54 protein-coding genes (1 of these 54 cut by a window edge) are annotated in these 55,552 nt (G+C 56.6%); 27 read left to right on the forward strand and 27 right to left on the reverse strand.

Features of this window, described 5'->3' with window-relative positions; genetic code table 11:
* Nucleotides 1-99 precede the first annotated feature (99 nt).
* On the reverse strand, nucleotides 100-360 hold the full coding sequence (rpmA, locus tag ACLPGZ_RS16980; RefSeq protein WP_009460566.1) for a 50S ribosomal protein L27: 261 nt from the start codon (nucleotides 358-360) through the stop codon (nucleotides 100-102).
* A 50-nt stretch (nucleotides 361-410) separates the two neighbouring features.
* The gene (gene rplU, locus ACLPGZ_RS16985) at nucleotides 411-722 is read right to left on the reverse strand and encodes a 50S ribosomal protein L21 (protein WP_003801901.1); all 312 of its coding nucleotides are present in this window, start codon (nucleotides 720-722) and stop codon (nucleotides 411-413) included.
* Nucleotides 723-1,117: 395 nt separating this feature from the next.
* Here rplU and ACLPGZ_RS16990 point away from each other — a divergent pair, with 395 nt between their 5' ends.
* Complete coding sequence (locus ACLPGZ_RS16990) at nucleotides 1,118-1,321, forward strand: CsbD family protein (protein ID WP_009460568.1); 204 nt, start codon at nucleotides 1,118-1,120, stop codon at nucleotides 1,319-1,321.
* 105 nt (nucleotides 1,322-1,426) lie between these two features.
* Entirely contained in the window at nucleotides 1,427-1,588 is a 162-nt protein-coding gene (locus tag ACLPGZ_RS16995; RefSeq protein ID WP_009460570.1) for a DUF1328 domain-containing protein, read from the forward strand.
* Nucleotides 1,589-1,662: 74 nt separating this feature from the next.
* On the opposite strand, the gene argJ is transcribed toward ACLPGZ_RS16995, so the two are convergent.
* Together argJ and ACLPGZ_RS17005 are read right to left on the reverse strand one after the other, a co-directional pair.
* The gene (gene argJ / locus ACLPGZ_RS17000) at nucleotides 1,663-2,889 is read right to left on the reverse strand and encodes a bifunctional glutamate N-acetyltransferase/amino-acid acetyltransferase ArgJ (RefSeq protein WP_137430655.1); all 1,227 of its coding nucleotides are present in this window, start codon (nucleotides 2,887-2,889) and stop codon (nucleotides 1,663-1,665) included.
* A 94-nt stretch (nucleotides 2,890-2,983) separates the two neighbouring features.
* A complete protein-coding gene (locus ACLPGZ_RS17005; RefSeq protein ID WP_009460574.1) occupies nucleotides 2,984-3,514 on the reverse strand; it encodes a MarR family winged helix-turn-helix transcriptional regulator in 531 nt (176 codons plus the stop codon).
* Nucleotides 3,515-4,247: 733 nt separating this feature from the next.
* Here ACLPGZ_RS17005 and ACLPGZ_RS17010 point away from each other — a divergent pair.
* Nucleotides 4,248-5,897, forward strand: a complete 1,650-nt coding sequence (locus ACLPGZ_RS17010; RefSeq protein WP_009460576.1) for an AMP-binding protein — start codon at nucleotides 4,248-4,250, stop codon at nucleotides 5,895-5,897.
* 57 nt (nucleotides 5,898-5,954) lie between these two features.
* Here ACLPGZ_RS17010 and hemL read toward each other — a convergent pair whose 3' ends face one another.
* The 3 genes from hemL to ACLPGZ_RS17025 are packed head-to-tail and all read right to left on the reverse strand — an operon-like array spanning nucleotide 5,955 to nucleotide 8,789.
* Nucleotides 5,955-7,238, reverse strand: coding sequence for a glutamate-1-semialdehyde 2,1-aminomutase (hemL, locus tag ACLPGZ_RS17015; RefSeq protein ID WP_429641705.1), 1,284 nt, complete (start codon nucleotides 7,236-7,238; stop codon nucleotides 5,955-5,957).
* Between the two features lie 44 nt (nucleotides 7,239-7,282).
* Nucleotides 7,283-7,969: a thiamine phosphate synthase gene (gene thiE / locus ACLPGZ_RS17020; RefSeq protein WP_022983601.1), complete on the reverse strand. Its 687-nt coding sequence runs from the start codon at nucleotides 7,967-7,969 to the stop codon at nucleotides 7,283-7,285.
* Nucleotides 7,962-8,789, reverse strand: coding sequence for a bifunctional hydroxymethylpyrimidine kinase/phosphomethylpyrimidine kinase (locus tag ACLPGZ_RS17025; protein ID WP_009460580.1), 828 nt, complete (start codon nucleotides 8,787-8,789; stop codon nucleotides 7,962-7,964). Before ACLPGZ_RS17025 ends, thiE begins: the two co-directional genes overlap by 8 nt.
* A gap of 122 nt (nucleotides 8,790-8,911) precedes the next feature.
* Between ACLPGZ_RS17025 and ACLPGZ_RS17030 the strand changes: the two genes are divergently transcribed.
* From ACLPGZ_RS17030 to ACLPGZ_RS17045, 4 genes are all read left to right on the forward strand, one after another.
* Nucleotides 8,912-9,076 carry a rubredoxin gene (locus ACLPGZ_RS17030; protein WP_009460582.1) on the forward strand — a complete coding sequence of 55 codons (165 nt, stop codon included), beginning with the start codon at nucleotides 8,912-8,914 and terminating at the stop codon, nucleotides 9,074-9,076.
* A gap of 112 nt (nucleotides 9,077-9,188) precedes the next feature.
* Nucleotides 9,189-9,710: a YqgE/AlgH family protein gene (locus tag ACLPGZ_RS17035; protein WP_009460584.1), complete on the forward strand. Its 522-nt coding sequence runs from the start codon at nucleotides 9,189-9,191 to the stop codon at nucleotides 9,708-9,710.
* A 16-nt stretch (nucleotides 9,711-9,726) separates the two neighbouring features.
* Nucleotides 9,727-10,134: a Holliday junction resolvase RuvX gene (gene ruvX, locus ACLPGZ_RS17040; protein WP_009460586.1), complete on the forward strand. Its 408-nt coding sequence runs from the start codon at nucleotides 9,727-9,729 to the stop codon at nucleotides 10,132-10,134.
* 23 nt (nucleotides 10,135-10,157) lie between these two features.
* Complete coding sequence (locus tag ACLPGZ_RS17045) at nucleotides 10,158-10,922, forward strand: lysophospholipid acyltransferase family protein (protein ID WP_009460588.1); 765 nt, start codon at nucleotides 10,158-10,160, stop codon at nucleotides 10,920-10,922.
* A 5-nt stretch (nucleotides 10,923-10,927) separates the two neighbouring features.
* On the opposite strand, the gene ACLPGZ_RS17050 is transcribed toward ACLPGZ_RS17045, so the two are convergent.
* The 8 genes from ACLPGZ_RS17050 to mpl all read right to left on the reverse strand — a co-directional run bounded on the left by ACLPGZ_RS17050 (nucleotide 10,928) and on the right by mpl (nucleotide 19,447).
* Nucleotides 10,928-11,764: a symmetrical bis(5'-nucleosyl)-tetraphosphatase gene (locus ACLPGZ_RS17050; RefSeq protein WP_429641707.1), complete on the reverse strand. Its 837-nt coding sequence runs from the start codon at nucleotides 11,762-11,764 to the stop codon at nucleotides 10,928-10,930.
* A gap of 3 nt (nucleotides 11,765-11,767) precedes the next feature.
* Nucleotides 11,768-12,928 carry an LPS export ABC transporter permease LptG gene (gene lptG / locus ACLPGZ_RS17055; protein WP_429641709.1) on the reverse strand — a complete coding sequence of 387 codons (1,161 nt, stop codon included), beginning with the start codon at nucleotides 12,926-12,928 and terminating at the stop codon, nucleotides 11,768-11,770.
* Between the two features lie 53 nt (nucleotides 12,929-12,981).
* Nucleotides 12,982-13,701: a monofunctional biosynthetic peptidoglycan transglycosylase gene (mtgA, locus tag ACLPGZ_RS17060; RefSeq protein WP_429641711.1), complete on the reverse strand. Its 720-nt coding sequence runs from the start codon at nucleotides 13,699-13,701 to the stop codon at nucleotides 12,982-12,984.
* A gap of 1 nt (nucleotide 13,702) precedes the next feature.
* Complete coding sequence (gene aroE, locus ACLPGZ_RS17065; protein WP_009460598.1) at nucleotides 13,703-14,554, reverse strand: shikimate dehydrogenase; 852 nt, start codon at nucleotides 14,552-14,554, stop codon at nucleotides 13,703-13,705.
* A gap of 106 nt (nucleotides 14,555-14,660) precedes the next feature.
* Entirely contained in the window at nucleotides 14,661-15,530 is an 870-nt protein-coding gene (locus tag ACLPGZ_RS17070) for an energy transducer TonB (RefSeq protein ID WP_321387655.1), read from the reverse strand.
* Nucleotides 15,531-15,535: 5 nt separating this feature from the next.
* A complete protein-coding gene (locus ACLPGZ_RS17075) occupies nucleotides 15,536-17,425 on the reverse strand; it encodes a ribonuclease catalytic domain-containing protein (protein ID WP_429641713.1) in 1,890 nt (629 codons plus the stop codon).
* A gap of 41 nt (nucleotides 17,426-17,466) precedes the next feature.
* Nucleotides 17,467-18,054: a YqiA/YcfP family alpha/beta fold hydrolase gene (locus ACLPGZ_RS17080; RefSeq protein ID WP_026484405.1), complete on the reverse strand. Its 588-nt coding sequence runs from the start codon at nucleotides 18,052-18,054 to the stop codon at nucleotides 17,467-17,469.
* 28 nt (nucleotides 18,055-18,082) lie between these two features.
* A complete protein-coding gene (gene mpl, locus ACLPGZ_RS17085) occupies nucleotides 18,083-19,447 on the reverse strand; it encodes a UDP-N-acetylmuramate:L-alanyl-gamma-D-glutamyl-meso-diaminopimelate ligase (protein WP_429641715.1) in 1,365 nt (454 codons plus the stop codon).
* A gap of 108 nt (nucleotides 19,448-19,555) precedes the next feature.
* Between mpl and ACLPGZ_RS17090 the strand changes: the two genes are divergently transcribed.
* From ACLPGZ_RS17090 to ACLPGZ_RS17125, 8 genes are all read left to right on the forward strand, one after another.
* Entirely contained in the window at nucleotides 19,556-20,053 is a 498-nt protein-coding gene (locus ACLPGZ_RS17090; RefSeq protein ID WP_026484403.1) for a TlpA family protein disulfide reductase, read from the forward strand.
* Between the two features lie 161 nt (nucleotides 20,054-20,214).
* Nucleotides 20,215-20,649, forward strand: a complete 435-nt coding sequence (gene aroQ, locus ACLPGZ_RS17095) for a type II 3-dehydroquinate dehydratase (RefSeq protein WP_009460608.1) — start codon at nucleotides 20,215-20,217, stop codon at nucleotides 20,647-20,649.
* 86 nt (nucleotides 20,650-20,735) lie between these two features.
* Nucleotides 20,736-21,188: an acetyl-CoA carboxylase biotin carboxyl carrier protein gene (gene accB / locus ACLPGZ_RS17100; protein WP_009460610.1), complete on the forward strand. Its 453-nt coding sequence runs from the start codon at nucleotides 20,736-20,738 to the stop codon at nucleotides 21,186-21,188.
* Between the two features lie 4 nt (nucleotides 21,189-21,192).
* Nucleotides 21,193-22,542 carry an acetyl-CoA carboxylase biotin carboxylase subunit gene (gene accC, locus ACLPGZ_RS17105; protein WP_009460612.1) on the forward strand — a complete coding sequence of 450 codons (1,350 nt, stop codon included), beginning with the start codon at nucleotides 21,193-21,195 and terminating at the stop codon, nucleotides 22,540-22,542.
* 96 nt (nucleotides 22,543-22,638) lie between these two features.
* Entirely contained in the window at nucleotides 22,639-23,559 is a 921-nt protein-coding gene (gene prmA / locus ACLPGZ_RS17110; RefSeq protein ID WP_429641717.1) for a 50S ribosomal protein L11 methyltransferase, read from the forward strand.
* Nucleotides 23,560-23,583: 24 nt separating this feature from the next.
* A complete protein-coding gene (locus tag ACLPGZ_RS17115) occupies nucleotides 23,584-24,831 on the forward strand; it encodes a zinc-ribbon and DUF3426 domain-containing protein (protein WP_429641719.1) in 1,248 nt (415 codons plus the stop codon).
* Nucleotides 24,832-24,839: 8 nt separating this feature from the next.
* On the forward strand, nucleotides 24,840-25,781 hold the full coding sequence (locus ACLPGZ_RS17120; RefSeq protein ID WP_060186665.1) for a carbohydrate kinase family protein: 942 nt from the start codon (nucleotides 24,840-24,842) through the stop codon (nucleotides 25,779-25,781).
* A 57-nt stretch (nucleotides 25,782-25,838) separates the two neighbouring features.
* Nucleotides 25,839-26,330, forward strand: a complete 492-nt coding sequence (locus ACLPGZ_RS17125; RefSeq protein ID WP_026484397.1) for an outer membrane lipoprotein — start codon at nucleotides 25,839-25,841, stop codon at nucleotides 26,328-26,330.
* A 61-nt stretch (nucleotides 26,331-26,391) separates the two neighbouring features.
* On the opposite strand, the gene ACLPGZ_RS17130 is transcribed toward ACLPGZ_RS17125, so the two are convergent.
* From ACLPGZ_RS17130 to ACLPGZ_RS17145, 4 genes are all read right to left on the reverse strand, one after another.
* Nucleotides 26,392-27,627: a methylated-DNA--[protein]-cysteine S-methyltransferase gene (locus ACLPGZ_RS17130; protein ID WP_429641721.1), complete on the reverse strand. Its 1,236-nt coding sequence runs from the start codon at nucleotides 27,625-27,627 to the stop codon at nucleotides 26,392-26,394.
* A gap of 136 nt (nucleotides 27,628-27,763) precedes the next feature.
* On the reverse strand, nucleotides 27,764-28,327 hold the full coding sequence (locus ACLPGZ_RS17135; protein ID WP_429641723.1) for a YggT family protein: 564 nt from the start codon (nucleotides 28,325-28,327) through the stop codon (nucleotides 27,764-27,766).
* Nucleotides 28,328-28,441: 114 nt separating this feature from the next.
* Entirely contained in the window at nucleotides 28,442-29,347 is a 906-nt protein-coding gene (locus tag ACLPGZ_RS17140) for a histone H1-like repetitive region-containing protein (RefSeq protein ID WP_314881279.1), read from the reverse strand.
* Between the two features lie 455 nt (nucleotides 29,348-29,802).
* The gene (locus tag ACLPGZ_RS17145) at nucleotides 29,803-33,261 is read right to left on the reverse strand and encodes an indolepyruvate ferredoxin oxidoreductase family protein (protein ID WP_429641725.1); all 3,459 of its coding nucleotides are present in this window, start codon (nucleotides 33,259-33,261) and stop codon (nucleotides 29,803-29,805) included.
* Between the two features lie 112 nt (nucleotides 33,262-33,373).
* On the opposite strand from ACLPGZ_RS17145, the gene ACLPGZ_RS17150 reads away from it, so the two are divergent.
* The 3 genes from ACLPGZ_RS17150 (at nucleotide 33,374) to ACLPGZ_RS17160 (ending at nucleotide 35,066) form a co-directional block, all read left to right on the forward strand.
* On the forward strand, nucleotides 33,374-33,832 hold the full coding sequence (locus tag ACLPGZ_RS17150) for an Lrp/AsnC family transcriptional regulator (RefSeq protein WP_009460635.1): 459 nt from the start codon (nucleotides 33,374-33,376) through the stop codon (nucleotides 33,830-33,832).
* 99 nt (nucleotides 33,833-33,931) lie between these two features.
* A complete protein-coding gene (locus ACLPGZ_RS17155; RefSeq protein ID WP_429641727.1) occupies nucleotides 33,932-34,441 on the forward strand; it encodes a hypothetical protein in 510 nt (169 codons plus the stop codon).
* A 76-nt stretch (nucleotides 34,442-34,517) separates the two neighbouring features.
* Complete coding sequence (locus ACLPGZ_RS17160) at nucleotides 34,518-35,066, forward strand: YaeQ family protein (protein ID WP_374697463.1); 549 nt, start codon at nucleotides 34,518-34,520, stop codon at nucleotides 35,064-35,066.
* Nucleotides 35,067-35,263: 197 nt separating this feature from the next.
* Here ACLPGZ_RS17160 and gltX read toward each other — a convergent pair whose 3' ends face one another.
* The 5 genes from gltX to ACLPGZ_RS17185 all read right to left on the reverse strand — a co-directional run bounded on the left by gltX (nucleotide 35,264) and on the right by ACLPGZ_RS17185 (nucleotide 41,680).
* A complete protein-coding gene (gltX, locus tag ACLPGZ_RS17165) occupies nucleotides 35,264-36,673 on the reverse strand; it encodes a glutamate--tRNA ligase (protein WP_429641729.1) in 1,410 nt (469 codons plus the stop codon).
* Between the two features lie 103 nt (nucleotides 36,674-36,776).
* Nucleotides 36,777-37,418: a response regulator transcription factor gene (locus tag ACLPGZ_RS17170; protein ID WP_009460643.1), complete on the reverse strand. Its 642-nt coding sequence runs from the start codon at nucleotides 37,416-37,418 to the stop codon at nucleotides 36,777-36,779.
* A complete protein-coding gene (locus tag ACLPGZ_RS17175) occupies nucleotides 37,415-38,494 on the reverse strand; it encodes a sensor histidine kinase (protein ID WP_429641731.1) in 1,080 nt (359 codons plus the stop codon). Before ACLPGZ_RS17175 ends, ACLPGZ_RS17170 begins: the two co-directional genes overlap by 4 nt.
* A 130-nt stretch (nucleotides 38,495-38,624) precedes the next feature.
* Nucleotides 38,625-41,327: a magnesium-translocating P-type ATPase gene (gene mgtA, locus ACLPGZ_RS17180; protein ID WP_429641733.1), complete on the reverse strand. Its 2,703-nt coding sequence runs from the start codon at nucleotides 41,325-41,327 to the stop codon at nucleotides 38,625-38,627.
* 134 nt (nucleotides 41,328-41,461) lie between these two features.
* A complete protein-coding gene (locus ACLPGZ_RS17185; RefSeq protein WP_115634413.1) occupies nucleotides 41,462-41,680 on the reverse strand; it encodes a hypothetical protein in 219 nt (72 codons plus the stop codon).
* Between the two features lie 392 nt (nucleotides 41,681-42,072).
* Here ACLPGZ_RS17185 and ACLPGZ_RS17190 point away from each other — a divergent pair, with 392 nt between their 5' ends.
* Both ACLPGZ_RS17190 and ACLPGZ_RS17195 read left to right on the forward strand, forming a co-directional pair.
* Nucleotides 42,073-44,544 carry a bifunctional acetate--CoA ligase family protein/GNAT family N-acetyltransferase gene (locus ACLPGZ_RS17190; protein WP_022983592.1) on the forward strand — a complete coding sequence of 824 codons (2,472 nt, stop codon included), beginning with the start codon at nucleotides 42,073-42,075 and terminating at the stop codon, nucleotides 44,542-44,544.
* A gap of 187 nt (nucleotides 44,545-44,731) precedes the next feature.
* Nucleotides 44,732-46,810 carry a CocE/NonD family hydrolase gene (locus tag ACLPGZ_RS17195; protein ID WP_429641735.1) on the forward strand — a complete coding sequence of 693 codons (2,079 nt, stop codon included), beginning with the start codon at nucleotides 44,732-44,734 and terminating at the stop codon, nucleotides 46,808-46,810.
* 59 nt (nucleotides 46,811-46,869) lie between these two features.
* Here ACLPGZ_RS17195 and ACLPGZ_RS17200 read toward each other — a convergent pair whose 3' ends face one another.
* Together ACLPGZ_RS17200 and yjgA are read right to left on the reverse strand one after the other, a co-directional pair.
* Complete coding sequence (locus ACLPGZ_RS17200; protein ID WP_429641736.1) at nucleotides 46,870-47,538, reverse strand: alpha/beta hydrolase; 669 nt, start codon at nucleotides 47,536-47,538, stop codon at nucleotides 46,870-46,872.
* On the reverse strand, nucleotides 47,535-48,089 hold the full coding sequence (yjgA, locus tag ACLPGZ_RS17205) for a ribosome biogenesis factor YjgA (protein WP_083054627.1): 555 nt from the start codon (nucleotides 48,087-48,089) through the stop codon (nucleotides 47,535-47,537). The genes ACLPGZ_RS17200 and yjgA overlap by 4 nt, the downstream gene beginning before the upstream one ends.
* A 67-nt stretch (nucleotides 48,090-48,156) precedes the next feature.
* On the opposite strand from yjgA, the gene pmbA reads away from it, so the two are divergent.
* The 7 genes from pmbA (at nucleotide 48,157) to erpA (ending at nucleotide 54,506) form a co-directional block, all read left to right on the forward strand.
* Entirely contained in the window at nucleotides 48,157-49,524 is a 1,368-nt protein-coding gene (gene pmbA / locus ACLPGZ_RS17210) for a metalloprotease PmbA (protein ID WP_429641738.1), read from the forward strand.
* Nucleotides 49,525-49,805: 281 nt separating this feature from the next.
* Nucleotides 49,806-50,909: a TRAP transporter substrate-binding protein gene (locus ACLPGZ_RS17215; RefSeq protein ID WP_429641740.1), complete on the forward strand. Its 1,104-nt coding sequence runs from the start codon at nucleotides 49,806-49,808 to the stop codon at nucleotides 50,907-50,909.
* A 330-nt stretch (nucleotides 50,910-51,239) separates the two neighbouring features.
* Nucleotides 51,240-51,668: a 50S ribosomal protein L13 gene (gene rplM, locus ACLPGZ_RS17220; protein ID WP_003801836.1), complete on the forward strand. Its 429-nt coding sequence runs from the start codon at nucleotides 51,240-51,242 to the stop codon at nucleotides 51,666-51,668.
* A 9-nt stretch (nucleotides 51,669-51,677) separates the two neighbouring features.
* Complete coding sequence (gene rpsI, locus ACLPGZ_RS17225; protein ID WP_026484385.1) at nucleotides 51,678-52,070, forward strand: 30S ribosomal protein S9; 393 nt, start codon at nucleotides 51,678-51,680, stop codon at nucleotides 52,068-52,070.
* Nucleotides 52,071-52,219: 149 nt separating this feature from the next.
* On the forward strand, nucleotides 52,220-53,284 hold the full coding sequence (argC, locus tag ACLPGZ_RS17230) for an N-acetyl-gamma-glutamyl-phosphate reductase (protein ID WP_026484384.1): 1,065 nt from the start codon (nucleotides 52,220-52,222) through the stop codon (nucleotides 53,282-53,284).
* A 35-nt stretch (nucleotides 53,285-53,319) separates the two neighbouring features.
* Nucleotides 53,320-54,057, forward strand: a complete 738-nt coding sequence (locus tag ACLPGZ_RS17235; protein WP_203145449.1) for a DUF6776 family protein — start codon at nucleotides 53,320-53,322, stop codon at nucleotides 54,055-54,057.
* 80 nt (nucleotides 54,058-54,137) lie between these two features.
* Complete coding sequence (gene erpA, locus ACLPGZ_RS17240; protein ID WP_003801826.1) at nucleotides 54,138-54,506, forward strand: iron-sulfur cluster insertion protein ErpA; 369 nt, start codon at nucleotides 54,138-54,140, stop codon at nucleotides 54,504-54,506.
* 388 nt (nucleotides 54,507-54,894) lie between these two features.
* On the opposite strand, the gene ACLPGZ_RS17245 is transcribed toward erpA, so the two are convergent.
* Nucleotides 54,895-55,552, reverse strand: partial view of an anhydro-N-acetylmuramic acid kinase gene (locus ACLPGZ_RS17245; protein WP_429641742.1) — the 3' portion only. 440 nt of this gene lie beyond the right edge of the window; 658 of the gene's 1,098 nt are visible here — the last part of the coding sequence; its start codon lies beyond the right edge, outside the window — the gene reads right to left on this strand; it ends in the stop codon at nucleotides 54,895-54,897.

Raw genomic sequence — 55,552 nt, forward strand, 5'->3', positions numbered from 1 at the left:
GTGGGCGGGTTTGGGCGATGGCGGGTTGGCCATGCATAAAAAAAGCCCTGCCTAGGGCGGCAGGGCTTTTTCGCAGCGAGTACGCTTTGATCGGGTGGCTTATTCGCCAGCAACGACCGAAACGGTACGCTTGTTCAGAGCACCAGTGATGGAAAATTTAACTTTGCCATCGACCAGGGAGAACAGGGTGTGGTCTTTGCCAATGCCCACGTTCACGCCGGGGTGAAACTGAGTGCCGCGCTGACGAACAATGATGCCGCCAGCCGAAATTACCTGACCGCCGTAGACTTTAACGCCCAGACGTTTGGCCTGTGAGTCACGGCCGTTCCGCGTAGAGCCGCCGCCTTTCTTCTGTGCCATTTCTTTAGCTCCTAGATGAAGAAAATACCAAATTCGCTTTTAGCAACAACTTAGGCGTTGATCGCTTCGATGCGGATTTCGGTGTAGTTTTGACGATGGCCTTGCGTTTTGCGGTAGTGCTTGCGACGGCGCATTTTGAAAATCTTGATTTTGTCGTGACGGCCTTGCGCAAGAACAGTAGCCTTGACCACAGCGCCAGCAACGAAAGGAGCACCGATTTGCAGTGCTTCACCTTCGCCGACGGACAGAACCTGGTCAAGCGAAATTTCTTGCCCAATGTCTGCCGGTATCTGTTCTATTTTGAGTTTTTGGCCAGCAGTAATGCGATATTGCTTACCGCCGGTTTTTATAACCGCGTACATAGGGAATCCCTTAAAGAGTCAAACAGGCATCGCGTAAAAGGCCAATAACAGCCCGCTGTAATGCCATCTAACATAAAAAAATCTTGACACGCAAAATGCCAAGCAAAAAATAATAGGGCAAAAAGGCTTTGCTGTCAATGGCTTGGGCCTTCTCCTGTCTGTATTTTGCATCCAATCCTTTCGTTTTTCACTGGGTAGGCAGGGGAGACCCCTTGCCTTCGGGTCGTAAAGGACGTGTGAGGGGACCTGCCTCACCCAGAACAGGGCATCTCGCTAATTTGTTACATTTCTCCTCAATCTGTGGCCTTTGAGTGGCTCGCCTTCCGCTACGGTAGAGCTGTTGCGTTCACAGAAGCGTAAGTCATTTATTTTTCGGACCTACTAAGGGGAAACGTATGAATAAGGACACGATCGAAGGCAAATGGAAACAACTGGCCGGTAAAGCCCGCAGCGTCTGGGGCGAAATTACGGATGATGAGTGGGCCAAGGTGAAAGGGGATGCCACGCAATTGGCCGGTCTGGTGCAAGAGCGCTATGGCCGTACCCGCGAAGAGGCGGAGCGCGAGGTTAAAGACTTCTACGACAAGTACGACCGTTAGCGGGTGGGAGCCTTTTTTTGTCTGTAGGTATTTCATGAGCTGTCGTTGAGATGGCCCGTCAGACAAGGTGCTGTCCCTGTACGTACTGATGATGAGGAGAATCGTATGCTTTACTACGCCGTAATCTTTTTTATTGTAGCTATCGTGGCTGCTGTGCTGGGTTTTGGTGGCATTGCCGCTGGTGCTGCTTCGATTGCCAAGATCCTGTTTGTCGTGTTCCTGATTCTGGCGGTGCTCTCGCTGGTCAAGGGCATGGGCAAGAAATAGAACAAGCCCGCCAGTGGCGGGCTTGTCCGTAAGGAAAAACCGTCTCCACCGATTGGGTGGAGACGGTTTTTTTATCAGGAGCGGTAGTCCGCGTTGATAGTGACGTACTCGTGCGAGAAGTCGCAGGTATAAACCGTTTCGCTGTGTTGGCCACGGCCCAGAGAAACACGTACCAGAATTTCGGCTTCCTGCATGACGCGCTGGCCATCTTCTTCCTGGTAGTCGGGGTTGCGGCCACCGTTCACGGCCACCAGCACATCGCCTAGCCACAGACGCAATTTGCTCACGTCCAAATCGCTAATGCCGGCGTAGCCAATTGCGCACAGAATACGGCCCAGGTTCGGGTCGGAGGCAAAGAAGGCTGTTTTCACCAGAGGTGAGTGAGCGATGGCGTAAGCCACTTTCAGAGCTTCTTCGCTGGAACCGGCGTCATCAACCTGAATGGTCATGAACTTGGTGGCGCCTTCGGCGTCACGCACGATTTTCTGGGCCAGTTCGCGCGAGGCGTCGACCAGGGCATCCAGCAAGGTGTTGTAGTTCGGGTCTGCAATCGACTCTACCGTGACACCGCTTTGGCCGGTTGCCATGATGATGAAGGAGTCGTTGGTGGAGGTGTCGCCATCAACCGTAATGCGGTTGAAAGAGCGGTCCGCTGCCAGACGGCACATATCGCGCAGCAGTTCGGGAGCAATACCGGCGTCCGTAGCCAGGTAACCCAGCATGGTGGCCATATTGGGGCGAATCATGCCCGCGCCCTTGCTGATGCCGGTCAGTGTGATGGTTTTACCCGACAACTGGATTTGACGAGACACGATTTTGGGTTGCGTGTCGGTGGTCATGATGCTGTGAGCAGCATTGAACCAGTTGTTGTCGGCCAGATCGTTCACCGCCGCAGGCAGAGCGCCCAGCAGGCGATCCATGGGCAGAGGCTCCAGAATCACGCCGGTGGAAAAGGGCAACACTTGCTGGGGCAGGATGTTCAGCAGGCGTGCGGTTTCCGTGCAGGTTTGCTGTGCTTTTTCCAAACCAGCCTGACCTGTGCCAGCGTTGGCATTGCCGGTGTTGATGACCAGGGCGCGGATGCCATCGTGCGTAGCCAAGTGCGCTTCGCACACTTGTACTGGAGCAGCACGGAAACGGTTGGTGGTGAACACACCGGCCACGCTGGTGCCGGGGGCCAATTCAAACACGGTCAGGTCGCGTCGGTTGGCCTTGCGAATACCGGCTTCGGCAATACCGATTTTGACACCGGCAACGGGGTGAATATCAGATTCAGAGGGAATGAACAGATTGACGGCCATGACGCGATCCGAAAAACAATGTTAAAGGCGGCTCAAAGCAGTAATGATACTTGCTTTGAGCCGCCTGAGCATATCTTTGGTCGCGCCGGAGCGCTTAGCTTTCGCGAGCAGCCATGGCCACGTTGTTGCGAGTGATCAGCTTGAGTTCGCCCAGGGCTTCAAACAGGTTGACGCGCGCTTTTTCCGACAGGTTGGCAAACATCTCCTGTAGCCACTGCTCGTGGGAGGCCGCCATTTTCTTGAACTGGCGCTTGCCCTTGGGTGTCAGGCGGATCAGGGAGCTGCGACGGTCGGTGAGCACCTTGATGCGTTCGACCAAACCTTCTTTTTCCAGCTGATCGGTAATGCCCGTGATATTGCCGTTGGTGACCATCAGGTGACGGGACAGCTCGCTCATTTTCATGCCAGCGGGCTGACGCTGCAATTGAGCCATCAGGTCAAAACGGGGCAGTGTGGTCGTGTGCTCGGTACGCAGGCGACTGCGAATTTCGCCTTCAACCAGATTGGTGCAGGCCATCAAGCGCAGCCACAGGCGGGTGTCGAAGTGGTCGTCGCTATGGGCACGGCTTTCCAAGTCGGGAGCGGCATCGGCGACGGCGGAAGCGGGGATATCGTTCATGATCATAGATAGCTTGCCTTAATGGTGCATGTCCAAAATGTTTAGCTTTGAAGGACGCAGACCGCAGCCATGAGCAAGCTGGGTTAGCTTGGTGGGTATCTTAGGGGCTGGTTCGAAGTTTGACATTGCGACAGATCAAAGTAAATTCGTTTTTAAGCTTAAATTAATCAACTTGATAGAAAGCACCGGCAAAGCAGGCAAAGCATTGGGTAAGGAAATGCAAACTCTTGTCTGCTATTTACTTTTAGGGCCACGGCTTTGAATAATCTTCGGACGGCGCTCTAACTTTGATCCGACACGATAAGCTGGCTAAATTCAAGTGATTATTTAGTTGAAGTATAAGGCATTTGCCTCTGTATCGCCTGTTCGCTTAATCACTTTTCTGCTTTTTTTGATACTTTTTTTTGTTTCAAAAATAACGCCTGCCGTAATTTTTCTTAATTGAAAAAAATGCATGCAGAAGATCGATTTATTTCTTATATCCTGAAATTCATTATTGAATTTTGCGTTGCGCGGGCGAGGGCCTCAGAGGAGCCGGGATCAGTCTAGGATACCCCTTGAAACAGCGGAGGATGATGCGCTACTGCGGATAACCCGTAGTCGGGATTGCTGATACTGGAGCGTTTTTTTTGCTAATATCCTTTAGAACTAAACAATATAGACCTTGCCAATTTGGCTGGCGCCTTTGATGGACCAAGGTCTACGCCTGAGTGGGGCGTAATCTACGCAGGAGATAAGGATGGAACGTTCAGCGCACCTTGATACCTTTGCACGCGACAATCTGCCACCCATGGAGTGGTGGCCAGAGATGTTGCTGGAAGGCAATCCGGATGTGGACTATCCCGCTCGTCTCAATTGTGCCGTGGCGCTGTTGGGAGAGCAGGTAGCAGCGGGGCATGGTGATCGCGTGGCTTTGCAGTGGGCACAGGGCGATGAGAATCGCAGCCTGACCTACAAGCAGCTGGACGTGCTGACCAACCGTATTGCTCATGTTCTGGTTGAGGACATGAAGCTGGTGCCCGGCAACCGGGTTTTGCTGCGTGGTCCCAATAACCCCATGATGGCCGCCTGCTGGTTGGCCAGCATCAAGGCCGGTCTGGTCACGGTTCCCACCATGCCTTTGTTGCGGGCGGTGGAACTGAAGACGATTCTGGACAAGGCCGAGATTCATGCTGCCTTGTGTGACGAGCGCCTGCGTGAAGAGCTGGAACACTGCATGGACTCCACGCATGATTCCTACACGCCTGCTCTGAAGCAACTGTTGTGCTTTAACGATGAAAGCGCCAAGGGTCTGGAAGCCTTGTTGGCTGACAAGCCCGAAGAGTTCACCGCTTGCGATACGGCGGCTGACGATGTTTGTCTGATCGCTTTCACCAGCGGTACGACCGGCCAGCCTAAAGGTTGCATGCACTTCCATCGTGATGTGCTGGCAATGTGCGATACCTTCTCGCGTCACGTACTGCGTTTGACCCCGGATGATGTGGTCTGCGGTACGCCTCCTTTGGCCTTTACCTTCGGCCTGGGCGGTCTGCTGTGCTTCCCGCTGCGTGTGGGTGCATCCACTGTCCTGCTGGAGCGTCTGACGCCTTCCGATCTGCTGGGCATGATTGATCGCTTCAAAGTGACCATGAGCTTTACCGCACCCACCTTCTATCGTCAGATGGCTGGTTTGGTGGATCGTTACTCCTTGGCCAGCTTGCGTGCCACCGTGTCGGCAGGCGAAGCCTTGCCAGATGCGACGCGTCAGCTTTGGAAGCAGGCCAGCGGCATCGAGATGACAGATGGCATTGGTGGCACGGAAATGATTCACGTGTACGTGTCCAGCCCACCTGAAAAAGTGCGTGCTGGTGCCATTGGCCAAGTGGTGCCCGGTTATGTCGCCACGATTCTGGACGATGATCTGAATCCGGTGCCAGTCGGTACGGTAGGCCGTTTGGCCGTAAAGGGGCCGACAGGCTGCAAGTACCTGAACGACGAGCGTCAGAAGCAGTTTGTTCAGGGCGGTTGGAACTTCCCTGGCGACACCTTCAAGATGGACGAGGACGGCTACCTGTATTACCAGGCTCGTAACGACGACATGATTGTTTCCTCGGGCTACAACATTGCCGGTCCTGAAGTGGAAGGGACCTTGCTCAAGCACGAGGCTGTGGCCGAGTGTGGCGTTGTAGGTGCCGCCGATGAAGAACGGGGCCAGATTGTGCAGGCCTTCATTGTGCTCAAGCCTGGCTTTACTGGAAACGATGAGCTGAAAAAGAAGCTGCAGGATTTTGTGAAAGAGAACGCAGCGCCGTACAAGTATCCACGCGCCATTGAGTTCGTGACTTCCTTGCCTCGTACCGAGACAGGGAAGTTGCAGCGCTTTGTCTTGCGGCAGATGGCGCAAGACTGATTGTTCAGCGTATAAAAAAAAGCGGGCATATAGCCCGCTTTTTTGTGTCTGGTTCTTTTAGTTTTTGAAGGTGGCAAAAACTTCGCGTGCCGCTTGCGCAGTGGCGTCGGTAATGTCCGGGGTGTGCTGCACCGAAACAAAACCTGCTTCAAAGGCCGAGGGGGCAAAGTACACGCCCTTGTCCAGCATGGCGTGGAAGAACTGCTTGAAGCGTTCGATGTCGCCAGCCGAGACTTCGGCCAGGGACGTAGGTACGTTTTCGCTGAAGTAGATCCCGAACAAGCCGCCCTGGTGGTCTGCCGTAAAAGGTACGCCTGCTTCTTTTGCCGCGGTCTTCAAGCCCTGAATCAGCTTGGCGGTGTTGGCTGTCAGGGTGTCGTAGAAACCGGGTTGAGCCAGTTTCTTCAAGGTTGCCAGACCCGCGGCCACAGCAACAGGGTTACCGGACAGGGTGCCTGCCTGGTAAACACCGCCGACGGGAGCGACGCATTGCATGATGTCGCGACGGCCACCGAAAGCACCAACGGGCATGCCGCCACCAATCACCTTGGCCAGGGTGGTCAGGTCAGGACGAATGCCGGTCAGGCCTTGCACGCCTTGAGGGCCAACACGGAAGCCGGTCATGACTTCGTCAAAAATCAGCACAGCGCCGTATTCGGTACATAGTTCGCGCAAGCCTTCCAGAAAGCCGGGGGCAGGGCGCACCAAGTTCATATTGCCGGCAAAAGGCTCAACGATAATGCAGGCGATTTCGCTACCTTTCTGTTTGAAGGCATCGCGCACGGCGTCCAGATCGTTGTAGTCCAGAACCAGGGTGTGGCCGACAAACTCGGCTGGCACGCCCGCAGAGGTGGGGTTGCCAAAGGTCAGCAAGCCGGAACCGGCTTTGACCAGCAGGCTGTCAGCGTGGCCGTGGTAGCAGCCTTCAAACTTGATGATGGTGTTGCGGCCGGTAAAGCCACGGGCCAGACGAATGGCGCTCATGGTGGCTTCGGTCCCGGAGCTGACCAGACGCACTTGCTCGATGGACGGCAGCATTTTGGTCAGAGTTTCAGCCAGCACGACTTCGCCTTCGGTAGGCGCGCCGTAGGACAGGCCGTGTACGGCGGCTTCCTGTACGGCCTTGATAACGTCCGGATCGGAGTGGCCCAGAATGGCCGGTCCCCAGGAACCCACGTAGTCCGTGTATTGCTGGCCGTCTGCATCCCAGATGTAAGGGCCCTGAGCGCGTTCGATAAAGCACGGGGTGCCGCCCACGGAACCGAAGGCACGGACGGGCGAGTTGACGCCGCCGGGGATGACTTTGCAGGCACGTTCAAAAAGTTCGGAGTTACGGGACATGAGGCAAGAATCCAGATGTGAAAAGGTCAAGGCCAGGCAAGGGGTCAGCGCATAAAGCGCGATGAGTCCTGGGCGTGAAAGTAGTCGGTAAAGCGTTGCGCCGTGGCGCGTATATCGCTGGTTTCAAACAGGCTGCTGATAACGGCAACGCTATCGACCCCTGCTTCCAGCAGTTCGGGCATTTTCTCGGGTGTGATGCCGCCAATCGCAACAATGGCAGCACGTCGTCCCTCGTGTTCTTGTTCTTGGCAAAGCAGTCGAGCTTGTCGCAAGGTGTTCAGTTCAGCCGGGGGGGCTTCGGGTTTGACGCTGGAAGGGTACATGGCCCCAAAGGCAATGTAGTCTGCATCGTCTGCCAGGGCCTGGCGAGCCAGATCCAGACTGTTATAGCAGGAGCGTCCCAGCAGGGCTTGCGGCCCCAGTGCCTGACGGGCCTGGGTCAACTCGCCATCGCTTTTACCCAGGTGCGCGCCTTGCACGTCAAACTCTTGCGCCCAGCTCCAGTGATCGTTCACCAATAGCGGCAGATCCAAAGACAGGCACAGCTTGATCAACTCTTTGAGTTGTTGCTGGCGGATTGGTTCCGGGCCGTTCTTGCGACGGAACTGCAAGACCTGCAACCCCCCTTCGTGAGCGGCACGCACGGCGTTCAACAAGCGGGCGGTGTCGTCCCATTCGGGAGTAATGCCGTATAGACCGGCAGGAAAGCGCAGGGTGGTGGCGTCAGTCATTTTGGGGAGCAACAGGGTTGAACAGGCGGTGGCCCATACCGGGCTGGAAGGTGTCACTGGCACGTGCCTGCAGGTGCAACAAGGCTGATTCTACCGCGTTATCCAGCTCGTGGCCTTGAGCCAGAAAGCTCAGGCAGGCGGTAGCCAGCAAACTGTCTATGTCCTGCTGACGCAGGCCGCCATCCAGCGGCATGCTGTAGTCCAGACGACCGTGATGTCCCTGAAAGCGCGTATGCCATTGTCCGGCAGCACCGGGGACGCCGGTGACCAGTACGGCATTGGCTCCGTTATTCAACAAGGTTTCCACGGCATCGGGGGTGTCGCCCAGCAGCTCGTCGGCCTGCCAGCGCTCCAGGCTGGGGTGGTCGATCAATAATAAGGAGCTCAGGGGCAGGAGCAGGCGTAAACTGGCATCAAGAGCATCGTCCGCATCCAGCTCGTCCAGGCCGGTGGGCATGGCGCTCAGGTGCAGGACCAAGGGCAGTTCAGGGTAGTCGGAGCAAAGCTCGGCCACCATGCTGGCGATTTCAGGACTGTAGACAGGACCGCACTTGATGGCCTGAATGTTCATGTCCTCCAGCAAGCAGCGCGCCTGGTCGTCGGCAATGTCCTCTGCCAGGGTCTGAATGTTTTCTTGCTGCGCGCTATCGCGCACCAGCAAGGCGGTGGGCACGCTGACGATATGGCAGCCCAGATGAGCGCCAGTGATGGCATCGGCGGGCAGGTGGGCACCGCCGCTGGGATCATAAGGAGCCAGCACGAGCGCCAGAGCAGGACTTGAATTTTTGATTTCAGCAGCCATCTTGTCTTGGTTACCCATGCAGGGCCGGCAAGGCTCTGGATGTCACGGGTTGAGTAATTTAGTAATATGAACCCCATTTTAATGGATTGCCCCGATTTGCACGCGGATCGGACTATGTTTACAAATACAGTAGGAATACTATGCGTACGTGGATGTGCCTGATTTGCGGCTGGATTTATGATGAAGAAGCAGGTTTGCCTGAGGAAGGCATTGCGCCGGGCACACTCTGGGAAGACGTCCCTCCGAACTGGGTCTGTCCCGAATGCGGCGCTCGTAAGGAAGACTTCGAAATGATCCAAGTGTGATCATCTCAAGTTCCAAGGTGGTTTGTTTTGACGGGAGGTGTGTATGAGTGCCACTAGCCAGTCCCCGCTAATCCAAGAAAGCGCTGATCTAACGCACCACCTGTTACTTGCCATGCCCGGTGTGGTTTCGGGCAGCTTGGCCGACACGGTGATTTATGTTTGTGAACATAATGAACAAGGTGCCTTGGGCCTTGTTATCAATCGACCAACGGATCTGAGCCTGGTTGAGCTGCTGTCTCGTATCGAGGTGGATGTGGAAAACCGGGCTGATCTGGCCGCGACTTCTGTCTACTTCGGTGGACCGGTGCAAACGGATCGCGGCTTTGTTCTCCATGACTCCGATAAAACCTATACCTCCAGCTTAGGGGTGGGTGATCTGACCCTAACAACTTCCCGCGATGTGCTGCAGGACGTGGCCCAAGGCCAGGGGCCAGTGCATATGCTGGTCACGCTGGGTTATGCCGGTTGGGCTGCGGGCCAGCTGGAAAGCGAGATGGCCGACAATGCCTGGCTGAGCATCAAGGCTACCCATGAAATCCTGTTTTCTACCCCGGTTGGGGAGCGCTATGATCGCGCCCTGGCCTTGCTGGGAATCAGTCCTTTTACCCTGACAGGTGCTGCGGGCCATGCCTGAACACGAAACACCGTCAATGGTCAGCTCGGCGCAAACCTTGCTGGCCTTTGACTATGGCCTGAAAAAAATTGGCGTGGCGCTGGGCAACACCTTGACGCGCCAGGCCCGCCCTTATACGATTTTGCGGCCCGTTACGCGGGAACAGCGCTTTGCGGCTATCGAGGCTTTGCTCAAGGAATGGCAGCCCGATCGCGTCGTGGTAGGTTTGCCTTTGACCCTGGATGGCGGCGAGCAGTATGCTTCGCTGCGGTGTCGGCGTTTTGCCAACCAACTGCACGGTCGCTATGGCGTTGCAGTAGACCTGGTCGATGAGCGGGGCTCCAGCATGGAGGCTCAAGAATTGCTGGGCAATAATGACGATGATGATGCCATGGCAGCTTGCGTGATCCTGCAGCGATATCTGGACAGCCTGCCACCGGCCTGAGCCCTCTACAAGGTTGCAGCCTTTTGATTAGTTTATTTCGTTTTAGTTGGCGCGCTGTCGCTCTGATTGTGTGGATCGTGGTCGGCTTGTTAAGCGTCGGTCTGCTTTTTCCGGTATTGCGTCCAGGCGGGCGCCGCGTCATGGTGTTGCGCATGTCGCGCCTCTTGATGCTGATCTGCGGCGTACGTGTACTGCAGCACGGCCAGGCCGTTCAGGATCGCTCCGTGCTCTATGTGTCCAACCATATCTCCTGGTTGGACATTTTTGTACTCAACAGCGTGCGTAGTACCTCTTTCATTGCAAAAAGCGATATTCGCCGTTGGCCAGTGATTGGCTGGCTGGTGGCGGGTGCAGGAACGGTTTTCATTGAGCGTGGGCAGCGTCGTGCCATTCAGATTGTCAGCCAGCAGATGGCGGTGTGCTTTGAGCGTGGTGATGCCGTGGGCCTGTTCCCTGAAGGCACCACCTCAACCGGTCTGGATGTGCAGCCCTTTCACGCCAGCTTGTTTGAGACGGCTATTAGCCTGAATGTGGATATTCAGCCGGTGGCCTTGGTGTTTGAGCAGAAAGGCCAGCGCAGTGAGCGCTTTGCCTTTGTGGGCGAGCAGTCTCTGGTTGGCAATATCTGGGTTCTGCTCAGTGCGCGTAATGTCTCTGTGCACTGCCATTTTCTGGATCTGATGCCAGCTCAGTCCTGTACGGAGTGGGGACGCTCGCAAACGGCACAAACAGCTCGTGAACAGATTCGTGCGGTCGTGTGCCCCGAGGCCGTTACTGTCGAGGCCTGATGGCCTTAGCCCGGTTTCTTGCTTTCCGGGCAGTGAATCTGAACCAGATGCCGGTCTTGCAGGCGTACAGCACTAAGCTGGCGACCCCAGACGCAGCCGGTATCCAGACTGATCACGGTAGGCGTGTTCAGCAAGCCCAGCGTAGACCAATGTCCAAAAATAATAGGGACCTGGGCACAGACGCGATTCGGCATTTCATACCACGCTAGCAAGCCGGACTCGGCATCCGGTGCGCCCTTGTGCTTAAAGTCCATGCGGCCATTCACATCGCACATGCGCATGCGGGTCAAGGTGCTGACAATGGCGCGCAGGCGGTCGTAGCCTTGTAGCTCAGCATCCCAGCGATCCGGGTTGTTGCCGAACAACTCAATAATCTTGTCTTGCCAGTCATCCGCACGTAACAGTGCTTCCAGCTCGTGGGCGTATTCCAGCGTTTGCTCCGGGCTCCAGTCAGGGTGCACTCCGGCATGCACCATCAGATGGTCATGCTCGTAATGAGCCAGCGGCTGGTGTCGCAGCCAGTCCAGCAGCTCTTGTGCGTCCGGCGCGGCCAGCAGTTCCTGCAAGGTATCCTGTTTGCCGGGCTTGCGGACCCCGGCAGCGACTGCCAGACAGTGAATGTCATGGTTGCCCAGTACACAGACAGCGCGATCGCCCAGAGAACGAATCAGGCGCAACGCTCCCAGAGAGTCCGGGCCACGGTTGACCAGATCGCCTGCAAACCAGAATTTGGCCTGGCTGTCGGCAGCCACATCAGGATGGCTGAGCAAGCTGTCCAGGGGGCGGCAGCAGCCTTGAATATCACCAATCGCCCAGATGGCAGGGGAAGTAGCTAAGGACATGATTTAGTTGGTTGTGCTGGAGTTGCGACGACGCCGGTTGTGCCGGTTTTCCATCATGATAAGAGCACTCAAGGCCATGGCCATGGCGATCAGGTTCGGAACCAGAGCGGTGACCCACGGCGCCAGATTGCTGAGCATGGCCACGTTCAAGGCCAGCTGATTGATCATGAAAAAGCCCACGCCCAGCAAGATACCGGTAAAGACCTTGGTGCCCACACCGCCATGGCGGGTCTGCATGAAGCCGATAGGCGCAGCAATGGTAATCATGACCAGCAAGGTAAAGGGGTAAGCGACTTTGCGCCACAGGGCCACAACCTGACGTTTGGTTTGCAGCTTGTTCGCGTCCAGATAGCCAATGTAGTCCTTCAAATCCAGAATGGACATACGCTCGGGTGTGACGACGCGGGCAATCAGACGATCGGGCGTTAGCGTGGTGGTCAGCGTCAAGGTGGGGCGTTTTTCAATTTTGACCAGCGCTTGATCAGGTGCCTTATCCTGTGACAGAGCCGTGTGGGCCTGCTCATTGACGTGGGTCTCGGTAACGTCCTGCAAGTCCAGCTGGTTCTTGTGGAACTGCCCGCTGGGCGCTTGAGTCATTGCACTCAGGCGCTGCCCATCCGAGAAGTCGAATACGCTGACATCACTTACCTTGCCATCGCCCTGCAGGTTGGCAATATTGATGATGCGCCCCCCGCCACTGTCATTGTTTTCCTTGAACCAGTAGCCACTGTCCAGACGACCGCCACCGGAGCGTCCCAGCAAGGCCATACCTTGCTCACTGGACTTGATCTCGGCCATGGGGGTGACGTACTCGGACAGTACAAAGGCTCCACCCACCAGGGGCAGGGTAATGGTCCAGAGCATAAGCATCATGTGCAGGCCACTAACGCCTGATGCGCGCAAAATCACCAGCTCATTGCGTTGAGCCAGACTGGCCAGGGCCAGGGTGGCACCAATCAACAGGCCAATGGGCAGCAGGTCGTACAGACGAGTGGGCAGTTCCAGGGCCTGGATGTAAAACAGATTCATCAGGGTGAATTTGGAACCGACCTTGTCCAGCTCTTCAATCAGGGCGAAAAAGGTAAACAGGCCAAGCAGGGCAATCAGCACCACGGCGCTGGAGCGATAGATTTCGGAAGCGAGATAGCGGCGTGCGGTGCGCATGAAAATAGGGCCCAGGAAAGACGTGGCTAGCTTAACAAAAATGCGGATTGCAGTCAGGGAATAGCGACTTGTCGCATACGTTGACTGATAGTGCGCGTGCGCGATTGCAAATAGGGGCTGTTACGGTTTTTGTCATAGTAGGCCGGGTTGGGCAACATGCCTGCCAGACGGGCGGCCTGCATGGCACTGAGCTTGGCCGCATCAACCTTGAAGTAGTGGCGTGCCGCCGCCTGGGCACCAAAAACGCCTTCTCCCCATTGGGCTACGTTCAGGTACAGCTCCAGAATGCGCTCCTTGCTCATGACGGTTTCAATCATATAGGTCAGAATCAATTCCTGACCTTTACGCAGATAACTGCGTGATTCCGATAGAAACAGATTCTTGGCCAGTTGCTGGGAAATGGTAGAACCACCACGACGGCGGGTAGAGCCCTTTTCCGACTGGCGGCGGTTGTATTCCCAGGCTTTGCGAATGGCATCCCATTCGACACCTGAATGGTTCAGGAAGTTCGAATCTTCGGAGGCAATCACCGCGCGTTTCAAATTGACGCTGATCTTGTCGTACGGCACCCATTGATAGCGCAGCTCGGCATCTGCATTGGCGCTGCGCAACTGGCCCTGTTCGGCCGCCATGAAGGTGGTCATGCGGGGCGGTACTACGCTATACCAGAGCACCATCAAGAACAGGGCGATCTGATAAAGCAGAACACCAGCGGCCACGGCCAGAACGGCCAGGCCAGCCAGTTTCCAGGGATGGGCCAGAAGGCGACGCACGTCAGATTTGTCCGATGTCCTGGCGCAACTGGGCCAGTACGGGTTCGACATCGGCCTCTACGCCGTGCCAGATCTGAAAGCTGGCGGCCGCTTGGCCTACCAGCATGCCAAGGCCATCTTTGCTATGTGTGGCACCGGCTTGCTCGGCGGCACGCATGAAGGCAGTGGGTTCGCTGGCATAAAACATATCGTAGGCCAGAGAGTTGCTGCGATAACGGGCATCTGGCAGTTCGGGCAGATTCTGGTTCAGGCTGGCCGAGGTGGCATTGATCACAATGTCCCAGTCGCCACAATGGTCGTCCAGACCGCCCGCGCTCAGGCGGCGGGAGGCATCCGGGTCCAGAGCAACGACCTGCTCACGAATGTCGTAGGCTTTGGCGCTGGTGCGGTTGATGATGTGCAGCATTTCGCAACCGGCTTCCAATAAGGGGAACACCACTCCACGCGAGGCACCACCTGCACCGATCAGCAAGATACGCTTGCCTTCCGGGTTGTGGCCGACACGCAGCAGGTCCGAGCACAGGCCCACGCCATCGGTATTGCAGCCGTGCAACTGTCCATCTTCCAGCCATAGCGTATTGACGGCTCCGGCCATGCGAGCGCGACGGCTCAAGCGTGGGCCCACCAGATCATAAGCCTGCTCTTTGAAGGGCAAGGTGACATTCAGGCCGCTGCCGTCCCTGAAAAACTCCTCCACGGTGGCGTTAAAGCCATCCAGTGGTGCCAGAATGCGCTCGTAGCTCAGGGCCAGATTGAACTGGCTGGCAAACTGCGTATGGATTTGTGGAGAGCGGCTGTGCTCGATAGGGTGACCAATAACGCCGTAGCGCTTGGCGGGAGTCGTGTCGGGCATGGTTGAGCGATGCTTGTCTTGTTGTGAGGTGTCAGCCCCAAGGCTGAAAGCGCATATTTTACCCTAGGGTCTGCTTTTGCCAGAGCTTGCTGTGGACAATACGATCTTATTGCACATCCGTGCCGTGCATACTGAGCCTGTCATGCGTAAAACTCCAGCTGCGGGTAATGACGAGTACATCCGCGCCAGGAGCCACTTGTTCGGGCAGGGGGGCGAAGGGGGCGGCCAGTTCCACAATGCGGCGGGCCGCCAGATTCAAGGCGGCCTGATCTGAAGGCTCAGTAATCTGGGCACGCAGCAGGCTGCCATCGCGCCGGATATAGACTGTCATTTGCAGCTGACCGTACAGTTGCTCGCCATTTTGCTTCGGATAGTGGCGGGTGCCGGTCTGCTCAATTTTTTGACGCCACTGATCCAGGTACTGGGCTTGTTCGCTGGCTTTGGCGCTGGGGCCTACATAGTGGTAGCGGGGTTGGCGTTGTTGTTCACGAATCTGCTCACGTAAAATCGCCAGTTGGCTATTTTGCACTTGTGGGTCCAGATCATGGTCGTCCGGGCCGGGCTCAATGGACGCGCCAATATATTCAAAGCTGGGTGTCGACAAAGGTACCTTGTCCTGACTTTCCAGCTCGCCCAGCAGGCGCTGCTGTTCAGCTTCCAGGCTTTGCTGGCGTGCACGCAAGGCTTCCAGCACTAACTGATTCGGCAGATTGGGATCGGTCAGCGGCAAAGGATTGCTGGCTTGCCCTTGCTGATGCTCTCCGCCGCCATCCAGATTCAACTGCGCTAACAGTTGGGGACTTAACGGTGCCGAGTCGGTACTGAAATTGACCAGTGCTACATCCAGACTGTTGGCTGGTGTGGGCGAGGGCGCGCGAGCCGGCCAGAAGATCAGCAAAAGATGAATCAGTGCCGAAAGGGCGACCGCCAGCCACAAATAGTCTTTGGGCGCGTGGCGGCGGTCGAGCTTGGTCATGATCGTCAGTCAGCCGTGGCGACCGAGCGTAAACGGGCTTCCACCGTCAAAGCCAGTTCGTCGAAGGACAACAGATCCAGCGTGACTTCCTGACCACGTTCAAGTGCTGGCAGCCCGGGGACATGAAGAACCAGCGGCGCATTGCTCAGGCGCACCAGATCTTCCTTGATGAAGTTGGCCTGGACTTGCTTGATGTCGTTTTGTTGCAGCCAGCGCAGGCACCAGAAGCGCTCCAGAGACGACTGGTAGTCCGACCACTGGGTGTATTGCGATTCAAAGGCGCCAATAATGGCGTACAGATCCGCATCCTTGGGCTGGAAGGGGGCGGCCAGGCGTGCGGAGATGCCGTGCTCGGCCGCCGCCAGAATCTGGCCCTGATTGATCAGGTCCACATAACGGCGCAGAGGCGAGGTCGACCAGATGTATTGCGGCACACCAATGGATTCGTGCGGGCCGGGGGTGGTGGACATACGCGTACGCATGAACTGCTGGGAGCGGTAAATACCGGGCACATTGTGCTCGGCCAGCAAACCGCCCCACAGCTGATTGGCCAGAATCATGTATTCAGCCACCAGCAGGCTTAGCGGCGCATTGCGCACGCGTGGCACCAGACGAATGATGGAGTTTGGATCGTCGTGCGGGCCATCCAGCTCGAAGCTGTATTCCACACGGTTATTGTTTTCCGGTTTGCCACGCACGGCTTCACGCTGGGCTGACAGTTGGCGCGAGAAGTTCCATAGCGGACGCAGCCATTGTGCATAGGGCAGTTCGGCGTTTTCGTCGGCCAGAGCTTCTTCGCTGATGAGCGGGTCCAGCTCGTGTTGGCGCAGGTTGCCCGCCACGGTAATGCGTTCCAGACGAGTCTGATGCGACAGGATTTCACCAGTGCTGATGTCGGCGTCTACATACAGCGACAGGGTAGGACGAGTCTGCCCTTGATCCAGGGAGAAATGCGCGATCAGCTCGGGCGGCAGCATAGGGATCTTGTAGCCCGGTGTGTATACCGTTGCCATGCGATTGCGGGCAATCTGGTCGATCTCGTTGCCACGAACCAAGGCCAGCGAAGGCACGGCAATGTGAACCCCGATACGCAGGCGGCTCGGTTCCGGGTGCTGGACGGACAGGGCGTCGTCAATTTCAATCGTATTGGCGTCGTCCACCGAGTAGGCGGTGACATCGGCCTCGGGCAGGTCCTGCCCCCAATTTTGCAGGGCAATCTCCGGAAAGCCTGTCCCTTTGGGGAAGTGCGCGGCCAAAAAGCGATGTTGATGCAAAGTCAGTGGATTGGACCAGGCACCCAGCGACAGCAGCAGCTTTTCCGTGCTGACACCCAGTTCTTTCTGGGCCTGATCAAACGCTTTCCACTCCAGCGTGTTCTTGTCTGGCTGAGTCAGGAAGGTGCTGGCTTTCTCGGCAACTTCGGGCGGCAGTTCGCCCTTGATCATCTGTTCGGCCCAGGTCTGGATTTGCTCTTGCTGCAGGCGTTTCTTTTCAATGGCGGCCAGAGCGGCTTGCAAAATTTCTGGCGGAGCAGGGCGGTACAGCCCTTTGCCACGACGGTGAAAGTAGGCGGGTGCGCTGTGCAGGGCAAAGATGGTGCCGGTTTTTTCGACAGCGCTGGGCGCGTGACCGAAATAATCCTGTGCCAGCGTGGACGCTTCAAACTCCTCCTGGGGGGCGCATTCCCATAAAAAATTGATATCCAGGGATTCGGCCAGCGCTTGGGCTTTTTCCAGCAGTTCTGCCGGGGCGGGCTGCTCGAAGGTAAATAGAACGCTGTTTTTCTTTATTTTGCTGCGTTTGCCAGACGCGGATTCCACCTGCATGGTGGTATCGCTGTCAGAAAATATTTTTTCTGCTTTGAAATTACCGCTGTCTTCAAAAAGGACGTACATGATTTTCCATCTGGATGGTGCTGGCCATCCGGTAAAGATAGTTAAGGTTGTTGCAGGGCAAAGCGCAAAATTTCGTCGATCCAGGGATCAAAGTCGGTCAGGCCGTGATCTCCGCCTTCCAGAATGTGACCTTGGCTGCCTTTGTACCAGTCCGCCATCTCGCGCCAGTTCAGGACTTCATCACCTTTGGCGGCCAGCAGGTAAAAGCGCTGGGGATCGCTGGGGCGTGGTACGTGAATGTCGTTAAGCTCATCCACATAGTCGGGCAGGAAGTGAAACGGGTCGGGCGAGTGATAACAGACATGCTCGCCCACCTGCGTAGCCAGATCGCGCCCTGCGTAGACCACCGGGTTAAGCAGCACGGCGCGGCTGTGATAGTGCTGCGCCAGGTGGCTGGCATAGTAACCGCCCAGCGAGGAGCCGATCACACACAATTGATCGGCGCTCATGCCTGCCTGCATTTCCGTGTCCACAATGCGCTTGCACATGGCAATGGCCTGGGCCGGGCTGGCGGGCAATTGCGGGCAGCGCCACAGGTGCAGCAAGCCCCTGTCCTGCATGGTTTGTTTCAGGCGCTGCGCTTTGTAGGACGAAGGCGAGGAACGAAAGCCGTGTAGATAGAGGATCATGGAGGCACCTGCTATATAGATAAGAGGGTCAGCGTGACAGTTGATCCAGCAGGCGCTGATGAATGCCGCCAAAGCTGCCGTTACTCATCACGACAATGGCATCGCCGGGCTGGCTGGCCTGAACAATGGCCTGAACCATTTTATCCAAATCATTCCACGCTGTGGCGCGATCCCCTAAAGGAGCCAGGACCTTGGCCGCATCCCAACCCAGCGCGTGCTTGCCCTGGGTCTCGCCGTAGCAAAAAACCAGGTCGGCATCTTCCAGCGAACCGGGCAGGCGGGCAGCCATGGCACCCAGCTTCATGGTGTTGGAGCGTGGCTCCAGCACGGCCAGAATTCGGGTGGCTTTACCTGTCTGGCTGCGCAAACCGGCTAGCGTAGTAGCAATGGCGGTAGGGTGATGGGCAAAATCGTCGTAGACGGTAATGTCATTGACCACGCCACGCACTTCCATGCGGCGCTTGATGCCGGCGAATTGGCTCAGTGCCGCGCAAGCCTGTTCAGGTTTGACGCCCACATGGTGGGCAGCGGCGATGGCGGCCAGAGCGTTCAGGCGATTGTGTTCGCCGGTCAGTGTCCATTGGACGCTGCCTTGGGACTGGCCTTTGAACATCACGTCGAAAGAGGTGGCGCTGATTGCCTTGCTGTCCCAATCTCCGTCGGGGCCAAACTGTTCAACCGGCGTCCAGCATCCACGGGCCAGGGTTTCGTCCAGGCTGGGGGTGTGGGTAGGACGCAGAATCAGCCCGGTGGAGGGGATGGTACGCACCAGATGGTGAAATTGGGTCTGGATGGCGTGCAGATCAGGGAAGATATCAGCGTGATCGTATTCCAGATTGTTCAGGATGGCCGCGCGGGGGCGGTAGTGAACAAATTTGGAGCGCTTGTCGAAAAAGGCGGTGTCGTATTCGTCGGCCTCGATCACAAACAGGGATTGTTCTGGATTGAAGCGGGCCGACACACCCAGGCCGGGGGCCACGCCACCGATCAGGAAGTTGGGGGACAGCTGGGCCTGTTCCAGGATCCAGCCCAGCATGGAGCTGGTGGAGGTCTTGCCGTGCGTGCCGGCCACGGCCAGAACGTGCTGCTTGTGCAGAATGTTCTCGCCCAGCCATTGCGGGCCGGATGTATAAGGCAGACCCTGATCCAGAATGGCTTCCATCAGAGGATTACCGCGCGTCACCACGTTGCCCACTATATAGAGATCAGGGGACAGCCTGGTTTGCTCTGCGCCAAAGCCTTCAATAAGCTCAATGCCTTGTTCTTCCAGCTGCGTGCTCATGGGCGGGTAGACCCCGGCATCGCAACCGGTAACCGTATGGCCAGCCGAGCGGGCAATCAGGGCCAGACCACCCGTGAATGTGCCGCAAATTCCTAGTATATGTATGTGCATGACAATCCTCCGGCCTGTATTCTAGACGACTGTTTGATCTGATGCGTGAGCTTTGGTGAGGGCCGGTGCTATCATCCCCAGATGATATTTTTTCAGGTGTGAGCCGGTATGCGTAGGCGTCTTTTTCTGCAGAAATCGCTAGTGTGTGCAAGTCTTTTGGCCCTGCATCCCGCCCCTTGGGCCAGTTTGCTGCCTTCAGACCCCTTCCTGGCGCAAAGCTTCAAGGATCTTCAGGGCGAAGATCGCGCGCTCTCTACTTATATAGGCAAGCCCCTGGTGGTCAACTTCTGGGCGACCTGGTGTGCACCTTGCGTCAAGGAAATGCCGGATCTGCAGGAACTGCACAAACGCTACCCCGAGGTGAACTTTGTGGGTATTGCAGTGGACTCGCTGGATAACGTGAAAGAGTTTCTGGAACGCGTGCCGGTCAGTTACGACATTTTGCTGGCTGGTTCGGGTGGCTTGAAACAAATGCGCAGCGTGGGCAATAAAAAGGGCGGATTGCCCTTTACTGTCGTGTTTGGCAGCAATGGCCGGGTCAGCGAACGCATTTTGGGCCAGATAGATCCCGAAAAGTTGGACGAAGTTATTAAAGCTCAACGCTAACTGGCCGACTTTTTCGCTTAATTTCGTCAAATTGTCGGTCTGGTCCACCCCTGTTTCAAACGGGATGGGACCAATGCTAACTGTTTGTAAGCCAAGCAGGTTTATGGACAAATGACGTTATTTAGCGTAAAAAGGCGGTCTGTCTTGACGAAAAATCCGCTATGGCGAAACATGTCCTGGTCCTTAACGGGCCCAACCTCAACCTGCTGGGTACCCGAGAACCCGATGTCTACGGACATCAGACTCTCGACGATATCAACAGTGGTTTACAGGTGCTGGCCGACCAGCATGGCGCGCAGTGTCATTTTTTTCAAAGTAATCACGAAGGCGGGCTCGTCGATCGAATTCATCAAGCCCGTACCGAGGGCGTGGATTTCATCCTGATCAATGCTGGGGCCTACACCCATACCAGCGTGGCGATACGGGATGCGCTTGCCGGTGTCGGTATTCCGTTTATTGAAGTTCATCTGTCCAATGTTCACCGTCGTGAGCCGTTCCGTCACCACTCCTATCTCTCTGACATCGCTAGCGGTGTCATTGTTGGTTTGGGGGCCTACGGTTATGAAGCCGCGCTGCGGTTTGCTTTGAATAGTTAGGCGGTTCGTTTCGTTTTTTTGACCAATATTTTTTTAATGCCGTCCTGACCCAGTCAGTGGCTAGTGCGGCGTTGCGGGAAGTACGCATGGATCTTAGAAAACTCAAAACCCTGATCGATCTGGTAGCCGAGTCTGGCATTGCCGAACTGGAAATCACTGAAGGTGATGACAAGGTTCGCATTGTGAAATTTTCGCAAAGCTCGGCAGCTCCCGTGGTCTATGCTCCCGAGGCTCCTGTAGCCCAGGTGGTAGCCCCCGCCGCTGGCGCTCCTGCCGCAGCTCCCGCTGCACCCGCCGTTCCCGAAGGCCACGCCGTCAAGGCTCCTATGGTCGGCACGTTCTACCGTGCTCCTAGCCCAGGCGCTGCTCCTTTTGTGGAAGTGGGCCAGACGGTCAAGGAAGGCGAGCCTTTGTGCATTATCGAAGCCATGAAGCTGCTCAACGAGATCGAAGCCGACAAGTCCGGCGTGATCAAGGAAATTCTGGTTGAAAACGGCGGGCCGGTGGAATACGGTCAGACTCTGTTCGTCATCGGTTGATGATATGTTTGAAAAAATCCTAATCGCCAATCGGGGCGAAATTGCCTTGCGTATCCAGCGCGCTTGCCGCGAGATGGGTATCAAGACAGTCGTCGTTTATTCTGAAGCTGATCGTGGTGCCAAGTACGTGCGTCTGGCCGACGAGGCCGTGTGTATTGGCCCCGCCCAAGCCCGTGACAGCTACCTGAGCATGCCTGCCATTATCTCGGCAGCAGAAGTCACCGATGCGGAAGCCATTCACCCTGGCTACGGCTTTATGGCTGAAAACGCGGACTTCGCTGATCGTGTCGAAAAGAGCGGTTTTGTCTTTATCGGCCCACGTCCCGAGAACATCCGCACGATGGGCGATAAGGTCATGGCCAAAAAAGCCATGATCGAGGCCGGTGTGCCTGTGGTTCCCGGTTCGGACGGCGCCTTGCCCGACGATCCCGCAGAAATCGTGCGCATTGCCCGTGAAGTGGGCTACCCGGTCATCATCAAGGCCTCTGGCGGTGGTGGTGGTCGCGGTATGCGCGTGGTCTACACCGAAGCCGCTTTGCTGACGGCCGTTGCCACGACCAAAACCGAAGCCGCTGCTGCGTTCAATAATCCCGAGGTCTACATGGAAAAGTACCTCGAGAATCCACGCCATATCGAAATTCAGGTATTGGCGGATGGTGATCGCAATGCAGTCTGGCTGGGTGAGCGCGACTGTTCCATGCAGCGTCGTCACCAGAAAGTGATTGAAGAAGCACCGGCTCCAGGTATTCCACGTCGCCTGATCGAACGCATCGGCGAGCGTTGTGCCGATGCCTGCCGTCGCATGCGTTACCGCGGTGCTGGTACGTTTGAATTCCTGTACGAAAACGGCGAGTTCTTCTTTATCGAGATGAACACCCGTATTCAGGTCGAACACACCATCACTGAAATGATCACCGGCATTGATCTGGTCCAGGAGCAGATCAAAGTGGCCGCAGGCGAGAAGTTCGTGCTGCGCCAGCGTGACATCGAGTTTGAAGGTCACTCGATCGAATGCCGTATCAACGCGGAAGATCCATTCAACTTCGTACCAAGCCCGGGCTTGATTACCAAGTGGCACACTCCCGGTGGCCCTGGCGTGCGTATCGACTCGCACGTGTTCACCGGCTACACCGTGCCGCCGTACTACGATTCCATGATTGCCAAGCTGATTACCTACGGTAAGACGCGCGAGCAAGCCATTGCCCGTATGGACATTGCCTTGTCCGAAATGGTGGTGGAAGGGATCAAGACGAACGTGGATCTGCACCGGGAATTGATGCAGGACGCCAGCTTCAAGGCAGGCGGCACCAGCATTCACTACCTGGAACAAAAGCTGGCCCAACGTAGCAAGTAAGGGCAGCAACAGGTCAGGCCACAGGCCTGACCTGACAAGAATGATGACTATGTAAAACAGGGGCGAGCCCCCTGTTTTGCTTTATGGAAACTATGTATGCGTGAACTCTTACTGAGCTGCCAGGAACACGAGGTCGAGCGCTTGTCCGATGCCTTGCTTGAGGCGGGCGCCTTGTCGGTGTCGGTGGAAGATGCCGATGGTGATACCGACCAGGAAAAGCCCCTGTTTGGCGAACCTGGTATCGAACCGGATGTGCTGGCCTGGGATCGAAATCGGGTGGTGGCCTTGCTGCCCGAGGAGCTGGAGCCAGAAGAGTTGTTGCAACCACTTTTTGAAGCCGGTGTGCTGGATCCTGCAAAGGCCCAGTGGAGCGTGCGCGAAGTGCCCGACGAGGATTGGGTTCGTTTGACGCAATCGCAGTTTGGTCCCATCCCGGTGGGCGATCGTATCCTGATCGTGCCCAGCTGGCACAAAGACGATGAGGATCTGCCAGCCGCCCAGGAAGGCGATGACGGCCTGGTGCGCATTGAATTGGACCCCGGCCTGGCCTTTGGTACCGGCAGTCACCCCACGACGCATTTGTGTCTGGATTGGCTGGCCCATCATGTGCAAGCGGGTCAGACCGTGCTGGACTACGGTTGTGGCTCCGGTATCTTGGCGATTGCCGCCCGCAAGCTGGGTGCTGGCCATACGGTTGGTGTGGACATTGACGAGCAGGCCGTGATTGCCACGCGCTACAATGCGCAAGTCAATCAGGTCGAGGTTGAAGGCTTGCTGCCCGATGCCATGCCCGCCGGGCAAACGGATCTGGTTGTCGCCAACATTCTGGCCAATCCCCTGCGTATGCTGGCTCCCATGCTGGCCAACCGTGTCAAACCGGGCGGGCATTTGATCCTGTCCGGTATTTACGATTGGCAGGCCGAGGAAATGATCGAGGTCTATTCCTCCTACTTGCCCATGTCGGTCTGGCAGGAGCGCGATGGCTGGGTGTGTTTGGCTGGTCAACGCCCGTTATAAGACGGCAGAACTTAAGGTGAGTTCATGGAGCTAAAGACTCGCTGCCCCCGTTGCGGGACATCGTTTGCAGCCAGTGTAGAAACGCTGCAACGCCGCCGGGGCTATATACGCTGCATTCAATGTGCGCATATCTTCGATGGCTTTGAAGAAGTCATTGATGAGCAAGCCCCTGAGCCTTCCTATCATTCCCCCGCCACGCCGGTTCAGATCGAGCCGCGCCTGGCGCCCGAGCCACCTGTTTCGCCACGGCAGGAACAGGTGCAGTCGGTGGACCTGCAAGCGCCCATTCCGGGGCCGCGATTTGTGGAGCACTCCCGTCACGCCCCGCCGCGTGATGAAGGCACGGCCCACGAGTCCTTGCAGGTACGCAAATTCCCCGACTCCATCCTGACACAAGCACCTGTCCCTCCGGCCGCGCCTGCTGCTGTAACTACCGAGCCTTTTGTCCGCCCGGCAGAGCCTGCGGTTGAGTCGGTAGAGCCGTCAGTCATTCGCGCCCGCTCCAGACACGAGCCTTTGCCGCAGGATGATCAGGACACCTCGTTTTTCGTATCGACCGGCTCTGTTTCTGAGCCAGATGGGGACCATCATATTGGTCAGGCATCGTGGTCGGCTGCCGAGCCTGAGTTCAGTGTGGGCGATCGTGCCAGTGCCTTGCGCGCCTCTTTCCCCTCGCGTCAGGCTGATGGTACGCATGATCGTGATGGCGAGGATTTTCAGCAGGACTGGGTCATTGACCCCAACCCAGCCTTGCAACGCGAAACACGTTATGAGGGCGAAGCCAGCTTTGGTCAGCGTGTGGGTTCGCTGATCTGGACCAGCTTGTGCGTTCTGGGTGTTGTCCTGTTCGTCGTGCAGCTGATGTACGTGTATCGCGTACAGATTGTCAGCCAGATACCCATGCTGCGTCCCGTGTTCGAGAGCGCGTGTCAGACCTTGTCGTGCAAGGTTCCCTATGAACGTCGTCTGGACCAGATTCGCGTGCAGGCTTCGGCCTTGCATAAAGCGCCGAATCAGCCCGGACAGTCCACCTTGGGCTTTACGCTGCGCAACGAGTTTGAACGGCCCCAGGAGTGGCCTACGCTGGTACTGGATTTGAAAGATTTTTCCGGAGCCTTGATCGCCCGGCGCAATATTACGCCCGATCAGTACCTGGCTTCCGAGCGACGTGAGCCTGCTTTTGCAGCGCGCAGTGAAATCATGGTGCGCCTGCCTTTGAATACCGGGCAGCTCCAAGTTAATGGCTACCAGATTAGCCCTTTTTTTCCTTAAGGTAATTTATGACCGAGCGAGTGCTGGTATGTGGTTCGATCGCGTTTGATACGATCGCGGTTTTCGAGGGGTACTTCAAAGATCACATCTTGCCCGACAGCATCAAAACCCTGAGCGTGTCCTTCTTTGTGCCCAGCTTGCGTAAAGAGTGGGGCGGTTGTGCAGGTAATATCTCCTACACCTTGAACATGCTGGGTGGCCAGCCTGTTCCTGTGGGGGCTGTTGGCAGCGACGGTGTGGATTATGTACAGCGTCTGCAGAACCTGGGTATTGATACCAGCATGGTGAGTGTGATGCCCGAGATGTTCACCCCTCAGTGCTTTATCACCACAGACCTGGCCGCCAGCCAGATCACCTCTTTCCACCCGGGCGCCATGATCAATTCTGCCCAGATCGATTTGTCTGGTCAGGAAGCGGCATGGGGCATTGTGGCTCCGGATTCCAAAGACGGCATGTTTGCTCATGCCCGTCACCTGCATGCGCAGGGTACGCCCTTTATTTTCGACCTGGGTCAGGCCATGCCTTTGTTCGCGGGTGAGGACCTGCTGGAGATGCTGGAACTGTGTCAAGTTCTTACGGCTAACGAATACGAAGCTGAAGTTATCGAGCAGCGCACCTCCAAGAGCATGGCCGAGATTGCCCAGGGCTTGCAAGCCGCTGTCGTGACGCGTGGAGAGCATGGCAGCACGCTTTATCACAATGGTCAGACTTACGAGATTGCCCCTGTGCCCGTGGAAAATGTGGTGGATCCCACCGGCTGTGGCGATGCTCATCGCGCTGGCTTGTTATATGGTCTTACAAAAGGCTGGAGCTGGCAGGAGGCTTGCAGCTTGGGTAACTTGATGGGCAGTATTAAAATTCAGGCGGATGGCCCGCAAAATCATGAATTTAAACGGTCAGATATCTCGGCCATGCTAAAACAGCACTATGGTATTGAGCGCAGTCTGTAAAAGAGCGCTCGATAGTTTTTTATGATTCGGCCAGCTACGTTTTTTGGAGTAAACCGTATGTACGTTTCTTTTTTCGATCGACCCAAAGTGCGTCTGCTGGTAGTGGCGAGTCTGGCAGCCCCCGTGTTTTTGCTGGCAGGTTGTGCCAATAAATCGGCATCCAGCTCGGTGTACAGCTACGGTCAGGCTCAGCGCGAACAGATCGTGCGTTTGGGTACCGTGGTGTCGGTACGCGCCGTCACTATTCAGGAAGACCAGAACTCGGGCGTGGGCACCGTGGGTGGCGCAGCCTTGGGTGGCGTCGCTGCCAGCAGCATTGGTGGTGGCCGCGGTAGCATCCTGGCCAGTATCGGTGGTGCGATTCTGGGCGGTCTGGTTGGTAATGCGGTTGAAAACCGCATGGGCAAGACCCAGGGTCTGGAAATCACGGTTCAACTGGATAATGGCGAAACCCGTGTGGTGGCCCAGGAAGCCGATGTACCTCTGTCCGCTGGTCAGCGTGTACGTATGCTTAGTGGTAATGGCCCAACTCGCGTGGTGCCCTTGTAATCAAAGCCTTAGTGCTTTGTGCATAAAGAACCCGGCGATTGGCCGGGTTTTTTAACGCCTGTCAGCGCTGAGCCTTTTGGGCGCGTTCGCGCTCCAGCAAGGTTTTCTTGCGCTCCAGGCCCCAACGATAGCCTGCCAGATCCCCGCTTTGCCGCACGACCCGATGGCAGGGGATGGCAATGGCCAAGGTGTTGGTGGCGCAGGCTCGTGCCACGGCACGGGCGCCTTTGGGCATGCCCAGACGTTCGGCAATCTCGGTATAGCTCAAGGTCTGGCCTGCTGGGATATGGCGTAGAAACTCCCAGACACGTTGTTGAAAAGGGGTGCCCTGGATGTCCAGGGGTAGATCCAAACCCAGGGTTGGCTTTTCTACCATGGCAACGACCAGGGCCACTCGTTGATTGAATTGCGGATCGGCTTCGACCAGCTCAGCGGCCTTGAATTGCTCTTGCAGCTGTTCCAGCAAGACTTTGGCATCATCGCCCAGGGAAATCGCACAAATCCCGCACTCGCTTTCGGCAACGAGCAATGCACCCAAGCTGCATTGGGCAATCGCAAAATAAAGACGGCTACCTGGAGTTTGTTGGCGAACGGTCTTGTCCTGCGAGCGCGGAGCGCGATGTAGCTCGTTCGAAGAAGGCGCCAATACTGGCGCCTGTTTGGGCATGCGCCACAAGTACCAGGAAGCCACGCTGCGGTAGGGTGCCCAGGCTTGGCCAATTTCACGCAAGACACGGGCTGAGGGAGCCTTGTCCAGCTGCTTCAAATTGCGATAGCCCTCGCGCACTCCAAAGTCGTCCGCAGGCAGAATGTCTTCATGCTCCAGCGTGTACATCATCATCATTTCCACCGTCCAGCGACCTATGCCGCGCAGCGTGGTCAACTGCTTGATCAGCTCTTCATCCGGCATTTGCAAAGCGGTGGCCTGGTCGGGAATGATGCCATCCAGGCGCGCCTGGGCCAGGCCCAGAATGCTATTGGCTTTGGCACCGGACAAGCCACAAGCGCGCAGGGTGTCATACGGAGTCGCCAGCACTTCCTCGGGCGTTGGGCAATGGCCGTGCGGATAGATATCAATCAGGCGTTGCAGGATGCGCTCAGCCGCACGGGTATGCAACTGCTGATACACAACAGAGCGGATCAGGGCTTCGTAAGGGTCGCGCTCGGGGCGTGGCTGATGGATGCAAGGGCCCACGTGGGCGACCAGCGCTTGCCAGTCGGGGTCCAGTGCGGCCAGGAATTGTTCGGCCTCGCGGTAGCGGCTGGATGTGTCTGGTTTTGATGGAAGGCGAGTCATGGAAGTGGCCTGCTGATTGGTGGTGAGGCCAGTATAAGGTCCACTTTCGCACAAGACACCCTGATTCTTGCTCTTGAATTCAGCATAAAAAAACCTGGGCTATGCCCAGGTTTTCCATGCGTACAGTCCGCTGTGCTTAGATTGGTACCAGACTGAAAGCGGTGCGCGTGATGACCATATTGAGCACTTGAGTCAGCAGCAGGACGACCAGCGGCGACAAATCCAGACCACCCAGGTCAGGCAAGACGCGACGGATCGGGTCCAGCAAGGGGGCTGTAATGGAACGCAGCAAGGGCATGCTGGGCGATTGTGGCTGAATCCAGGATAGCAGCGCTTGCAGCAGGACCACCCAGAAGATCAGGCTCAAGGTCCAGCGCAGAACGGTGAAGACGGCTACCAGCAAGAACATGGGGAAGTTCGAGAGCATGGACACCGATCCGGTCAGTACCATGGCGCTCAAAACCAGGTATACCAGGGCGCTAAGCCAGGCGGCGAACAAAGAGGTCCAGTCCCAATGGTTGCCGCTTTTAATGACACGGCGCAAAGGCATGACCAGCCAGTCCGTGACCTTGAACATAGCTTGCGAATAAGGGTTGAAGGGATGGATTCTGAGCGCATACACCCAGGCACGCAGTAGCAAAATCGTGCCCAGCAGCGACAGAACAATATGGATTAGGAAGAGGGCGACTTCACTGAACATAGTTGCTTGGTATGAATTGATGGGAGAGGGAATTGTCGCATGCAAGTGCTACAAACCAAAGAGCCACCCTGATCAGGGTGGCTCTTTGGGGAGAAACATAAAAGTAGCGTGTGCTTAAGGACGCTTGCCTGTTGGGAAAGGCCAGGAGCCAGCAGGATTGACATCTTCGCGGCGAGGTTCGGCAGGCGCTGCTGCTGTTTTGGTCGCTTTGCGAGCCGCTGTTTTATTGCCTGCTTTAGCGGTGGCGTTAGTCGTTGTGCTGGTCTTTGGGGTCTTGGTTTCTGCGGTCACGGATTTAACTTCTTTCTTCTTTGGAGCTACGGGTTTCTTGGCACTGGTAGCAGGACTGGCTTTTTTAGCCGCGGTCTTTACAACTGCTTTGGTGCCGGTTTTGGTGGCAGGTTTCGCTGCCGCTTTGCTGGGGGTGGCTTTTTTGGCCACGGGTTTGCTTGCCTTGGTGCTGGCCGGTTTTTTTGCGGCAGCGGTGGCAGCAGGTTTGGTGGTAGCGGGTTTGGCACTGGCCGTTTTGGGCGCAGCTGCTTTTTTAGCTACCGTTTTTTTGGCAACCACTTTCTTTGCCACCGTCTTCTTGGCTACCGCTTTTTTAGCGACGGCCTTTTTGGCAACGGCTTTCTTGGCTACCGCCTTTTTAGCGACTGTCTTTTTAACAGCTGCTTTTTTGGCTACGGTTTTAGCGGTGCTTGTCTTGGTCGCAGCGGCTTTAACAGCCGTGGTTTTTGCTGGAGTGGCTTTCTTTACCGCTGTTTTTTTCGCAGCCGTTTTCTTGGCAGATGCGCTGCTTGCAGACTTGGCAGGGGCTTTTACAGCAGCCTTGCTGGTCTTGGTAGCGGTGGTTTTAGCGGGGGACTTGGGGGCAGCGGTTTTGCTGCTGGGACTGGTCTTGGTAGCAGTAGCTTTTACGGGTGCTGCGGCTGCTTTTGCTGGCGTTGCTTTTTTGGGGCTAACGGCTTTTGTGCTTGCTGCTTTTGCTGCGCCTTTCTTGGCTGTTGCCATGATCATGCTCCTTGAGAACAAGTCTTTAGTTTGTCCACACCCATTTGACCTGGCCTGGAAAACTGCAATGGCCTTTTTCAAATGACGCAGGCGTTTAAGGTCGATACCTTATACGCTTAGAAGTCTAACGCAAGCCCCTACACAGTCAAGCATTAATCATGGCTTGGGGCTTATGGAATTAGGAATCGGTGTCTGCTGTCTCAAATAAGTTGCGTTCTGGACACGTGCAATCGGCCCATAGTCGCATCCAAGTCTCTGATTTTTGACGCATTGCTGGATCGATTGCATGGCCTTTTCATGCTTTGAAAGACCTGTGTTAAGCATGGAAAAGCGGTTTGAAAACGGACTTCAATTCACGACTGAGCTGCGGTTTTCAATGTCTGTTCAAACCAAAAAAAAGCCCTGCATAAGCAGGGCTGAAAGGGCAGGTTAATCGTTTCAAAAGTCGCAGCGGGCAAGGCTCAGGCGGGAACTGCCTGAATTTCCGGGCCAGTGTTTTTCAACTGCTGCGACAACTCGGCAAAGCGGGCTTCATACTTCTTGGCCGATTCCATTTTCACGGGACCGAAGCCGCGCAATTGTTGGGGCAGCTCGGCCAGTTCCAACGCTGTGGCGTAGTTGGCTTGATTCAGGTTCTTGCTCAAGCTGTTGAGCAGGCTCTGGTATTCGCGCCAGAAGCGACGTTCCATACGACGCTCATGGGTGTAGCCAAATGGATCCAGCACCGTGTTGCGCAGACCTTTGCCTTTCGCCATCCAACGCAGCAAGGTGGCGGTGCGTGGGCCCAATGTGATCTTGCGCGGGCGGCCGGTAGATGGATCACGGCGTGCCAGCAAAGGAGGTGCGAAGTGGAAGCGCAAGGAGAAGTTACCTTCAAATTGCTGCTCCAGATCCTGGCGGAAAGCGGGCGAGCTGAACAGGCGGGCCACTTCGTACTCATCCTTGTAGGCCATCAGCTTGTACAAGCTGCGTGCGGCTTTTTCAGTCAAGGCAGGACGCTGACCCGGACGCAGTTTCTGCTCGGCTTCGCGCAGCGCAGTGATGGTGTTGGTGAAGCGCTGGGCATAAGCGGCGTTCTGGTATTGCTCCAGGCTGCTGGTGCAGCGCTGCATGATTTGCTCCAGTGTTTCGCGACGCTGCAAGGTCACCACTTGAGCGGCTGGAGCCAGGAGGCTGGCCAGTGCTTTTTCATCGTGAGCCAACACGCGACCCAAATGGAAGGCATCCAGGTTGGCTTGAATCGCCACACCGTTCAGACGGATGGCCTGTTCAACCGCTGCGCTGCTCACTGGCATGGAACCTTGCTGCCAAGCCATGCCCATCAAGAGCATATTGGACAACAGGCTATCGCCGAACAGCAGCGTGGCAGCCTGGTGAGCATTGAAAGAGCGCACCTGGTTTTCGCCAGCGGTGGTCTTGAGTTGGCTCAGCAAGTGCTGGGCATCCAAAGGGGCATCCGGGTTGCGGGTGAACTCGGCCGTGGGAGCCAGATATTCGTTGATGATGGCGTGGGTATGACCAGGACGCAGGCAGGAAAGGGCATTGGGGTGAGCGGCGGCCACCACGTCGCACAAGATCGCCAGGTCGGCTTGGCCGGGATCGACACGCACCGCACCCGTGTTCTCTTTATTGGCAGATAGACGGATGTGGCTGATGACGGTGCCGCCTTTTTGTGCCAGGCCCGTCATGTCCAGCACGGAGCTGGAGCGGCCTTCCAGGTGTACCGCCATGGACAGCACCGCACCGATAGTGATCACACCAGTACCACCCACACCGGCCACAATTACATTGCAGTCCTTGGCTTGAATATTGGGTTGCGGCAGCGTGTCCAGCTTGGCCAGCAACTGGGCTTTCATATCGGCCTGACCGTTTTGATCGCCACGGCGCAGGGCACCGCCCATCACCGACACAAAGCTGGGGCAGAAACCGTCCACGCAGGAGTAGTCCTTATTACAGCTGGACTGGTCGATCTGGCGCTTGCGGCCTTCGGGCGTTTCAGCAGGCACCAAAGACAAGCAGTTCGATTGCACACCGCAATCCCCACAGCCTTCGCAGACCGCCTTATTGATAAAGAGGCGACGAGCAGGATCGGGGTACTCGTTCTTTTTACGGCGACGGCGCTTTTCAGCCGCACAGGTCTGGTCGTGAATCAAAATGGTGACGCCGGGGATCTCGCGCAGTTCACGCTGCAAACGATCCAGCTCGCGACGGTGATGAACGTCCACACCGGCAGGCAGGCTGACACCGCGATAGCGCTCTGGCTCATCGGTGGTGATGACCACACGACGCGCACCTTCACCAATGGTCTGCTGACAAATGCGAGGCACAGATATCGGGCCGTCAACCGGCTGACCGCCTGTCATGGCAACCGCATCGTTGAACAGAATCTTGTAGGTAATGTTGGCACCCGCGGCAATGGCCTGACGAATTGCCAGATAGCCGGAGTGGAAATACGTGCCTTCACCCATGTTCTGGAACATATGGCCGGTCTGGATGAAGGGCGACAGGCCCACCCAGTCCGTGCCTTCGCCACCCATTTGAGTCAGACCACGGGTTTTGCGGTCCATCCAGGTCGCCATGTAGTGGCAACCCACACCCGCCATAGCCTGGCTGCCTTCGGGCACTTTGGTGGAAGTATTGTGCGGACAGCCCGAACAGAAGTAGGGGCGACGAGTCAGACCATTGGTATCAATCGGTGCCAGGTTTTGCACCGTACAGGCAGGCAACTGTACATTGGCGTGATGGCCCAGCCAGCGACGCAGACCCACGGCCACACGGGCAGGGCTGAGCTGGCCATCGGCAGGGATCAGCACTTCATTTTCGATATCGCGCTTGCCAGACACCGTAGGGCGCTGGGCACGGTTAAAGAGCAGATTCTTTAACTGGTCTTCAATGATCGGGCCTTTTTCTTCAATGACCAGAACGTGGTCCAGGCCTTCAATAAAATCGTTCAGTGATTGCGGGTTAACAGGCCAGCTCAAACCAATTTTCAGATGGCGAATGGCGGGCAGATTATCCAGACCGCTGAGTTGTTGCAGCGCGTCCAACGTATCCAGTGTGGCTTTGCCGGTGGACACAATACCGATACGCGCATCAGGTGCCGCTTCCAGCACGCGGTCCAGGCTGTACTTGTGCGCAAATTCACGCACGCTATCCAGGCGGGCGTCCAGCGTACCTTCCATGGAAGGGGTCAGGAATTTGCTCGGGTCGTAAGGGTGTTTGCCGCCTTGCTTGTCGGCCAAGGCCGGGGCCAGATCATCCAGAGGGGCAATCTCGAAAGAGCGGCCGCTTTCCACGGTTTCGGTAATGGCTTTGAAGGCTACCCAGGAGCCGGAGTAACGCGACAAGGCCCAGGCCCAGATACCAAAGCGTTCGTATTCTTCAACGGAGCTGGGGTTGACTACCGGGATGCCCCAGGCGATCAGGGATTGTTCGCTGGCGTGGGGAATGGACGAGGACGAGGCCACGTGATCATCACCCACAATCATCAGGACGCCACCGTGTTGGGAGGCACCGGCAGCATGGCCGTGGTGCAAGGCATCGCCCGCGCGGTCTACACCGGGGCCCTTGCCATACCACATGGAGAACACGCCATCGACGGTACGGTCGGCACGCTCGCCAGCTTGCTGGGTGCCCATAATCATGGAGGCGGCCAGGTCTTCGTTAATAGCGGGTTGGAAACGAACCTTGGCCTGGTCCAGATACTTCTGGGCCTTCCACATGATCATGTCCACGCCACCCAGCGGCGAACCACGGTAGCCGGAGACAAAACCGGCGGTGTTCAAACCGTGTTCTTTATCCAGGCGAGCCTGGGTCAGCAACATGCGCACCAGGGCCTGTGTGCCAGTTAAAAAGATGCGTCCTGATTGTGCGGTCAGGTTGTCGCTTAGCTTGTATTGAGTGTCGACGGACTGCGTCATGATGAAACCTCCAGATAGAGATCATGATAGAGAGTCTGCCCTCGCTTTTTTTTGCGTTATAGTTGCGTGTATTCCCTATTCTTTGAAATGTTCATTTCGTAAATATTCAAATATGGATAAAACTGACTTAAAAATATTGGATGCCTTGCAACTGGATGGCCGAGCCTCGGCTCAGCAGGTCTCCGAGCAGGTGGGTTTGTCCACTGCGCCCGTGTGGCGGCGCATCAAAAATCTGGAAAAAAACAAGGTTATCCAAGGCTATTATGCGCGCGTGGATCGCCGTCAGGTGGGACTGCAAAGTTGCATGTTTACCCAGATCAGTCTGGACCGTCACTCGGGTGAAATAGTCGATAACTTCATTCGTGCCGTGCGCGATGCGCCCGAGATTCTGGAATGCCACGCCGTGACTGGCGATGCGGATTTTCTGCTCAAGATCATGGTGCCCAGCGCGGAGTCCTACGACGATTTCCTGCATCGCTTTCTGTTCAATATGCCGGGCGTGCGTCAAACCCGTACGATTGTGGCCATGCGTGAAATCAAAAACGTGACCCGACTGCCTTTGCCACTTTGAAGCATCTTGTTATGGGGTAATACAAGCGCCTTCGGGTAGAATAATCAGGATTCGCCGGCCTGTGGTGGGTCGGTATGTACGCATGAAGGACGGGGTTTTATGACGAAGGCGAATATCTTGCGACGCACTTCCTGGGTTGCTGTGCTGGCTACTGTGTTTTTAAGCGCCTGCGCGGTCAAGGCGCCGGCTCCCGAGCCTGCTGCACAAGCGGCTGTCAAGCCTGTCCATCCTGCATGTCAGCCTGCTGCGGCGGGGGAGCAACTGGCTGGTAACTGGCTAAGCAAGCACCGCCAGAAAGGCGTGGTTGGCGAGCTGCGTACCTTGTTCACCTTGCAAACTGACGGCTCCATGGCGTACACCGAACAGGTCAAGCGCCCCAACAAGCCTTCGCAAGGCTTGAACGAAAGCGGTTGCTGGGTGCGCAAGGGCAACGACTTGCAAATCAGCACGCAAGAATCCAATGGGGTCACAACCGAACCGGGCGACCCGATTTATGAAAACCACTACAACATCGTCAGCCTGACAGCCCGCAATCTGGTGCTGCGTGACCAAAGTGGTACCACCTATCGCTTGACCAGAATGTCGCCTGGCTACCGCCTGCCATTCTGATCTCTGCTTGCTTGAATGATTCCTGGCCGTCCTGGGGGCGGCCAGTTTTTTGTCTGTTTCTTTTGCTGGACGCTCCATGGCTCTGCGCGCGACGATTTATAAAGCTGAACTTAATGTGGCCGATAACGACCGGGCCTACTACGGCAGTCATACCCTGACGCTGGCCCGTCACCCCTCCGAGACCGAAGCGCGTCTGATGGTGCGTTTGTTGGCTTACGGTTTGTATGCGCAAGCGGACGAAGCCTTGAGCTTTTCGCGCGGGCTAAGCGACTCGGACGAGCCCGCCTTGTGGGAACATGATCTGGGCGGCAATTTGCTGCATTGGCTGGAGGTAGGCCTGCCGGACGATAGACGTCTGATCAAAGCCAGCGGCCGTGCTGACAAGGTGACGGTGCTGGCCTATGGCCGCAATGTCTCCGTCTGGTGGAGTGGCATCAAGGACAAGATCAGCCGCGCCCGCAATATACAGGTCTATGCGCTGGATACCGCCGGGACTGACGCCTTAGCCGCCCTGGCCGAGCGTGGCATGACCATCAATCTGAATGTCCAGGACGGCACGGTCTGGGCCAGTAGCGATAAGGGCGAAGCGACAATTGAAATCAGCCACCTGAATGCGGCTGTTTGATATGAGCCAACTGCTTGCAACGAAGTAACCTGGCTCGCCGGAGCCAAAGAGCATCGGGCAAGTGGCGTTGGAGTCGGCCTTAGGTGGTATGCAGGTTTAACGTCGATAGACGAGCCATCGAGCCGATGTCAGGGTACCAAGCAAAAAGAAGGGCATCTCGAATGAGATGCCCTTTATGTAAGCCTTAGCTATAACGCTTACAGCCCAGCCAAACGCCCCAACACCTTGTCGCGTCCAACCAAAGCCAGCACCGCATCCACCGCAGGCGTCTGCTTCTGTCCTGTCACTGCCACGCGCAAAGGAATCGCCAGCTTGGGCATTTTCACCTCGTGATCCGTCAGAACCTGCTTGATCAAAGCAGCCAGATTCTCCGTATTCCACTGCGGCAAGCTAATCGCCTTGCTGGCAAAATCACGCAGCAAAACACGCGCTTCCGGCGTCAATACCTCGGCCATCAGCTCATCGCTGGCGGGCTCGAAAGGACGGCAGAACAGCAAAGCACCTTCAGCCAGCTGATTCAAAGTCTCGGCACGGTCTTTCAACAAACCCATGATGCCGGGCAAATCCTGACCATCCGTCTTGCCACCCAAAGCCTCAATACGGGGAGCCACACGCTCGGCCAGATCCGCATTGTCGCTGGCCTTGATGTAATGGGCGTTCACCCAGTTCAACTTCTTGGGATCCCACTGCGAAGCCGACTTGCTCAGACTGCGCGTATCAAACCATTCCACCAACTGCTCGCGGGTGAACAGTTCGTCATCACCGTGACTCCAGCCCAAACGAGCCAGATAATTAATCATGGCCTCAGGCAGATAACCGTCCTTGTCGTAATCCATGATGCTGACCGCACCATGACGCTTGGACAGCTTCTCGCCATCAGGGCCCAGAATCATGGGTACGTGACCGTACTCAGGCAAAGTCGCGCCCAAAGCCTGCAAAATCACAATTTGACGTGGCGTGTTGTTCACGTGATCGTCACCGCGAATCACATGAGTGATCGCCATGTCCCAATCGTCCACCACCACGCAGAAGTTGTATGTAGGCGTGCCATCCGGGCGGGCAATGACCAGATCGTCCAGCTCGCTGTTATCAAAGCTGATGCGGCCCTTCACCATATCGTCCCAGCTGGTTGCGCCGGACTGGGGGCTCTTGAAACGAACTACAGGCTTGCGATCAGCCGGGATGGCAGGCAATTGCTTGCCAGCCTCAGGACGCCAGGTACCGTCATAACGAGGCTTCAAACCTTGAACACGCGCTTTTTCGCGCATGGCTTCCACTTCCTCGGGGCTGCTGTAGCAGTAATAGGCATGGCCGTCTTTCAGCAGCTGGGCGATGACCTCGCGGTAACGATCCATGCGCTGCATCTGGTAGAACGGACCTTCGTCCGCATCCAGGCCCAACCATTGCATACCATCCAGAATGCCTTGCACCGCCTCGGGGGTGGAACGCTCCAGATCCGTATCCTCAATACGCAGCACAAAAGTGCCTTGATGATGACGGGCAAAGGCCCAGGAGAACAGTGCAGTGCGCGCGCCGCCCAGGTGCAGATAACCAGTGGGCGAGGGGGCAAAACGGGTGCGGATGACGTTGGAAGTAGACGTGCTCATAACTTGTGTGTGGCCTTGACCTTGGGAAGCCCGCATACGGGACCGAATCTGCGTATTTTAACCCAGCACGCCAACTAGGAAAGAACCGCCGCGTAGAACTGTCCTAATGGCCGCTTTCTGTATTGAGTTGATCGAACTGGCGCACCAGTTCCGCCAGCGACCCGGCTTGCATTTTTTGCATCACGCGGGCGCGGCGAACTTTGACCGTCACTTCCTTCACATCCAGCTCGGCCGCGATCTGTTTGTTCAGCAGGCCTTGCACCACCCGCTCAAAGACATCGCGCTCGCCGGCGTTCAGGCTGTCCCAGCGTTGCTGCAAAGTCAGCCGGGTTCTGGCTTCTTCCTTGCGCTGAGCATCAGCAGCCAGAGCCGACTGCACGGCATCAATCAGGGCCTGATCTACAAAAGGCTTGGTCAGAAAATCCCAGGCACCATGCTTGATGGCCTTGACCGCCATATGAATATCGCCGTGGCCAGTAATAAAGATGACCGGCATATGCAGCCCGCGCGATTCCATCTGCAAATGAAAATCCGTGCCGCTTTGCTCGGGCATGCGCACATCCAGCACCAGACAGGCAGGGGCGTCAGATAAGGGATGCGCCAGAAAGTCCCGCGTAGAAGCAAAGCTCAGCGCGTTCAAGCCTACGCTGGCCAGCAAATCGTCCAGGGCAGCGCGAACGGACGGGTCATCATCAATGATGTAGACGGTGGGCGTGTTCAGAGAGGAATCCAGATTTTCTGTCATGGCGCCAAAGGTAAGGTGAAATGAAAGGCAGCACCGCCATCGGCTTGGTCAGTGGCCCAGATATGGCCGTTATTGGCATCAATAATGGTGCGGCTGATGGTCAGGCCCAGGCCCAGGCCGCTTGCCTTGGTGGTCCAGAAGGTATCAAACAATTGGGACAACTGCGTGCCCGACAAGCCGGGACCATTGTCCTTGATGGAAAACAGCACCTTGTTGGCTTGCGGCTTGTCGCCGGGCAAAACGCTGGTTTCTATGGTGATATGAGCCGCATGATAGTCCGAGGGAGGGGACAGGGCTTCGATGGCATTGAGCAGCAAATTGGCCATCACCTGCTGAATCTGAACCCGGTCGGCAAAGACCTGGGGCAGATCGGACTGCAAGGCCAGACGCAAATCAATATGTTGACGTCGCATCTCGCCACCGGACAGGCTAAGCAGTTCGGTCAGAGCCAGATTCAAATCAAACGCGCTGCTGGTGGGGGCTTCGTTACGGGTAATGCTGCGTACCCGATCCAGCACATCCTTGGCGCGCTGGGCGTCGTACACAATACGCTGCGCGGCAGCCTGTGCCTTCTCGACATTAGGGGGCGAGGCTTCCAGCCAGCGCTGGCAGGCGCCCGCGCTGCTGTTGATGGCGGCCAAAGGCTGGCTGACTTCATGGGCAATCGAGGTGCTGAGCTGGCCCAGGGTAGTCAAACGGGATAGACGCAGCAAATGCTCGCGTGTCTCATGAGCCGTTGCCTGTACAGACTTGAGCTTCAGCCCCAGATAGGAGGTGATCGCGATGGCAATAATACTGATGCCGGTATTGACCAGGCCCACGTCGTAGTCGCCCGAGCGGGTCAGCAGAAAACTGACCACGGTCAGCACCATGCTGATGGTGGTCAGGGCAACAACTTGCCGTGCCGACAGAAAACGAATCGCTATCAGCAGCAGCGGGGTGTGAAAGACCGCAGCGGCGATAGCGTAGTTGGTGACGGTATCGGCAATGAAGACCAGCGCCATCAAAATACAGATGCCGGTCAGGGCCAAGGCTCGGTAGGTTTTGCTCGATAGGAAGCGAAGGGGTGGTGTCATATCTTTCGTGTATGGGCCAGGCTGCAGGATGGTGTCTGTCGTGTGGCCATCATATACCCGAGGTTCTTTCAGAATGTGCGTTAAGGCCTGGGCCCCCGGAAGAAGTTCCGGAAGCCCAGGCCTGTCCGACTTAGAACCACTGGCCAAAGCGGCGGATGTACAGCATTTTCATACCCTGTGCGACCAGGCAGTAAGCCAGCAAGGTGCCGACCAGCCATGGGAAGTATTCCCAAGGCAAAGGCTGCAGGCCAACCAGTGCACCGACGCCCGAGAAGGGCAGATAAATACCAATAGCGGCGATCAGGAAGGTCATCAGCATCACAGGCAGGGCTGCGGTGCTTTGGATGAAGGGGATCTTTTGCGTACGCAGCATGTGAACTACCAGAGTCTGCGAGAGTAAGCCTTCAATAAACCAGCCGGACTGGAACAGCGATTGCAGTTCAGGCGTATTGGCGCCAAACACGTACCACATCAGGACAAAGGTGGTGATGTCGAAGATGGATGAGGTCGGGCCAATCCAGATCATGAAGCGGCCAATATTCTTGGCATCCCATTTACGCGGTTTGCGTAGAAAATCCTTGTCCATGCGGTCCCAGGGCAAAGCCAGCTGGGAGATATCGTAGAGCAGGTTCTGAATCAGCAAGTGGATGGCCAACATGGGCAGGAAGGGGATGAACGCACTGGCCACCAGCACCGAGAAAACATTGCCAAAGTTGGAGCTGGCTGTCATGTTCAGGTACTTGATGATGTTGCCAAAGGTCTCGCGGCCTTTGATCACGCCTTCTTCCAGAACCAGCAGGTTCTTTTCCAGCAGGATGATATCTGCCGATTCCTTGGCAATATCCGTGCCGCTATCCACCGAAATCCCCACGTCGGCATCGCGCAGGGCGGGGGCGTCGTTGATGCCATCCCCCAGAAAACCGACGGTGTGACCATTGGCTTGCAGCGCTTTGAGCACACGTGATTTTTGCAGGGGCGTGAGCTTGGCAAAAACCGAGTGACGCTCGACAGCGCAACGCAGATCGGGGTCTTGCATCAGCTCGATTTCAGGTCCGAGCAAAGGCTTGCCGGGCTCCAGGCCCACTTCACGGCAGATTTTCGCGGTAATGATTTCGTTATCGCCGGTCAGCACTTTCACGGCTACACCGTGTTCGGTCAGGGCGGCAATGGCTTGGGCAGCACTTTCCTTGGGTGGGTCCAGGAAGGTCAGCAAGCCTTGTACCGTCATCTCGCGTTCATCCTGGGCTTCGTAACGGCTCTTGGCCTGCTCGATGGAAATACTGCGAGTGGCAATCAGCAAGACACGGAAGCCGTCCGAGTTGTAGCGGTAAGCCATTTTCAGCAAACGGGCACGTTGCTCGGTATCCAGTGGCAAGCGCTGGTCACCGTCTTGTACGTGGGTGGCAATGCTGAGCATTTCCTCCACCGCCCCCTTGCAGACCATGAGCTGCTCGCCTTGCGGATTTTGCACGACAACTGATAGGCGACGACGCACAAAATCAAAAGGCAGTTCGTCGATCTTGCGGTAGGAGCCGATGGCTTGCAGGGCAGAGGGTGTTTTTTCTGCAAAGCGCAGTACCGCCTGATCCATCAGGTTCTTCACGCCGCTTTGGTGCAGGCTGTTGAGCAGAGCCAGTTCCAGAATGCGGGGGCTGTTGCGATCATCCAGACCCAGATGGTGTTCCAGAATGATGCGATCTTGTGTCAGGGTGCCGGTCTTGTCGGTACACAGCACGTCCATGGCACCAAAGTTCTGGATCGCGTTCAGACGTTTGACCACCACCTTGTTCTTGGCCATGGCCACCGCGCCCTTGGCCAGGTTGGAGGACACAATCATGGGCAGCATTTCAGGAGTCAAACCGACGGCAACGGCCAGTGCGAACAGGAAGGCTTCGGTCCAGTCGCCTTTGGAGAAACCGTTGATCAGCAGCACGATAGGCACCATGACCAGCATGAAGCGAATCAGCAGCCAGCTGACGCTGTTAACGCCCCGGTCAAAAGAAGTTTCGGCGCGCGAGCCGACAATGGCTTTGGCCAGCGAGCCGAAATAGGTCTTGGCACCGGTGGCCACAACCACTGCCGTGGCCGTACCGCTGACCACGTTGGTGCCCATAAAGCACATATTGTTCTGTTCCAGCACACCAGCCTGGGAACTGGAAGCAGAGGCACTCTTGCTGCTGACGGCGCTAAAGACATCGTACTTTTCAACAGGCAGGGCTTCACCTGTCAGGGCGGCCTGGCTGACGAACAAGTCGCGGGACTCTATCAGGCGCAGGTCTGCCGGGATCATGTCCCCAGCCGACAGGCGCACAATATCGCCGGGCACGATCTGGCTCATGGGGATTTCGCGCATGACCGTAGCGCTGGACACGGTAGAGCGTCGTTGTACGCTGGCGGTGGTACGTACCATGGCTTTCAGAGCCTGGGCAGCTTTGCCGGAACGGTACTCCTGCCAGAAACGCAGCAGACCGCTCAAGGTGACCATGACCACAATAATCAGCACGCCGGTGTAGTCCACGTCTTCGCCCGAGCGCATGGGCAAGATAATGTCGGTGACAGCGCTGACGGCGGCCAGCACCATCAGGACCGCAATAAAGGGGTTTTTAAAGGCCAGCGCCAATTGAATCAAGGCGTGGGCGGGCTTGTCCCGGGCGACCTCGTTAGGGCCGTATTCGGTCAGGCGGCTCAAGGCTTCGGCGTCGGTCAGGCCATTCAGATTGGCTTGTACAGAGGCCAGGGTCGTCTCCAGGCTAAGCCCGGTTTCGGTGGCCGTGTGCAGCTTGGCGTCGTAGTCCACTGAACGCAGTGGCGGACGATGTTGTTGAATGCTCATGTAATGCTCCTGGTGTACAGGCGTGACGGTGCTGTCCATCCCAAGAGATGGACACAGCAGGTCCTGCCGACCGGTTTGAGAGTCGGCAAACTAAAGATAAGAACAAGCGGATTTAGTAAGCGTCAGGCCAGCGTTTAGTGGCTGGGCAAGGTGCAGCGCCACACTCGCGCTGAGGGTGGTTTGTCACTGTCTGCAATCCAGTGAATTTCTGGTTTGCGGCTGGCCGTGTTGATACGCCAGGCAATAGCGGGGCGGCGGCCGGGAACAGCACGCTCGTGAGGGCAAGGTGTGGCAAGATGCGAACCCGACGAGGTCAGGGCCCGGATCGGTCCAGTATGAATAATGCGGTGCATGGTTGACTCCTGATCGTGCTGCGCAAGCCACATCAGCAGACAACCCGGTGGGTCAGTAGCGTCTGAGGGGCCTGTGCAGCATCTTTCTTCGACTGTCGTCGCTGGACATAGTGTGTTTTTTCCTGTCAGAGAGAACGAAAGGTCCTGCTTTCCGAACGGGTGTTATTTTACGACCTGCAAGCCGCTTTGCGACTGGCTTTGCGCCCGTTTTGCCCAGGCATTGGCGTATGGTTGCTATACGAAAGTATATGAATGGCCCGCCTCAGGATAAAAACCGTCTGCATGATGCAAGACAGAGATAGCCAGCCAAGTCTCTTTTATTTGTAGACGGCTGTGCTTAAGATGGGAGAATTCATTATTTTGGTGTGTGGTTTTCTTATGGCGGAACAATCATGGCAGCCCTAAGGCATCGTCTGACAGCATTGTTTGAGCCCCGTTCGGTGTTGGTCGTGTCCACCTTGCCTTTGCCCCTGATCAACGAGATGCCAGCCCGATTGGCTGGGCGGATCACGCAGGCACGGATTACAGCCACGCAAGTGCTGGTGCCCGATCGTCTGGAAGGATTGACCGATACACAGCGCCTGGATCTGGCGCTGGTGTGTATCGAGCCGGTGCGTTTGCCACAGGCCCTGGATGCCATCCGGGTGCATAAGCCACGTGTGGTTCTGTTGCTGCCCTCCAATCTGGCCTCCCGCGATCCTATGGAAGACATGGTGTATGCGCGCTCCTGGGCCCGTATCAATAATTGTCTGGTGCTGGGGCCGCGTGCCTTCGGGATACAACGGCCGCATCTGGGCCTCAATTTAAGTCACGAGCCGCAAATGGCTCTGGCGGGCCGTGTGGCCTTGGTGTCTCAGTCGCGCTCCATCACCTCGGCCTTGATGGACTGGGCTGAAGATGTCAGCCTGGGTTTCTCCGCCATTGTGTCGGTCGGGGACGAGGCCGTTATCGACGTGCCCGAGGTGCTTGAATATCTGGCCATGGACCCGCGCACGGACAGTATTGCGCTGTATCTGGAGCACACACCTGCTTCTCGTCGTTTCACCAGTGCCTTGCACGCCGTGGCGGCCGTCAAACCTGTGGTGGTCCTGAAAGTAGGCGGTCAGCGTCAGCAGGGCGAGGCCCACGAGGCGGTCTTCAATGCCTTGATGCGGCGTGTGGGGGCGGTGCGCATTCGTTATTTTGTGCAACTGTTCTCGGCCCTGAAAGTGCTGGTTTACACCCGCCGTCCCAAAGGGCGGCGTATTGCCTTGTTCTCCAATGGGAATGGGGCCGCGCAGATGGCTTTGGATGTACTGGGTTCGGATGCCGCGGTGACCTGCCCGGAGCTATCGCCCTCTACCCAGCGGGCGCTGGATAATCTGCTGGCTCCTGGCGACCAGGTTCAGAACCCGGTGGTCACTTATGTACCACTGACGCCCATGCGCATCGACTCGGTTATTTCCACCTTGCTGGATGACAAGGAAATTGACGGGGTGCTGGTCTTGCTGACCCCGGACCCTTTGGCCGATATGCCGGCGGTATCGCGTGAGTTGGCCATGTTGTCGGCCAGTGCTCGCAAGCCCATCATTACCTGCTTGATTGGGGATGCGGATATGCGGCCCCTGCGTCACCTGCTGGATGGGGTGGGGACACCGGCGTTCCGTACCCCGGACACGGCGGCCAATGCCTTTGACCTGCTGGCTCGCTATCACTATAACCAGCACTTGTCGCAGCAAACCTTGCCACCTTTGCCGCTGGGCACCTTGCCAGAGGTAGAGCCTGCCCGAGAACTGGTACGCCAGATTCAAAGCGAGCGCCGCGAGGCTAGCGAGCAGGAGTGCCGCGATCTGTTGCGCTACTTCCACGTGCCTGTTGTCGACTTGCGTGTGACGCACGATCAGGGTGAGCCTGATCCCGATGTCCCGCCCATGGGTCTGCGTTTTGAGACCGACGACAAGTTGGGCCCTTACGCTGTCTTTGGTGGGGCCGATCACGCGGATTGGCTTTCCTCATCCTATCCGGCGGTAGAACTGCCACCGCTGAACCGCTATCTGGCGCGCCAGTTGGTGGAGCGTAGTCCCTTGTGGCGCAAGAGCTTGTCCTCGCAATTGACGCCTTTGGTGTTGACGCAGCTGTTGCAGGTGCTGGAGCGTCTTTCGGATTTGATGAGCGAGTTGCCCGGCGTGCGCCGTGTGGTGCTGGACCCCATCATGGCGGGCGAGAACAGTCTGTACATCAAGAGCATTTCCATTTCCCTGAGCAGGCAGTCCATGCTGGTACTGCCTGAAACGGCTGGCTATCGCCACATGGCGATTCATCCCTATCCGCGTCACATGATTGAGCGGCGTCAGTTCAAGGATGGGCAGCGCTGGACCTTGCGCCCTATACGTCCCGAGGACGCCGAGGCCTTGCAGACCTTTATGCGTGGCCTGTCGGATGAAAGTCGCTACATGCGCTTTGTGTCCATGCTGCGAGAGCTGACTCCACGCATGTTGTCGCGCTACACCCGCATTGACTACGACCGGGAGCTGGCGCTGATCGCTACCGTGCGTTCGCCCAATCCAGATAACCGTAACCATCCCCGTGACGAGATTATTGGCTTTGCCCACTATCTTCGTAATGGTGATGGTCGGGGGGCGGAGTACGCCCTGGTTATCGGGGATGCCTGGCAGCGACGTGGTCTGGGAGTCATCCTGATGGAGGCGCTGATACAGGCTGCCGCCGAGCAGGGGCTGACCTACATCGACGGTTATGTGCTGGCCTCCAATGCGCCTATGCAAGCTCTGATGAAGCGTCTGGGCTTTCAGAACGATGCGGACCCGGAAGATCCCAGCATGCGTCGTGTCTGGCTGGATCTGGGTGAGACCCGTCGCTCGGATTAGGCACAGGCAGGCCTGTCTGCTTGTCAGGTAAATACCCGTTTAATTGTTCCCCTGATGTCCCGATTCACTCAACGGTGGCGGGACTATGATGCACTCGTGATGGCAGGCAGTACAGCGCTGGAGTGCTGGCTGCCGCCGCATCAATGGATGGTGCCCACCACCGACGGCGCCACATACCGGGGACACAATGATGCGATTGAATCTGGCTGCTTTGCAGCGCTGGGTGCTGGGCTTGTTCTTGATAGGCGGCCTGCTGGCTTGCTCCGGGCAGACAGCGATGCCACCTGAAAAAAACCATTACGAGTTCTCCATGGAGAACGACAGCCTGGAAATGCGCGATGGTGTGCGCTTGGCGGTGACGTATTATCGGCCATCGGCTAAAACACCGGGTGAAACCTTCCCGGTCATTCTGGAGATGCTGCCTTATCGCAAGGACGACTTCTTCGCGCTGGGTGACTACGAGTACGGCTCTTATTTTGCCAAGCGGGGCTATGTGCTGGCGCGGGTTGATGTGCGTGGCACAGGTGGCAGCTCTGGCCCTGTCCCTGTTAGCGAGTATTCCGCTGCCGAGATTGCCGATGCCGAGGAGCTGATCGATCAGTTGTCTCGCAAGAGCTGGTCCAATGGCAAGGTGGGTATGTACGGCCTGTCCTGGAGCGCCTTCAACTCCTTGATGACGGCTCACAGAAAACCGCCAGCACTCAAGGCCATTATCGCGGCGCACGGTTCTACCGATCTGTTTTACAACGACGTTCACTATATTGATGGTGCCTTGCATATTGACTCCTATGCGCACCAGATTGATACCGATAACGCCATGCCGCAAAGCCCGGATTATCGGATTGACGAGGAGTATTTCAAGAACCGTTTTGACCGCGAGCCCTGGATTTTTACCTGGCTGCGTCAACAACAGGACGGCGATTTCTGGCGTGCCGAGTCCCTGGCCTTCAAAAAGCAGCCTTTGGAAGTCCCGGCCTATTTGATTGGTGGCTTGCTGGATGGCTATCGTGATTTTGCGCTGGATGTCAGTCGAACCTCGAAAGCGCCTGTAATTGTGGAAATGGGGCCCTGGAACCACGCCTGGCCAGAATATGGCGTGCCTGGCCCGAATTATGAGTGGCGCGAGAAGGCGGTGCGCTGGTGGGACTACTGGCTTAAAGACATAGATACCGGAATTCTGGATGAACCGCGTCGGATGGCCTTCATGCGTACCGGCCATGCTCCCGCTACCGATCGGACCAGCGTGCCCGGTTATTGGCGCTGTGATCCGCAATGGCCGGTGGAAGGCGCGCGGACTCAACGTCTGCATCCTCAGGCCGGACACCAGCTGGCTGCTATTTCTCCTGCCTCCGGTTTGGCTCAGACCTTGCGTTACAAGGCTGGAGCGGGTTTGGCTGGTGGTGGCTGGTGGGGTGAGCAAACGGGCGATATGGCTGCCGATGATGCACATAGCCTGGTGTATGACTCCGCGCCCTTGAGCGATGCCATGGAAATCATGGGTATGCCTAAGGTACGTCTGAAGGTCGCGGCTGATGTGCCTTTCTATCAATGGACAGTGCGACTGGAGGATGTGGCCCCGAATGGGCAGGTTTCTTTGGTCAGCGGGGCAATCATCAACCCTTCCCAGCGTATCTCGCGTCTGGAACCACAGCCCTTGGTGCCGGGTAAGGCCACCAATTTGGAAACCTCCATTCACTTCACTACGTGGCGTTTCAAGCCGGGCCATCGTATCCGCCTGGCGGTGAGCAATGCGCAGTTCCCCATGGTCTGGCCCAGCCCGACGCCGGGTGTCACCAGTCTGTTTCCGGGTGCGGATACCTGGGTAGACCTGCCCGTGGTGCCTGTGCGGGAGCAGGGTACGCAGGCTTGCGTCATGTCGCCACCCCAGGCGAGTGAAGCGGCTCCTTTCGGCCGCACTATTGACGGGGATGGCCCCGTGTTCAGCAGTGTTCGTAATGAAGCTACGGGCGATTCGACGTTCACCACCAGCAATGAGCTTAGCTGGGTGCTGCATGACAATTTGTACCGCTCCGAGGAGATGTATCGCTGGGAGGTCAATGATGCTACGCCTGCCAAGGCGCGCTATCAGGGTGATCGGCGCAATGTCTTTACGATCAAGGGGCGGGAGATTGATATGTCAGCCCAGGCTCGGATCGAGTCCGACGAATCGTATTTCTACCTGACTTTCACGCGGGTGCTGAAAGAGGATGGGGTGCAGGTTCGGGAAAAGACCTGGCAAGAGCGTATTGCTCGGATCTATCAATGAAAAGCTGAATAAGAAACGCCGCTGTGATTGCAGCGGCGTTTTTTTGTCTGGTGCTCTGATTAGCGCAGTACCTGTTTCAGGAAGTGGCCAATCGCGCTGATTTCTTCCGGGCAAACAGCGTGGGGCATGGGGTAGACATTCCATTGCACCTGATAGCCCATGGCTTCCAGTTGCTGACGGCTGGCTTCGGCACGTGTCAGAGGCACGACCGGATCCATGCTGCCATGCGCCATGAATATAGGCGTGTTCTGATTGGCTTGATGACGTTCTTTTTCCACCGCTGCCGCCAAAGGCAGGTAACCGGACAGGCACAGCATGCCAGCCAGACGCTCTGGCAAGCGCAAGCCGGTTTGCAGCGTCATGGCACAGCCTTGCGAGAAACCGGCCAGAACAATATTTTCCGTGGGAATGCCGCGAGCGTTTTCGCGGGCAATCAGGTTCTGCACGTCGATCTGCGATTGGCGCAAGCCGCTTTCGTCCTCGTGGCGCACCAGGTCCGCCACATAAATGTCGTACCAGGAACGCATGGCCATGCCGCCGTTAATGGTGACGGGCTGGATGGGGGCGTGCGGGAAAATGAAACGGATGGCGGGGGCGTTTTGCAGGCCCAGCTCTGGCACGATAGGGGCGAAATCGTGGCCGTCAGCGCCTAAGCCATGCAGCCAGATAACAGCGTGCTGAGGGTTGGCACCGGTTTCAATCTCAATCGACTCAAGCAGAGGGTTCATGCGGACTCCGAAAGATCTACCAAGGTCTTGATGTACTGGTACAGGGCGCGGTAGTGCTTGCGCTGTGGGTCCTGGCCTTGTACCAGTGTGGAATTTTTCTCGGCCTCTTTGCGTGCGGCACGAATCAGGGTGCGCAATTGCTGGATATCGGCGCCGGAAAATTCATTCATGAATTCGGTCAGAGCGTCGTCATCACGCAACAACAGGTCGCGTAGCGCTTCCAGCCTGTGCATGGCACGGGTGTCTTCCTTGGAGCCGTTTTCCCAGACGTCCAGTTGTTTCAGGATCGGTTCGGGTTCCACATTGCGCATCAGCTTGCCCACGTAGTGGATTTGACGGCGGCGTCCTTCGCGGGCCGTCGGGCTGATGCGCTTGGCATCCTTGATGGCAGCCATCAAGGCCTCGCCCAGATCAAGTTGTTTGAGTCGGTCGTCCGAGAGCTCAATCAGGCGTTTGCCTAGGTCGAGCAGAGCGTGCATTTCGCGTTTTACCTGCGATTTGCTGGGGCGGTCGTAACCGTTTTCATCGATTTCAGTGCGTGGACGGGCCATAAGAAGTGAAATAGCAAAGATTGTCGCCAATTGGCTATGATAACCGCCTAACCCTCAAAGAGTAGCAATGAGTCATCCAACTATTTCCCAATTGTCGATCAGTGCCAATCAGTTCCAGTTTTGTGAATTGGTGGATGAAGCGCTGCGGCATGCCAAAAAACTGGGCGCCAGTGATGCTGCCGTCGATATTTCAGAAAACAAAGGTCTGGCCGTCTCTGTGCGCCAGATGGAACTGGAAACGGTAGAGCAGACGCAGGACCGCTCCTTGGGTGTGACCGTGTTTGCAGGCCAGCGCAGTGGCTCGGCCTCCACGTCGGACTTTTCGATCAAGGCGCTGCGTGAAACGGTAGAAGCCGCCTGGCATATTGCCCGCTACACCGCTGAAGATCCTTTTGCCGGGCTGCCTGAAAAAGACATGCTGGCGCAAAGCTATCCCGATCTGCACCTGCATCATCCCTGGCTGCTGGACGCGGATCAGGCCGCCAAACTGGCGATTCGTGCCGAGCAGGCTGCGCTGGAGTTGAGTCCTCTGATCAGTAATTCCGAAGGCGCGTCGGTCGATACGCTGGAAGGGCATTTTGTGATGGGTAACAGCCGCGGCTTTCTGGGGGGCTACCCCTATAGCCGTCACTCGCTCAGCGTCAGCCCCATTGCCGGCAAGGGCGACAATATGCACCGCGACTACTGGTACAGCAGCTCGCGTGACCCTTCCCGCCTGGCCAGCCCCGAGTCGGTTGGGCGTTATGCGGCCGAGCGCACTTTGTCGCGCCTGTCGGCCCGCCGTATCCCGACCGGCCGCTATCCGGTGTTGTTTGAGGCCCCGCTGGCTGTGGGCTTGATCGGCTCTCTGGTGCAGGCCACCAGTGGCTCGGCCCTGTATCGCAAAACCAGTTTCCTGCTGGATTCCTTGGGCAAGTCTGTCATGGCCAAGCACATTGACGTGCTGGAGCGTCCGCATCTGGCTGCCGCCATGGGCAGTGCACCGTTTGACTCGGAAGGGGGGCGTACCTGCGACCGTGATGTGGTGCGTGGCGGCGAGCTGAAAGGCTATTTTCTGTCTTCCTACGCAGGCCGCAAACTGGGCATGCCTTCTACGGGGAATGCCGGTGGTTCGCACAATTTGCTGCTGAGCTCGCGCCTGACTCGTCCCGAGGACGACCTGGATGCCATGTTGAAGAAAATGGACCGTGGTCTGCTGGTAACCGAGCTGATCGGCCAGGGTATCAATTACCTGACTGGCGACTACTCGCGTGGTGCCTTCGGCTACTGGGTGGAAAATGGCCGCATTCAGCACGCCGTGGAGGAAGTAACGATTGCGGGCAATCTGGCCGAGATGTTCGCGCAGATTGTGGCCGTGGGTGCTGATACCTTTGCGGCTGGCTCCAAGCGTACGGGTTCCATCCTGATCGAGCAGATGTCGGTGGCCGGTTCCTGATTTCTGCTGTCTGGAAAACCGGTTTAGCCCCCTTATGCCTTGCCACGGGCAAGAGGGCGCTCAATAAACAGATGTTTACGGCCTGAGTTCGGAGTTGCTTCCGACTCAGGCCGTTCTCTATGGAGCGCCCTTCAGGTGTTTCAGATCAAAGACCCGACAATATAAGGCCGGATTTGCGGGATAATCCGGGCTTTCCCAGCCCCCCATTCGGGGCGCGCCAGTGTACTATCCATAGCATAAAAATATTTCCCAGTTACCGAATACCCACAAGGAGGTTATTCATGCAGCGTCGCTCGTTTCTGAAAAAGGCAGGTCTTGGCGCCGTAGCCAGTACCGCCGCTATTGCTGCTCCTGCTATTGCCCAAAGCAATCCCAAGGTTAATTGGAAGCTGACATCGACATACGGTCCCGCTACCCCGGCTCTGTTTTCGACAGCCCAGTCGTTTTGCAAGATGGTGGAAGAGGCCTCGGACGGCAACTTCAACATCCGTCTGTACCCAGCTGGTGAAATCGTCCCCGGTTTTGGTGTGATGGATGCCGTCAGCAATGGCACGGTGGAGTGCGGTCAGACAGCTTCTTATTACTACTACGGTAAAGACCCCTCGTTCAGCTTTGACACGGCCGTGCCTTTTGGCCTGAATGCCCGTCAAATGAACGCCTGGATGCAGGAAGGCAACGGTACCAAGCTGCTGCGTGAGTTGTTTGCCACTCGCAACATCATCAACTTCGCTTTCGGGAACACGGGCACCCAGATGGGTGGTTGGTACCGCAAGGAAATCAACTCTCTGGAAGACCTGAAAGGTCTGAAGATGCGTACGGCCGGTTTTGCTGGCGAAGTGCTGGCCCGCATGGGCGTGGTGCCTCAGCAAGTGCCACCAGGCGATATTTACCCATCGTTGGAAAAAGGCACGCTGGACGCCGTGGAATTCGTCGGTCCTGTGGATGACGAAAAACTGGGCTTCCAGAAAGTGGCCAAGTATTACTACTATCCCGGTTGGTGGGAAGGTTCGGCCCAGGTTTCGCTGTACGTGAACGACGCTGCTTTCAATGCACTGCCCAAGCAATATCAGTCCCTGATTGAAATTGCTTCGCGTGCTGCGGGCGAGCGCATGATTTGTCAGTACGATGCCCAAAGCCCAGGCGCACTGCGTCGCCTGATCGCCAGCGGAGCTGTCCTGAAATCCTTCCCGCGCGACGTGATGGACGAGTCCTTCAAGACCTCCAACATTCTGTACAAGGAATTCTGCGACAAGGATCCCATGTTCAAGAAGATTCACGACGACTACATGGGCTTCCGTGACGCGATTGTGCCTTGGTTCCGTGTGGCCGAAGGCTCTTACGACAACTACCTGGGCATTGCTCTGGCAAACCAGAAAAAAGGCTGATCTCTGTAGTTGGGACCGGGCAGGGCAGTCTGCTCCGGTTCCACAGGCCAGTCTTGTTAACCCCTGTTTTCCACTTGGAAAGCAGGGGGTTTTTATGGGCTTCCCCTCTATGAGAGAGCTCCTGTTTGTGGCAAAAAACCTGTGTTTTTGTGCAAAACCCTAGTGTTATCCACTATTTATGTTATTATGGCGAGCTATTTGGCAGAAATGCACGGGCGGAATATAACGCCTTGGCAGGGTCAGGTAGAGCTGCCCGGCTTGAAAAAGCGGGTGGATTGTATGGGCCAGGCATGTTGCTTTGACCCAGAATTTTAATATTTAGGAACCATCATGAAGACCTTCGTGGCCAAGCCGCTTGAAGTCAAACGTGACTGGTTTGTGATTGACGCTAAAGGCAAAGTCCTTGGTCGTGTGGCCAGCGAAGTCGCACGCCGTTTGCGTGGTAAGCACAAACCCGAATATACCCCTCACGTTGATACCGGCGATTACATCATTATCATCAACGCTGCTGACATTGCCGTGACCGGTAACAAGGCACAGGATAAGAAGTACTATCGTCACTCGAACTACCCAGGCGGTATTTACGAAACCAACTTCCAAACCATGCAAGAGCGCTTCCCAGGCCGTGCCATCGAAAAGGCCGTCAAGGGTATGTTGCCAAAAGGCCCTCTGGGCTACGCCATGGCCAAGAAACTGAAGGTTTACGCTGGTGCCGAGCATCCTCATAGTGCTCAACAGCCTAAAACTCTGGACATCTAAGGATAGGTCATGATCGGTAACTGGAATTACGGTACGGGCCGTCGCAAGACCTCCGTCGCTCGTGTCTTCATCAAAAAAGGTTCGGGCCAAATCGTAGTCAACGGCAAGCCTGTTGACGAATACTTTGCTCGCGAAACGGGTCGCATGATTGTGCGTCAGCCTCTGGTGCTGACCAACCATGTTGAATCGTTCGACATCAAGATCAACGTGCATGGCGGCGGCGAAAGCGGCCAGGCCGGTGCTGCCCGTCACGGCATCACCCGCGCTCTGATCGACTACGACGAAACACTGAAGACAGCTCTGAAACAAGCTGGCCTGGTGACTCGTGACGCTCGTGCTGTTGAGCGTAAGAAAGTCGGTCTGCACAAAGCACGTCGCCGCAAACAGTTCAGCAAGCGTTAATTCGCCTCGCGACCTGTTTATGGTGCTCAAAAACCCCGGACGTGTCCGGGGTTTTTGTTTGCTGGCTACATTTGTCCTGCTTTGCCCGGTCTGGTGAGCAGGACTACGTTAAGATAGAATTTTTGCTCGTCTCTCTTTCAGGAAAGTTCATGGCTACACATAGCGATACCCGGATCAAGGTAGGGATTGTTGGCGGTACAGGTTACACCGGGGTCGAGTTGCTGCGTCTGTTAAGTCAGCACCCCCAGGTAGAACTGGTTGCCATTACCTCGCGTAAAGAGGACGGTGTGCCGGTATCGGATATGTATCCGAACCTGCGTGGTCATGTGGACCTGAAGTTCTCCACGCCGGAAAATGCCAATCTGGAACAGTGTGACGTGGTCTTTTTTGCCACTCCACATGGCGTGGCCATGAGCCAGGTCGAACGTCTGCTGGAAGCGGGCGTGCGCGTTATTGACCTGGCCGCAGACTTCCGCCTGCAAGATACGGACGTATTCCAGAAGTGGTACAAGATGGAGCACAGTTGCCCGGACATCCTGAGCCAATCGGCTTATGGCCTGCCAGAGCTGCTGCGCGACAAGATTGCTCAAGCCAAGGTTATTGGTAACCCGGGTTGCTACCCCACCACCGTCTTGCTAGGCCTGGCTCCCTTGCTGGAAGGCGGCAAGGCGCTGGTTGATACCCAGCATCTGATTGCAGACTGCAAATCCGGTGTGTCCGGTGCTGGTAAGGGAGCTTCGGTTCCCAATCTGTTTGCTGAAGCCAGCGACAACTTCAAGGCATATGGCGTGTCGGGTCACCGTCACCATCCGGAAATTGTGGAACAGTTGCAGCGCTTGGCTGGTGGCCCGGTCGGTCTGACCTTTGTGCCCCATTTGGTGCCCATGATCCGAGGCATGTTCTCCACGATCTACGCACGTATCAAGCCCGAAGCCATGGATACAGACTTCCAGGCCTTGTACGAGCAGCGCTATGCCCAGGAAACCTTTGTAGATGTGCTGCCTGCCGGTACTCTGCCAGAAACCCGCTCGGTACGCGCTTCCAACCAGCTGCGTATTTCCGTGCAGCGTCCTGGCAATGGCGATCAGCTGATCATTCTGGTGGTGCAGGACAATCTGGTTAAGGGTGCTTCGGGTCAGGCTGTGCAGAACATGAATATCTTGTTCGGTCTGCCAGAACAAACCGGCTTGAATCACGTTGCAATTTTGCCTTAAAGGGAACTTGGTCTTGGTGAACAGGTCAAATGTTTATGGCTGAATCACCGCAAACCAATTCTTCTACTGTCGCTCCTTCCCGTTCGCGGGGCGGGGCGACTACGATTGGGCTGGCCGTATTGCTGGGAGTGTTGTTGGGCGGTGGAGGCCTGTGGCTTTACCGCAGCCTGACTCAACCGGCCGATCAGTCCGAACAAATACAGCTGGCCATGCAAAATCTGACGCGTAGCCAGCAATCCCTGCAGCAAATTCAAAGTGAATTTGAAGGGCTGCGCGGGCAACTGGTTCTGGAAGAGAGCACGCGCAAGGGTTTGGAAAAGTCCTTGTCGTCTACCCAGGCCGAACTGGCGCAGACGCGCGAACAGTTGGCCTTTTACGAACAGTTGCTCCCACCCGGTCCCAGTGGTTCTGTTACTGTCCGAGCCCTGGACGTTGCGAAAAGGGGTGATTTGCTGGAGTACAAGGTACTGCTGCAACGTAACGCCCCAGAAGGAAAGGCTTTTTCCGGGCGCCTCCAGTTTCAGCTGACTGGGCGGCAAGACGGAAAAAACGTTAAAATCGATCTATCACCTAGTTCCGGGCCGGACTCGGTACTGGCAGAGTCGTCTGTAGAACAGATCGATCCCTTGGTTTTAAACTTCAACCAGTTTCAGCGCGCCATGGGTTGGCTGGCTTTGCCGCCAGGCTTTGAACCCACCGCCTTGACGCTGAACGTCCTGGAAGGAAGCGTTATCCGCGCCTCTCGCCAGGAAAAAATCGCCCAGCCAGACTAATCACCTTACCCGCGGGTGGTCATGTGCAAGGCGATCACATGATAATTATTCATGCCGGCGGGGGCCGGCAGGAGAACCACATGAGCACTCTTACCGAATCCGTTGATCTGCAAGCCCCTCCTTCCCCACTGATCTTTACCGATTCAGCGGTTGAGAAGGTCCGTGAGCTCCTGATTGAAGAAGGTAGCCCCGAACTGAAGCTGCGCGTCTTCGTGCAAGGTGGCGGCTGTTCCGGCTTCCAGTACGGCTTCACCTTTGACGAACTGGTTAACGACGACGACACCATTATTGATAAGGATGGCGTGCAACTGCTGGTTGACGCCATGAGCTTCCAATACCTGGTGGGCGCTGAAATTGATTACAAGGACGACCTGGACGGCGCTCAGTTCGTGATTCGTAACCCGAATGCCACGACTACCTGCGGCTGCGGTTCTTCCTTCACGATGTAAGAAGGCAAGGCTGGCGCTGATTGCTCAGCGTTCCAGGCCTTGGCAAGTTGCTACAAAGTACACCCCAGACTCTGAGTCCAGAGTCTGGGGTGTTTAGTTTACGGGGTTTTGTTGAAGGCCGTGCAGCGTCAGGTTTCAGGGCTGATCCGTTGTAGGGCGCTTCGCGGTTCAACTTGGGGTGCTCATTCGTAGCCTAGGTAGGGCGGCGAAGCAGCTCAATGCTGTTAATGGCACGGCCCAAAGAAAAGAACGGATTGCTTCTATTTGTTTTGAACAGGAGGGGCGCTGCCTTGTCATGTTCTGCTTTTTTGGCAGGTGCTTGGCTAACGGATTATGAGTCCGTCGCTGTATTTTAAAGTTTTGCGAAGCTAAACGTTAAAAGCAGTTCTCAGGCCGGATAACAAGCGCCCAGCACCGTAGCGCGCCGTGCGCCTGTCACAGCGGGCAGTCCCGCAGGAATACGTTCGATATGCGCGTAAGCCAGCCAGGCAAAGGCCAGGGCTTCAATGGATTGCGGATCCATGCACAGCTCGGCGCTGGAGCGGATAGGCATAGTCACCAGATCGCCCAGGCGTTTCAGCATGGCAGGATTAGCAGCGCCACCACCACACACAATCAGCTCTTGAATCTGATCTGCGTAAGGCTGGATGGCCTGTGCAACGCTGTGTACGGTCAAATCCATCAGAGTGGATTGCACCGTAGCAGGCTGAAGCTCGCCTTTCGGATCAACACGATCCAGATGCTCCTGCAGCCACCCCAAATTGAACAGATCACGACCTGTAGATTTAGGAGCAGGCAGAGCAAACCAGGTTTCGCTCAACAGGCTGGCAAGCAAGGCAGGATCAGAAGCGGCGCTATCAGCCCATTGTCCGTCCTTGTCGTAGGGCTGGCCTTCATGCTTGCTCACCCAGGCATCCAGCAGCATGTTTGCCGGGCCAGTATCGAAGCCAAAAACATCGCGTCCAGGCAGCAGCAGGGAGATATTCGCAATTCCACCCAGGTTCAGAATGACGCGGCCATGTTCGTGACGGAACAGGGCTTCATGG

This window comes from Alcaligenes sp. Me129 (assembly GCF_050487245.1).
Lineage (GTDB): Bacteria > Pseudomonadota > Gammaproteobacteria > Burkholderiales > Burkholderiaceae_B > Alcaligenes > Alcaligenes phenolicus.

Bases quoted from the DNA above. Each gene is read 5' to 3' on its own strand.
- rpmA (WP_009460566.1), bottom strand. From the start codon at position 360: ATGGCACAGAAGAAAGGCGGCGGCTCTACGCGGAACGGCCGTGACTCA.
- rplU (WP_003801901.1), bottom strand. From the start codon at position 722: ATGTACGCGGTTATAAAAACCGGCGGTAAGCAATATCGCATTACTGCT.
- ACLPGZ_RS16990 (WP_009460568.1), top strand. From the start codon at position 1,118: ATGAATAAGGACACGATCGAAGGCAAATGGAAACAACTGGCCGGTAAA.
- ACLPGZ_RS16995 (WP_009460570.1), top strand. From the start codon at position 1,427: ATGCTTTACTACGCCGTAATCTTTTTTATTGTAGCTATCGTGGCTGCT.
- argJ (WP_137430655.1), bottom strand. From the start codon at position 2,889: ATGGCCGTCAATCTGTTCATTCCCTCTGAATCTGATATTCACCCCGTT.
- ACLPGZ_RS17005 (WP_009460574.1), bottom strand. From the start codon at position 3,514: ATGATCATGAACGATATCCCCGCTTCCGCCGTCGCCGATGCCGCTCCC.
- ACLPGZ_RS17010 (WP_009460576.1), top strand. From the start codon at position 4,248: ATGGAACGTTCAGCGCACCTTGATACCTTTGCACGCGACAATCTGCCA.
- hemL (WP_429641705.1), bottom strand. From the start codon at position 7,238: ATGTCCCGTAACTCCGAACTTTTTGAACGTGCCTGCAAAGTCATCCCC.
- thiE (WP_022983601.1), bottom strand. From the start codon at position 7,969: ATGACTGACGCCACCACCCTGCGCTTTCCTGCCGGTCTATACGGCATT.
- ACLPGZ_RS17025 (WP_009460580.1), bottom strand. From the start codon at position 8,789: ATGGGTAACCAAGACAAGATGGCTGCTGAAATCAAAAATTCAAGTCCT.
- ACLPGZ_RS17030 (WP_009460582.1), top strand. From the start codon at position 8,912: ATGCGTACGTGGATGTGCCTGATTTGCGGCTGGATTTATGATGAAGAA.
- ACLPGZ_RS17035 (WP_009460584.1), top strand. From the start codon at position 9,189: ATGCCCGGTGTGGTTTCGGGCAGCTTGGCCGACACGGTGATTTATGTT.
- ruvX (WP_009460586.1), top strand. From the start codon at position 9,727: ATGGTCAGCTCGGCGCAAACCTTGCTGGCCTTTGACTATGGCCTGAAA.
- ACLPGZ_RS17050 (WP_429641707.1), bottom strand. From the start codon at position 11,764: ATGTCCTTAGCTACTTCCCCTGCCATCTGGGCGATTGGTGATATTCAA.
- lptG (WP_429641709.1), bottom strand. From the start codon at position 12,928: ATGCGCACCGCACGCCGCTATCTCGCTTCCGAAATCTATCGCTCCAGC.
- aroE (WP_009460598.1), bottom strand. From the start codon at position 14,554: ATGCCCGACACGACTCCCGCCAAGCGCTACGGCGTTATTGGTCACCCT.
- ACLPGZ_RS17070 (WP_321387655.1), bottom strand. From the start codon at position 15,530: ATGACCAAGCTCGACCGCCGCCACGCGCCCAAAGACTATTTGTGGCTG.
- ACLPGZ_RS17075 (WP_429641713.1), bottom strand. From the start codon at position 17,425: ATGTACGTCCTTTTTGAAGACAGCGGTAATTTCAAAGCAGAAAAAATA.
- ACLPGZ_RS17080 (WP_026484405.1), bottom strand. From the start codon at position 18,054: ATGATCCTCTATCTACACGGCTTTCGTTCCTCGCCTTCGTCCTACAAA.
- mpl (WP_429641715.1), bottom strand. From the start codon at position 19,447: ATGCACATACATATACTAGGAATTTGCGGCACATTCACGGGTGGTCTG.
- ACLPGZ_RS17090 (WP_026484403.1), top strand. From the start codon at position 19,556: ATGCGTAGGCGTCTTTTTCTGCAGAAATCGCTAGTGTGTGCAAGTCTT.
- aroQ (WP_009460608.1), top strand. From the start codon at position 20,215: ATGGCGAAACATGTCCTGGTCCTTAACGGGCCCAACCTCAACCTGCTG.
- accB (WP_009460610.1), top strand. From the start codon at position 20,736: ATGGATCTTAGAAAACTCAAAACCCTGATCGATCTGGTAGCCGAGTCT.
- accC (WP_009460612.1), top strand. From the start codon at position 21,193: ATGTTTGAAAAAATCCTAATCGCCAATCGGGGCGAAATTGCCTTGCGT.
- prmA (WP_429641717.1), top strand. From the start codon at position 22,639: ATGCGTGAACTCTTACTGAGCTGCCAGGAACACGAGGTCGAGCGCTTG.
- ACLPGZ_RS17115 (WP_429641719.1), top strand. From the start codon at position 23,584: ATGGAGCTAAAGACTCGCTGCCCCCGTTGCGGGACATCGTTTGCAGCC.
- ACLPGZ_RS17120 (WP_060186665.1), top strand. From the start codon at position 24,840: ATGACCGAGCGAGTGCTGGTATGTGGTTCGATCGCGTTTGATACGATC.
- ACLPGZ_RS17125 (WP_026484397.1), top strand. From the start codon at position 25,839: ATGTACGTTTCTTTTTTCGATCGACCCAAAGTGCGTCTGCTGGTAGTG.
- ACLPGZ_RS17130 (WP_429641721.1), bottom strand. From the start codon at position 27,627: ATGACTCGCCTTCCATCAAAACCAGACACATCCAGCCGCTACCGCGAG.
- ACLPGZ_RS17135 (WP_429641723.1), bottom strand. From the start codon at position 28,327: ATGTTCAGTGAAGTCGCCCTCTTCCTAATCCATATTGTTCTGTCGCTG.
- ACLPGZ_RS17140 (WP_314881279.1), bottom strand. From the start codon at position 29,347: ATGATCATGGCAACAGCCAAGAAAGGCGCAGCAAAAGCAGCAAGCACA.
- ACLPGZ_RS17145 (WP_429641725.1), bottom strand. From the start codon at position 33,261: ATGACGCAGTCCGTCGACACTCAATACAAGCTAAGCGACAACCTGACC.
- ACLPGZ_RS17150 (WP_009460635.1), top strand. From the start codon at position 33,374: ATGGATAAAACTGACTTAAAAATATTGGATGCCTTGCAACTGGATGGC.
- ACLPGZ_RS17155 (WP_429641727.1), top strand. From the start codon at position 33,932: ATGACGAAGGCGAATATCTTGCGACGCACTTCCTGGGTTGCTGTGCTG.
- ACLPGZ_RS17160 (WP_374697463.1), top strand. From the start codon at position 34,518: ATGGCTCTGCGCGCGACGATTTATAAAGCTGAACTTAATGTGGCCGAT.
- gltX (WP_429641729.1), bottom strand. From the start codon at position 36,673: ATGAGCACGTCTACTTCCAACGTCATCCGCACCCGTTTTGCCCCCTCG.
- ACLPGZ_RS17170 (WP_009460643.1), bottom strand. From the start codon at position 37,418: ATGACAGAAAATCTGGATTCCTCTCTGAACACGCCCACCGTCTACATC.
- ACLPGZ_RS17175 (WP_429641731.1), bottom strand. From the start codon at position 38,494: ATGACACCACCCCTTCGCTTCCTATCGAGCAAAACCTACCGAGCCTTG.
- mgtA (WP_429641733.1), bottom strand. From the start codon at position 41,327: ATGAGCATTCAACAACATCGTCCGCCACTGCGTTCAGTGGACTACGAC.
- ACLPGZ_RS17185 (WP_115634413.1), bottom strand. From the start codon at position 41,680: ATGCACCGCATTATTCATACTGGACCGATCCGGGCCCTGACCTCGTCG.
- ACLPGZ_RS17190 (WP_022983592.1), top strand. From the start codon at position 42,073: ATGGCAGCCCTAAGGCATCGTCTGACAGCATTGTTTGAGCCCCGTTCG.
- ACLPGZ_RS17195 (WP_429641735.1), top strand. From the start codon at position 44,732: ATGATGCGATTGAATCTGGCTGCTTTGCAGCGCTGGGTGCTGGGCTTG.
- ACLPGZ_RS17200 (WP_429641736.1), bottom strand. From the start codon at position 47,538: ATGAACCCTCTGCTTGAGTCGATTGAGATTGAAACCGGTGCCAACCCT.
- yjgA (WP_083054627.1), bottom strand. From the start codon at position 48,089: ATGGCCCGTCCACGCACTGAAATCGATGAAAACGGTTACGACCGCCCC.
- pmbA (WP_429641738.1), top strand. From the start codon at position 48,157: ATGAGTCATCCAACTATTTCCCAATTGTCGATCAGTGCCAATCAGTTC.
- ACLPGZ_RS17215 (WP_429641740.1), top strand. From the start codon at position 49,806: ATGCAGCGTCGCTCGTTTCTGAAAAAGGCAGGTCTTGGCGCCGTAGCC.
- rplM (WP_003801836.1), top strand. From the start codon at position 51,240: ATGAAGACCTTCGTGGCCAAGCCGCTTGAAGTCAAACGTGACTGGTTT.
- rpsI (WP_026484385.1), top strand. From the start codon at position 51,678: ATGATCGGTAACTGGAATTACGGTACGGGCCGTCGCAAGACCTCCGTC.
- argC (WP_026484384.1), top strand. From the start codon at position 52,220: ATGGCTACACATAGCGATACCCGGATCAAGGTAGGGATTGTTGGCGGT.
- ACLPGZ_RS17235 (WP_203145449.1), top strand. From the start codon at position 53,320: ATGGCTGAATCACCGCAAACCAATTCTTCTACTGTCGCTCCTTCCCGT.
- erpA (WP_003801826.1), top strand. From the start codon at position 54,138: ATGAGCACTCTTACCGAATCCGTTGATCTGCAAGCCCCTCCTTCCCCA.